This window comes from Photobacterium minamisatsumaniensis (assembly GCF_050336695.1).
GTDB classification, from domain to species: Bacteria; Pseudomonadota; Gammaproteobacteria; order Enterobacterales; family Vibrionaceae; genus Photobacterium; species Photobacterium minamisatsumaniensis.
Genome location: NZ_JAKJSI010000036.1, coordinates 1 through 57,671 on the forward strand (window position 1 = coordinate 1; position 57,671 = coordinate 57,671).

Annotated in this window: 54 protein-coding genes, 1 tRNA gene and 1 pseudogene; 27 read left to right on the top strand and 29 right to left on the bottom strand. The window is 43.4% G+C overall.

The window, feature by feature from the left end; genetic code table 11:
- The first annotated feature begins 397 nt into the window (after positions 1-397).
- Together rfaH and galU are read left to right on the top strand one after the other, a co-directional pair.
- On the top strand, positions 398-895 hold the full coding sequence (gene rfaH, locus L4D78_RS18990) for a transcription/translation regulatory transformer protein RfaH (protein ID WP_428468393.1): 498 nt from the start codon (positions 398-400) through the stop codon (positions 893-895).
- Positions 896-912: 17 nt separating this feature from the next.
- Positions 913-1,827 (top strand): UTP--glucose-1-phosphate uridylyltransferase GalU, encoded by a 915-nt coding sequence (gene galU / locus L4D78_RS18995; RefSeq protein ID WP_428468394.1) that lies wholly within the window; start codon positions 913-915, stop codon positions 1,825-1,827.
- A gap of 84 nt (positions 1,828-1,911) precedes the next feature.
- On the opposite strand, the gene folD is transcribed toward galU, so the two are convergent.
- Positions 1,912-2,769, bottom strand: coding sequence for a bifunctional methylenetetrahydrofolate dehydrogenase/methenyltetrahydrofolate cyclohydrolase FolD (folD, locus tag L4D78_RS19000; RefSeq protein WP_428468395.1), 858 nt, complete (start codon positions 2,767-2,769; stop codon positions 1,912-1,914).
- 402 nt (positions 2,770-3,171) lie between these two features.
- Here folD and L4D78_RS19005 point away from each other — a divergent pair.
- A tRNA-Arg gene (locus L4D78_RS19005) sits at positions 3,172-3,248 on the top strand.
- Positions 3,249-3,264: 16 nt separating this feature from the next.
- On the opposite strand, the gene L4D78_RS19010 is transcribed toward L4D78_RS19005, so the two are convergent.
- On the bottom strand, positions 3,265-3,429 hold the full coding sequence (locus L4D78_RS19010) for a hypothetical protein (RefSeq protein WP_428468396.1): 165 nt from the start codon (positions 3,427-3,429) through the stop codon (positions 3,265-3,267).
- 625 nt (positions 3,430-4,054) lie between these two features.
- Here L4D78_RS19010 and tig point away from each other — a divergent pair.
- The 7 genes from tig (at position 4,055) to L4D78_RS19045 (ending at position 13,068) form a co-directional block, all read left to right on the top strand.
- On the top strand, positions 4,055-5,362 hold the full coding sequence (gene tig, locus L4D78_RS19015; RefSeq protein WP_428468397.1) for a trigger factor: 1,308 nt from the start codon (positions 4,055-4,057) through the stop codon (positions 5,360-5,362).
- 107 nt (positions 5,363-5,469) lie between these two features.
- Positions 5,470-6,096 carry an ATP-dependent Clp endopeptidase proteolytic subunit ClpP gene (gene clpP, locus L4D78_RS19020; RefSeq protein ID WP_428458149.1) on the top strand — a complete coding sequence of 209 codons (627 nt, stop codon included), beginning with the start codon at positions 5,470-5,472 and terminating at the stop codon, positions 6,094-6,096.
- A 111-nt stretch (positions 6,097-6,207) separates the two neighbouring features.
- Positions 6,208-7,488, top strand: coding sequence for an ATP-dependent protease ATP-binding subunit ClpX (clpX, locus tag L4D78_RS19025; protein WP_428468398.1), 1,281 nt, complete (start codon positions 6,208-6,210; stop codon positions 7,486-7,488).
- Between the two features lie 137 nt (positions 7,489-7,625).
- Positions 7,626-9,998, top strand: coding sequence for an endopeptidase La (gene lon / locus L4D78_RS19030; RefSeq protein ID WP_428468399.1), 2,373 nt, complete (start codon positions 7,626-7,628; stop codon positions 9,996-9,998).
- Positions 9,999-10,214: 216 nt separating this feature from the next.
- Positions 10,215-10,487 carry a nucleoid-associated protein HU-beta gene (hupB, locus tag L4D78_RS19035; RefSeq protein WP_036817228.1) on the top strand — a complete coding sequence of 91 codons (273 nt, stop codon included), beginning with the start codon at positions 10,215-10,217 and terminating at the stop codon, positions 10,485-10,487.
- Between the two features lie 207 nt (positions 10,488-10,694).
- Entirely contained in the window at positions 10,695-12,584 is a 1,890-nt protein-coding gene (gene ppiD / locus L4D78_RS19040) for a peptidylprolyl isomerase (protein WP_428468400.1), read from the top strand.
- Between the two features lie 199 nt (positions 12,585-12,783).
- Positions 12,784-13,068 (top strand): ComEA family DNA-binding protein, encoded by a 285-nt coding sequence (locus tag L4D78_RS19045; RefSeq protein ID WP_428468462.1) that lies wholly within the window; start codon positions 12,784-12,786, stop codon positions 13,066-13,068.
- Positions 13,069-13,132: 64 nt separating this feature from the next.
- Here L4D78_RS19045 and L4D78_RS19050 read toward each other — a convergent pair whose 3' ends face one another.
- The gene (locus L4D78_RS19050) at positions 13,133-13,360 is read right to left on the bottom strand and encodes a hypothetical protein (RefSeq protein ID WP_428468401.1); all 228 of its coding nucleotides are present in this window, start codon (positions 13,358-13,360) and stop codon (positions 13,133-13,135) included.
- Positions 13,361-13,371: 11 nt separating this feature from the next.
- Entirely contained in the window at positions 13,372-13,932 is a 561-nt protein-coding gene (gene rrtA, locus L4D78_RS19055) for a rhombosortase (RefSeq protein ID WP_428468402.1), read from the bottom strand.
- 10 nt (positions 13,933-13,942) lie between these two features.
- Here rrtA and L4D78_RS19060 point away from each other — a divergent pair, with 10 nt between their 5' ends.
- Positions 13,943-14,557: a tRNA-uridine aminocarboxypropyltransferase gene (locus L4D78_RS19060; RefSeq protein ID WP_428468403.1), complete on the top strand. Its 615-nt coding sequence runs from the start codon at positions 13,943-13,945 to the stop codon at positions 14,555-14,557.
- A gap of 17 nt (positions 14,558-14,574) precedes the next feature.
- On the opposite strand, the gene L4D78_RS19065 is transcribed toward L4D78_RS19060, so the two are convergent.
- The 3 genes from L4D78_RS19065 to L4D78_RS19075 form a co-directional block, all read right to left on the bottom strand.
- Positions 14,575-15,954: an anti-phage deoxyguanosine triphosphatase gene (locus L4D78_RS19065; protein WP_428468404.1), complete on the bottom strand. Its 1,380-nt coding sequence runs from the start codon at positions 15,952-15,954 to the stop codon at positions 14,575-14,577.
- Positions 15,954-16,538 (bottom strand): 5'-deoxynucleotidase, encoded by a 585-nt coding sequence (yfbR, locus tag L4D78_RS19070; protein ID WP_428468405.1) that lies wholly within the window; start codon positions 16,536-16,538, stop codon positions 15,954-15,956. The genes L4D78_RS19065 and yfbR overlap by 1 nt, the downstream gene beginning before the upstream one ends.
- Positions 16,539-16,691: 153 nt before the next feature.
- Positions 16,692-17,906 carry a pyridoxal phosphate-dependent aminotransferase gene (locus L4D78_RS19075; protein ID WP_428458157.1) on the bottom strand — a complete coding sequence of 405 codons (1,215 nt, stop codon included), beginning with the start codon at positions 17,904-17,906 and terminating at the stop codon, positions 16,692-16,694.
- A 616-nt stretch (positions 17,907-18,522) separates the two neighbouring features.
- Here L4D78_RS19075 and L4D78_RS19080 point away from each other — a divergent pair.
- From L4D78_RS19080 to menE, 5 genes are read left to right on the top strand one after another with little or no spacing between them, the layout of a single operon-like run.
- A complete protein-coding gene (locus L4D78_RS19080) occupies positions 18,523-19,842 on the top strand; it encodes an isochorismate synthase (RefSeq protein ID WP_428468406.1) in 1,320 nt (439 codons plus the stop codon).
- Positions 19,839-21,578, top strand: a complete 1,740-nt coding sequence (gene menD, locus L4D78_RS19085) for a 2-succinyl-5-enolpyruvyl-6-hydroxy-3-cyclohexene-1-carboxylic-acid synthase (protein ID WP_428468407.1) — start codon at positions 19,839-19,841, stop codon at positions 21,576-21,578. Before L4D78_RS19080 ends, menD begins: the two co-directional genes overlap by 4 nt.
- Positions 21,562-22,416 (top strand): 2-succinyl-6-hydroxy-2,4-cyclohexadiene-1-carboxylate synthase, encoded by an 855-nt coding sequence (menH, locus tag L4D78_RS19090; RefSeq protein WP_428468408.1) that lies wholly within the window; start codon positions 21,562-21,564, stop codon positions 22,414-22,416. Before menD ends, menH begins: the two co-directional genes overlap by 17 nt.
- Before the next feature lie 55 nt (positions 22,417-22,471).
- Positions 22,472-23,446: an o-succinylbenzoate synthase gene (menC, locus tag L4D78_RS19095; RefSeq protein ID WP_428468409.1), complete on the top strand. Its 975-nt coding sequence runs from the start codon at positions 22,472-22,474 to the stop codon at positions 23,444-23,446.
- The gene (gene menE / locus L4D78_RS19100; RefSeq protein ID WP_428468410.1) at positions 23,434-24,831 is read left to right on the top strand and encodes an o-succinylbenzoate--CoA ligase; all 1,398 of its coding nucleotides are present in this window, start codon (positions 23,434-23,436) and stop codon (positions 24,829-24,831) included. Before menC ends, menE begins: the two co-directional genes overlap by 13 nt.
- 60 nt (positions 24,832-24,891) lie before the next feature.
- Here menE and L4D78_RS19105 read toward each other — a convergent pair whose 3' ends face one another.
- From L4D78_RS19105 to L4D78_RS19115, 3 genes are all read right to left on the bottom strand, one after another.
- The gene (locus L4D78_RS19105) at positions 24,892-26,766 is read right to left on the bottom strand and encodes an MFS transporter (protein ID WP_428468411.1); all 1,875 of its coding nucleotides are present in this window, start codon (positions 26,764-26,766) and stop codon (positions 24,892-24,894) included.
- 12 nt (positions 26,767-26,778) lie between these two features.
- The gene (locus tag L4D78_RS19110; RefSeq protein WP_428468412.1) at positions 26,779-27,375 is read right to left on the bottom strand and encodes a TetR/AcrR family transcriptional regulator; all 597 of its coding nucleotides are present in this window, start codon (positions 27,373-27,375) and stop codon (positions 26,779-26,781) included.
- Positions 27,376-27,675: 300 nt separating this feature from the next.
- Positions 27,676-28,074, bottom strand: coding sequence for an NINE protein (locus L4D78_RS19115; RefSeq protein WP_428468413.1), 399 nt, complete (start codon positions 28,072-28,074; stop codon positions 27,676-27,678).
- Positions 28,075-28,382: 308 nt separating this feature from the next.
- Here L4D78_RS19115 and L4D78_RS19120 point away from each other — a divergent pair, with 308 nt between their 5' ends.
- Together L4D78_RS19120 and L4D78_RS19125 are read left to right on the top strand one after the other, a co-directional pair.
- Positions 28,383-29,264: a Tim44 domain-containing protein gene (locus tag L4D78_RS19120; RefSeq protein WP_428458166.1), complete on the top strand. Its 882-nt coding sequence runs from the start codon at positions 28,383-28,385 to the stop codon at positions 29,262-29,264.
- 172 nt (positions 29,265-29,436) lie between these two features.
- Positions 29,437-29,682 carry a TIGR02647 family protein gene (locus L4D78_RS19125; protein WP_428458167.1) on the top strand — a complete coding sequence of 82 codons (246 nt, stop codon included), beginning with the start codon at positions 29,437-29,439 and terminating at the stop codon, positions 29,680-29,682.
- A 49-nt stretch (positions 29,683-29,731) separates the two neighbouring features.
- On the opposite strand, the gene L4D78_RS19130 is transcribed toward L4D78_RS19125, so the two are convergent.
- Entirely contained in the window at positions 29,732-29,980 is a 249-nt protein-coding gene (locus L4D78_RS19130; RefSeq protein WP_428468414.1) for a YkgJ family cysteine cluster protein, read from the bottom strand.
- A 240-nt stretch (positions 29,981-30,220) separates the two neighbouring features.
- On the opposite strand from L4D78_RS19130, the gene L4D78_RS19135 reads away from it, so the two are divergent.
- The 3 genes from L4D78_RS19135 (at position 30,221) to L4D78_RS19145 (ending at position 31,883) form a co-directional block, all read left to right on the top strand.
- Positions 30,221-30,658, top strand: a complete 438-nt coding sequence (locus L4D78_RS19135) for a YcgN family cysteine cluster protein (protein ID WP_428468415.1) — start codon at positions 30,221-30,223, stop codon at positions 30,656-30,658.
- A gap of 186 nt (positions 30,659-30,844) precedes the next feature.
- A complete protein-coding gene (gene efpL, locus L4D78_RS19140; RefSeq protein WP_428468416.1) occupies positions 30,845-31,420 on the top strand; it encodes an elongation factor P-like protein EfpL in 576 nt (191 codons plus the stop codon).
- Between the two features lie 97 nt (positions 31,421-31,517).
- Complete coding sequence (locus L4D78_RS19145; protein WP_428468417.1) at positions 31,518-31,883, top strand: MmcQ/YjbR family DNA-binding protein; 366 nt, start codon at positions 31,518-31,520, stop codon at positions 31,881-31,883.
- Positions 31,884-31,946: 63 nt separating this feature from the next.
- Here L4D78_RS19145 and ypfJ read toward each other — a convergent pair whose 3' ends face one another.
- The 7 genes and pseudogenes from ypfJ to L4D78_RS19180 all read right to left on the bottom strand — a co-directional run bounded on the left by ypfJ (position 31,947) and on the right by L4D78_RS19180 (position 38,449).
- Positions 31,947-32,813: a KPN_02809 family neutral zinc metallopeptidase gene (ypfJ, locus tag L4D78_RS19150; RefSeq protein WP_428468418.1), complete on the bottom strand. Its 867-nt coding sequence runs from the start codon at positions 32,811-32,813 to the stop codon at positions 31,947-31,949.
- A 70-nt stretch (positions 32,814-32,883) separates the two neighbouring features.
- Positions 32,884-33,003: pseudogene (locus tag L4D78_RS19155) on the bottom strand (tRNA dihydrouridine(16) synthase DusC); the annotation flags it as partial.
- Positions 33,004-33,386: 383 nt separating this feature from the next.
- Positions 33,387-34,694 (bottom strand): TRAP transporter large permease, encoded by a 1,308-nt coding sequence (locus L4D78_RS19160; RefSeq protein WP_428468419.1) that lies wholly within the window; start codon positions 34,692-34,694, stop codon positions 33,387-33,389.
- A 3-nt stretch (positions 34,695-34,697) separates the two neighbouring features.
- Positions 34,698-35,183 carry a TRAP transporter small permease gene (locus tag L4D78_RS19165; RefSeq protein ID WP_428468463.1) on the bottom strand — a complete coding sequence of 162 codons (486 nt, stop codon included), beginning with the start codon at positions 35,181-35,183 and terminating at the stop codon, positions 34,698-34,700.
- 78 nt (positions 35,184-35,261) lie between these two features.
- Positions 35,262-36,215, bottom strand: coding sequence for a TRAP transporter substrate-binding protein (locus L4D78_RS19170; protein WP_428468420.1), 954 nt, complete (start codon positions 36,213-36,215; stop codon positions 35,262-35,264).
- A gap of 529 nt (positions 36,216-36,744) precedes the next feature.
- Positions 36,745-37,704, bottom strand: a complete 960-nt coding sequence (gene dusC / locus L4D78_RS19175) for a tRNA dihydrouridine(16) synthase DusC (protein ID WP_428468421.1) — start codon at positions 37,702-37,704, stop codon at positions 36,745-36,747.
- Positions 37,705-37,768: 64 nt separating this feature from the next.
- The gene (locus tag L4D78_RS19180) at positions 37,769-38,449 is read right to left on the bottom strand and encodes an NAD(P)H-binding protein (RefSeq protein WP_428468422.1); all 681 of its coding nucleotides are present in this window, start codon (positions 38,447-38,449) and stop codon (positions 37,769-37,771) included.
- Positions 38,450-38,675: 226 nt separating this feature from the next.
- Here L4D78_RS19180 and L4D78_RS19185 point away from each other — a divergent pair, with 226 nt between their 5' ends.
- Both L4D78_RS19185 and L4D78_RS19190 read left to right on the top strand, forming a co-directional pair.
- On the top strand, positions 38,676-39,323 hold the full coding sequence (locus L4D78_RS19185; protein ID WP_428468423.1) for a YecA family protein: 648 nt from the start codon (positions 38,676-38,678) through the stop codon (positions 39,321-39,323).
- A 3-nt stretch (positions 39,324-39,326) separates the two neighbouring features.
- Complete coding sequence (locus L4D78_RS19190; protein ID WP_428468424.1) at positions 39,327-39,740, top strand: (deoxy)nucleoside triphosphate pyrophosphohydrolase; 414 nt, start codon at positions 39,327-39,329, stop codon at positions 39,738-39,740.
- A gap of 79 nt (positions 39,741-39,819) precedes the next feature.
- On the opposite strand, the gene dsbB is transcribed toward L4D78_RS19190, so the two are convergent.
- Complete coding sequence (gene dsbB / locus L4D78_RS19195; protein WP_428468425.1) at positions 39,820-40,335, bottom strand: disulfide bond formation protein DsbB; 516 nt, start codon at positions 40,333-40,335, stop codon at positions 39,820-39,822.
- A gap of 124 nt (positions 40,336-40,459) precedes the next feature.
- Positions 40,460-42,049, bottom strand: a complete 1,590-nt coding sequence (gene nhaB / locus L4D78_RS19200; RefSeq protein WP_428468426.1) for a Na(+)/H(+) antiporter NhaB — start codon at positions 42,047-42,049, stop codon at positions 40,460-40,462.
- Positions 42,050-42,642: 593 nt separating this feature from the next.
- On the opposite strand from nhaB, the gene fadR reads away from it, so the two are divergent.
- The gene (fadR, locus tag L4D78_RS19205) at positions 42,643-43,494 is read left to right on the top strand and encodes a fatty acid metabolism transcriptional regulator FadR (protein WP_428468427.1); all 852 of its coding nucleotides are present in this window, start codon (positions 42,643-42,645) and stop codon (positions 43,492-43,494) included.
- Between the two features lie 59 nt (positions 43,495-43,553).
- On the opposite strand, the gene L4D78_RS19210 is transcribed toward fadR, so the two are convergent.
- From L4D78_RS19210 to L4D78_RS19220, 3 genes are read right to left on the bottom strand one after another with little or no spacing between them, the layout of a single operon-like run.
- Positions 43,554-45,083 (bottom strand): SpoVR family protein, encoded by a 1,530-nt coding sequence (locus L4D78_RS19210; protein WP_428468428.1) that lies wholly within the window; start codon positions 45,081-45,083, stop codon positions 43,554-43,556.
- Between the two features lie 22 nt (positions 45,084-45,105).
- Complete coding sequence (locus tag L4D78_RS19215; RefSeq protein WP_428468429.1) at positions 45,106-46,377, bottom strand: YeaH/YhbH family protein; 1,272 nt, start codon at positions 46,375-46,377, stop codon at positions 45,106-45,108.
- A 38-nt stretch (positions 46,378-46,415) separates the two neighbouring features.
- Complete coding sequence (locus L4D78_RS19220) at positions 46,416-48,350, bottom strand: PrkA family serine protein kinase (RefSeq protein WP_428468430.1); 1,935 nt, start codon at positions 48,348-48,350, stop codon at positions 46,416-46,418.
- 571 nt (positions 48,351-48,921) lie between these two features.
- Between L4D78_RS19220 and L4D78_RS19225 the strand changes: the two genes are divergently transcribed.
- Complete coding sequence (locus tag L4D78_RS19225) at positions 48,922-49,302, top strand: VOC family protein (protein WP_428468431.1); 381 nt, start codon at positions 48,922-48,924, stop codon at positions 49,300-49,302.
- Positions 49,303-49,348: 46 nt separating this feature from the next.
- Here the strand turns inward: L4D78_RS19225 and L4D78_RS19230 are convergent, their stop codons facing one another.
- Positions 49,349-50,227 (bottom strand): D-hexose-6-phosphate mutarotase, encoded by an 879-nt coding sequence (locus tag L4D78_RS19230; RefSeq protein WP_428468432.1) that lies wholly within the window; start codon positions 50,225-50,227, stop codon positions 49,349-49,351.
- 354 nt (positions 50,228-50,581) lie between these two features.
- Positions 50,582-51,577: a type I glyceraldehyde-3-phosphate dehydrogenase gene (gene gap / locus L4D78_RS19235; protein ID WP_428468433.1), complete on the bottom strand. Its 996-nt coding sequence runs from the start codon at positions 51,575-51,577 to the stop codon at positions 50,582-50,584.
- A 346-nt stretch (positions 51,578-51,923) separates the two neighbouring features.
- Between gap and msrB the strand changes: the two genes are divergently transcribed.
- Complete coding sequence (gene msrB / locus L4D78_RS19240; protein WP_428468434.1) at positions 51,924-52,328, top strand: peptide-methionine (R)-S-oxide reductase MsrB; 405 nt, start codon at positions 51,924-51,926, stop codon at positions 52,326-52,328.
- 38 nt (positions 52,329-52,366) lie between these two features.
- Here the strand turns inward: msrB and L4D78_RS19245 are convergent, their stop codons facing one another.
- Positions 52,367-53,188 carry a DUF2989 domain-containing protein gene (locus tag L4D78_RS19245; RefSeq protein WP_428468435.1) on the bottom strand — a complete coding sequence of 274 codons (822 nt, stop codon included), beginning with the start codon at positions 53,186-53,188 and terminating at the stop codon, positions 52,367-52,369.
- Positions 53,189-53,430: 242 nt separating this feature from the next.
- Between L4D78_RS19245 and L4D78_RS19250 the strand changes: the two genes are divergently transcribed.
- Positions 53,431-53,730: a YeaC family protein gene (locus L4D78_RS19250; RefSeq protein ID WP_428468436.1), complete on the top strand. Its 300-nt coding sequence runs from the start codon at positions 53,431-53,433 to the stop codon at positions 53,728-53,730.
- A gap of 13 nt (positions 53,731-53,743) precedes the next feature.
- Here L4D78_RS19250 and L4D78_RS19255 read toward each other — a convergent pair whose 3' ends face one another.
- The 3 genes from L4D78_RS19255 to sppA all read right to left on the bottom strand — a co-directional run bounded on the left by L4D78_RS19255 (position 53,744) and on the right by sppA (position 57,525).
- Complete coding sequence (locus tag L4D78_RS19255; RefSeq protein ID WP_428468437.1) at positions 53,744-54,418, bottom strand: glutathione S-transferase family protein; 675 nt, start codon at positions 54,416-54,418, stop codon at positions 53,744-53,746.
- Between the two features lie 159 nt (positions 54,419-54,577).
- On the bottom strand, positions 54,578-55,588 hold the full coding sequence (gene ansA / locus L4D78_RS19260; protein WP_428468438.1) for an asparaginase: 1,011 nt from the start codon (positions 55,586-55,588) through the stop codon (positions 54,578-54,580).
- Between the two features lie 83 nt (positions 55,589-55,671).
- Positions 55,672-57,525 carry a signal peptide peptidase SppA gene (sppA, locus tag L4D78_RS19265; protein ID WP_428468439.1) on the bottom strand — a complete coding sequence of 618 codons (1,854 nt, stop codon included), beginning with the start codon at positions 57,523-57,525 and terminating at the stop codon, positions 55,672-55,674.
- Positions 57,526-57,671: the final 146 nt, after the last annotated feature.

Here is a 57,671-nt window from a genome sequence, read left to right on the forward strand (position 1 = left end):
TAGTTAGTATTGTGTTTGCTAATGCTGTGACTTTTATAAAGGACAAATTATAAAACTGCAAATTATTACAAAATGTAAACAAAGAAAAAACAATTTAACTCTTTGATTTTAAAGTGTTTGTGTTATTAGTGGTCAAATTTGGAATCTTATTAACATGATGGTTTTTCAGTTTTACATACCACTAATTACCATCTGGATGGTTGTATATGTTGTTTTTTGGTTTTTGTTTGAATTAATATGTCGTCATAGGTCTATGTTCATTATTGTTACAATTGGCTCTGGGTGGGATAGGAAGGTGTTGAAGGGCTTATAGTCCTTTATAGAGCAGGAGCATGCATCTTTACGTTAGTTGGGTATAATGGACTTAGGCGGAAATAGGTAATAGGCAAAGTTATTTATGAAAGATTGGTATCTCTTGTATTGTAAACGAAGTGAACAAGAGCGAGCAGTAATTAACCTTGATCGTCAAGGTGTTGAGTGCTATTACCCTCAGGTTACTGTGCAAAAAATTGTGCGAGGAAAGCGAGTCGAAACCTATGAACCACTTTTCCCTAGCTATATGTTTGTTTATTTTGATCCCGAAGATATAAGTTACACCACGGTGCGTTCTACCCGTGGAGTGGCAGACTTTATTCGCCAGGGAGCGAAACCGCAGACGGTACTGCCAGATTTAATTTATGGGCTAATGGTTAATGAAGACTCTGAAGAGCACCAAGCTAAGCTTTCCAGTCTACCTCGTCCTGGTGAAAGCTTGAAGTTAAGCCAGGGGCAATTTAAAGGTATTGATGCAATATACCAAGAGCCTGATGGTGAAAAACGTTCATTCATGTTGATAAACTTGCTGGGTAAGCGGGTTAAAGTGAGCGTTCAGAATGAAGATATTGTTAAAAAATAATTGAAATGGAATATTACATGTCAAAAGCTTCCCCAGTCCGCAAGGCCGTGATCCCTGTTGCAGGCCTTGGTACTCGAATGTTACCTGCGACAAAAGCTATCCCGAAAGAGATGCTACCTATCGTCGATAAGCCTCTTATTCAATATGTGGTCAATGAGTGTGTTGCTGCGGGGATCAAAGAAATCGTTCTGGTGACCCATTCATCAAAGAACTCGATTGAAAACCACTTTGATACCTCTTTTGAGCTTGAAGCGACACTTGAAAAACGTGTTAAGCGTCAACTGCTCGATGAAGTACAAAAAATTTGCCCTAAAGACGTGACCATCATGCATGTACGTCAAGGTCAAGCCAAGGGGCTAGGGCATGCTGTGCTGTGTGCTCACCCTTTGATTGGTGATGAACCTTTTGCGGTTGTATTACCTGACGTGATCCTCGATGACGTTGCCAGTGATTTACGCAAAGAAAACATGGCCGCGATGGTTGCATCATTTAATGATACGAACATTAGTCAGGTGATGGTCGAGCCTGTACCTATGTCTGAAGTATCAAACTATGGTGTGGCTGATATTGCAGGTGTTGAACTGAATGCGGGTGAAACTACGGCAATGAGTAAAGTGGTTGAGAAGCCCGATTTAGACGATGCACCGTCAAACTTGGCGATTGTCGGTCGATATATTTTACCAGCTGAGATTTGGGGCCTACTTGCCCGTACACCTGTTGGTGCTGGCGATGAAATCCAGTTAACCGATGCGATTGATATGTTGATGGAATCACAGCAGGTCAATGCTTTCCATATGTCAGGTAAAAGCCATGACTGCGGGAGCAAGTTAGGGTATATGCAGGCATTCGTTGAATACGGCATGCGCCATGAAAGCTTAGGTGAGGAATTTACTGCTTTCTTGAAAGAGATGGTAAATAACACTCGTCGTTAAGCCGCATTACTTGGCGTTAGAAAGCAAAAGCGAGAGACAAGTCTCTCGCTTTTTATTACCTGTAAGGTTACTTCGCGCGTCTAGTTACTCTGAATGGTATTGCTCACAGGCATGCAGTGTATTTTCAATCAATGTTGCTACTGTCATTGGGCCAACGCCACCAGGAACCGGAGTTATGTGACGCGCATTTTCTCTTGCAACATCATATTCAACATCACCCGCTAACTTGCCATTATCTAAGCGGTTAATACCCACATCAATGATAGTTGCCCCTTTCTTAACCCAGTGGCCTGGAATAAAATTAGGTTTACCGACAGCAACAACCAAAATGTCAGCTTGGCGTACATGGCTTTCAAGATCTTTAGTAAAGCGGTGACAGGTCGTTGTGGTTGCACCCGCGAGCAATAACTCTAATGTCATTGGTCTGCCAACAATATTCGACGCACCTACAACGACCGCATGCTTACCACGTACTTCTATATTGTATCGCTCAAGTAACGTGATAATCCCTTTTGGTGTACAAGATCGTAGTTTGGGAATACGTTGGCATAAACGGCCGACATTGTAAGGGTGGAAGCCATCGACGTCTTTCTCTGGACTGATATGCTCAAGCACCTTGGTACTGTCTATACCGGCAGGTAATGGCAGCTGAACCAAAATACCATCAATGTTCTGGTCTTGATTGAGCTCTTCGATCAAAGCGAGCAGTTCTGTTTCTGTTGCCGATGCTGGAAGATCGAATGATTTAGAAACAAACCCGACTTCATCACATGCTTTTCGTTTACTGCCAACATAGATTTGTGATGCTGGATCTTGACCAACTAATACTACGGCTAACCCCGGAGCACGTAAGCCTGCTTCAACGCGTGCCTTAACGCGTGCCTTAACTTCTTGACGAACTGTTTGAGAGATAAGTTTTCCATCAATAATTTGAGCGGCCATGTTTATCCTTTGGGTTGAATGGGTGAGCAATAACCAGCGTGCTGTTTATGCTTTGTGTATCTTGTTAAAGATGACTCAGTATCTGGTTTATTAAAACGCAGTTATTGTCGCAAAAAATGTGAACAAGATCTACAGCGCAAACGTTTGCCTCGGTGTTTTCGTTAAATCTTTGTTTGTGGATGCGTGTTGTTTAATCTTTTGTTGTTTGTAGGGAAGCGAAATGAAGATCTCTTAACAAGCACAGTGGAACTTTTATGATGTAGAGCGTGGTCGTTCCATTTATCAGCGGTTTGTCTTTTGTTTGAACGCTTGGTTGCAAACGTACGAAAAATAGAGGGAAAAGCATTGACGTTAATAATCAGCGACGTATAATCCCGTCCCGTAGCCTAGCGCTACAATGATGCGCCCTTAGCTCAGCTGGATAGAGCACGTCCCTTCTAAGGATGTGGTCGCAGGTTCGAATCCTGCAGGGCGTGCCATTTCCCTCGTTTTAAATTACCGTACCATTCTCCCTGTGTTATTACCTAGTTCACCAGTTCCACCTGGGTGTTGTTTCACTTTTCCTGCTATTTCCTGAACAAGTAGCTCTTTTAATGCTAATAATTCACGCTCGTTTGTGGGTTGCCATGATGCAATAACCTTGGCTTTATTCCTTTTCATCGCTATATCCTTTTATTTTATGAGGGATCCTGAGATAAATAATACGTTATGCCCATTTTTCTTATGTGCACCGTGTTGCTCATTTAGAATGTTTTGGAATAATTTTGATCCTGAGTATGTATTCTTTCTTTCCTTTTTAGATCTTGTATCGGAAATAATCGAAATGTTGATGATTATTTAGACAGCAAGGTGTTCAATGAACCTGCTAGAAGCGATATTTGGTTGTGGTAAATAGCCCTGAGGGTGATTGATTCACTGGATTAAAAAGCACCAATGGGGACAGAGTTTCTGGAAATAAAAGAGGCTATTGTCAAAAAACAGCAAAAGTGAAGGGCTTTTTTGGGTTTTACCCTTGTAAATGGATTTTTTGCCCCTATCTTGTGTGAAAGGTTTGATTGCGGTGCGGCCACTCTGTCTCGACGGCAGGGTCATGGATCGCTATAATACCGCGTTTTTTAATTTCTGCTTCAGTGACTGTACCGTCAGCAGAAACAGAAATTATCAGAATTAAGGCGTTATGGTGTTGGCGTGGTTGTCAGCCATAACACGAAAGGATGCCACCGTCAGTATTGCTGATCGGCAACATCACTCAGAGAACACTGAGTAAGTTTTGAGGTTAAATAAAATGCAAGTTACCGTTGAAACCACTGAAGGTCTAGAACGCCATCTAACTATCACAGTTCCTGCTGCTAACATCGAAGATGCAGTTGCTGCTGAACTGAAGAAAATTGCTAAAAATCGTCGTTTTGATGGTTTCCGTCCTGGTAAAGCACCAATGAAAATGGTTGCTCGTATGTTTGGCGCATCTGTTCGCCAAGACATCCTAGGTGAAGTGATGCAGCGTCACTACATCGAAGCAATCGTTAAAGAAAAGATCAACCCAGCAGGCGCACCAACGTTCACTCCAGTTGAACTCGCTGAAGGTAAAGATCTAGTATTTAAAGCATCTTTCGAAATCTTCCCAGAAATCGCGTTAGCGGGTCTAGACAAAATCGCTGTAGAAAAGCCTGCAGTTGAAGTTAAAGACGAAGACGTAGATGGCATGCTAGATACGCTACGTAAGCAGCAAGCTACTTGGTCTGACGTTGATTCAGAAGCAGCTGCTGATAGCCGTGTAACTATCGACTTTACTGGTTCTGTAGACGGTGAAGAATTCGAAGGCGGTAAAGCTGAAGGTTTCGCTCTAGCAATGGGCCAAAACCGTATGATTCCTGGTTTTGAAGACGGCATCGTTGGTAAAAAAGCAGGTGATGAGTTCACTCTAGAAGTGACTTTCCCTGAAGATTACCACGCTGAGAACCTAAAAGGTAAAGCTGCTTCTTTCGCTATCAAACTGCATAAAGTTGAAGCACAAGAGCTACCTGAGCTAACTGAAGAATTCGTTTCTAAGTTCGGTGTTGAAGACGGTTCTATTGACGGTCTAAAAGCTGAAGTTCGTAAGAACATGGAGCGTGAGCTTAAGCAAGCGGTTAAAGGTCGCATTAAAGATCAGGTTCTTAACGGCCTAATCGAGCAGAACGACATCAACGTTCCTGCTGCGCTTATCGATCAAGAAATCAATGTTCTACGTCAGCAGGCAACTCAACGCTTCGGCGGCGATGCTGAAAATGCACCTGAACTACCACGTGAGCTATTCGAAGAACAAGCTAAGCGTCGCGTAGTTGTTGGTCTTCTTCTTGGCGAAGTGATCAAGTCTGAAGAGCTAAAAGCTGATGAAGAACGCGTTAAAGCAATCATCGCTGAAATGGCTTCTGCATACGAAGATCCAACAGAAGTAGTTGCATACTACGAGAAGAACGAGCAAATGATGAACAACATGCGCAACGTTGCTCTAGAAGAGCAAGCTATCGATGCGCTACTTGCTAAAGCTCAGGTTTCTGACAAAGAAGTTAGCTTCAACGAGCTAATGAACCAGCAGCAGCCTGCCGCTTAATTTGCTGAAATTGCTGTAGAGATTTGACTTTAGTTCGAATCTTCTGCTAACAATGGTCCGTGTGAGAGTAATTTCATTCGGGCCATTTATTTTAGGGAAATAACGTTATGAGCTACCAAGAAAAAAACGCCATGTCGCCGATTTTAGATGCGCTGGTTCCTATGGTGGTCGAGCAGACTTCTCGTGGTGAACGTTCCTACGACATCTATTCCCGACTATTAAAAGAGCGTGTGATCTTCTTGACTGGTCAAGTTGAAGATCATATGGCCAACCTAGTCGTTGCACAGCTTCTGTTCTTAGAATCAGAAAACCCTGATAAGGACATTTTCCTATATATCAACTCACCAGGCGGTTCCGTAACAGCAGGCATGTCTATTTATGACACCATGCAGTTCATCAAGCCAAATGTGAGCACAGTATGTATGGGACAAGCCTGTTCTATGGGTGCCTTCCTGCTTGCTGGTGGTGCTAAAGGTAAGCGTTATTGTCTACCGAGCTCACGGGTGATGATTCATCAGCCGTTAGGTGGTTTCCAAGGACAGGCATCTGATATTCAGATCCATGCGCAAGAAATTCTAACGATCAAACAGCGCCTGAACGGTATGCTTGCAGAGCACACTGGTCAACCATTGGAAGTGGTAGAGCGTGATACAGATCGTGATAACTTTATGTCGGCAGAACAAGCAGTAGAATACGGCTTGGTCGATGCTGTTTTGAGTCAGCGAGAGCTGTAAGTTTTTTGACTCAGTACGATGGCTATGCTGTTGTACGGAGCAAAATAACCTGAATTGTTATACACTCAAAACAAGGCAATGATGGGGTAAAACCCGAAAAGAGGTTAGCGAATGACAGATAAGCGAAAAGAGAGTGGTAGTGGAAAACTGCTGTACTGCTCTTTCTGCGGGAAAAGTCAGCATGAAGTTCGCAAGCTAATTGCAGGCCCTTCTGTGTATATTTGCGATGAGTGTGTTGATTTATGCAACGACATTATCCGCGAAGAAATCAAAGAAGTGATGCCTAAGCGAGATGGCAGTGAACTTCCGACACCACAGGAAATTCGTGAAAACCTGGATGAATATGTTATTGGTCAAAACCATGCCAAAAAGGTACTGGCAGTAGCGGTATACAACCACTACAAGCGTCTACGTAATGGCGATACCAATAGCGACGGTGTTGAGCTAGGTAAGAGTAATATCCTACTGATTGGTCCAACTGGTAGCGGTAAAACGCTGCTGGCTGAAACTTTAGCACGTATGCTTGATGTACCATTCACCATGGCTGATGCCACGACATTAACCGAAGCTGGTTATGTTGGTGAAGACGTTGAGAATATTATCCAGAAGCTACTGCAAAAATGTGACTATGACGTTGCAAAAGCAGAGCGTGGTATTGTTTACATCGATGAAATTGATAAAATTTCACGTAAGTCAGACAATCCATCGATCACCCGTGACGTATCTGGTGAAGGTGTTCAGCAAGCATTGTTGAAACTGATCGAAGGTACGGTTGCATCCGTACCACCGCAAGGTGGTCGTAAGCACCCACAACAAGAGTTTTTGCAGGTTGATACCTCAAAGATTCTATTTATTTGTGGTGGCGCATTTGCTGGTCTAGACAAAGTTGTCGATCAGCGTGTTGCAACGGGTACGGGTATTGGTTTTGGTGCTGATGTTCGCTCTAAAGATGACTCACGTACGTTGAGTGACTTGTTCGAGCAGGTTGAGCCAGAAGATTTAGTGAAATACGGTCTTATTCCGGAATTCATTGGTCGTCTGCCTGTTACTGCTATCTTGAGCGAGCTGGACGAAGATGCGTTGGTGCAGATCCTTCGTGAGCCGAAGAACGCACTGACCAAGCAGTATGCAGCCTTACTTGAGCTTGAAAATGTTGAGCTTGAGTTCCGCGACGATGCACTTGTGGCGATTGCACGCAAGGCTATGGAGCGTAAAACAGGCGCTCGTGGTCTACGTTCAATTGTTGAAGCTGTACTACTTGATACCATGTATGAATTGCCTTCTGCGGAAGGGGTAAGCAAGGTTGTAATTGATGAATCAGTGATTAAGGGTGAGTCTGAGCCTTTGATGATTTATGAAAATACAGAAAACCAAGCTGCTGGCGCTGAGTAATTGAACAATTACGGCCCATAATGCAAAAAAAAAGGAGGCTTTGGCCTCCTTTTTTATTTTCTGTTACTTATCCCGTTGAATCTTGCGGCCTTGACCCCATATACTCAATATAGAGACTGAACGGAAGAGAGAAAAATATGAACCTGGAGCGTTCGGAACGCCTTGAGATCCCCGTTCTACCACTGCGAGATGTGGTGGTATACCCTCATATGGTTATTCCATTGTTTGTGGGCCGGGATAAGTCCATTCGCTGCCTTGAAGCGGCGATGGATGACAATAAACAAATTTTGTTAGTGGCCCAGAAAGAAGCGGCGACTGACGAACCTTCAATTGAAGACCTATACGATGTAGGTACCGTTGCCACGATCCTGCAATTGCTGAAGTTGCCAGATGGTACTGTAAAAGTATTGGTTGAGGGGCAGCAACGAGCAAAAGTTGACAATTTAAAGGATGATGAATTCTTTAGTGCTAATGCTGAGTTTTTGTTGACTGAAGAAATGGACGAGCGTGAGCAGGAAGTTCTAGTTCGCACTGCCATTAATCAGTTTGAAGGCTTTATTAAGCTCAACAAAAAGATCCCACCAGAAGTATTAACGTCATTAAATGGCATTGAAGAGGCTGCGCGCCTTGCCGATACCATTGCCGCTCATATGCCACTTAAGCTGGCTGACAAACAAAAAGTCCTTGAAATTGTTGATGTCGTAGAACGTTTAGAGTTCTTGATGGCGATGATGGAATCTGAAATTGATCTGCTACAGGTAGAAAAACGTATCCGTGGCCGTGTCAAAAAGCAGATGGAAAAAAGTCAGCGTGAGTACTATCTCAACGAGCAAATGAAGGCCATCCAAAAAGAATTGGGTGAGCTGGACGACGCGCCGGATGAATTCGAGTCTTTGAAGATCAAAATCGAAGAATCAAAAATGCCAGCCGAAGCCCGTGAGAAAACTGAGCAAGAGCTGCAAAAACTGAAAATGATGTCACCGATGTCAGCGGAAGCAACTGTTGTCCGAGGCTACATCGACTGGATGCTGAGCGTACCGTGGTTCAAGCGCTCTAAAGTGAAGAAGAACCTAGCTAAAGCCGAAGAAGTGCTGAATGCCGACCACTATGGCTTAGAGCGCGTTAAAGAACGTATTCTTGAGTACCTCGCGGTACAAAGCCGAGTGAATAAGCTTAAAGGCCCAATTTTGTGCCTTGTAGGGCCTCCTGGGGTGGGTAAAACATCACTGGGTCAATCAATTGCAGCGGCAACCGGGCGTAAATATACCCGTATGGCGCTGGGTGGCGTGCGTGATGAAGCTGAAATTCGCGGACATCGCCGTACTTACATTGGTTCAATGCCGGGTAAGTTGATCCAGAAAATGGCGAAAGTGGAAGTGAAAAACCCGCTTTTCTTACTTGATGAAATCGACAAGATGTCATCAGACATGCGTGGTGATCCTTCTTCAGCCCTGCTTGAAGTCCTCGATCCTGAGCAGAATAACGCCTTTAACGATCATTACCTTGAAGTTGACTATGACTTATCAGATGTCATGTTCGTCGCAACGTCAAACTCAATGAACATTCCTGGGCCGCTACTTGACCGTATGGAAGTGATCCGTCTATCGGGTTATACCGAAGATGAAAAGCTAAACATTGCTAAGAATCATTTACTTGATAAGCAGATCAAACGCAACGGTTTGAAGCCAAGTGAAGTGGAAGTTGAAGATTCAGCACTGATTGGCATTATTCGTTATTACACGCGTGAAGCGGGTGTACGTAGCCTTGAGCGTGAAGTTTCTAAGCTATGTCGTAAGGCAGTGAAGGCTATCTTGCTAAGCCCTGAGACCAAGAAAGTGGTGATTAACCAAGACAACCTTAAAGAGTTCCTTGGTGTTCAGCGCTTCGACTACGGCAAAGCGGAAGAGAATAACCGTATTGGCCAGGTAACAGGTCTTGCTTGGACGGAAGTCGGTGGCGATTTACTGACCATTGAAACCGAGTCAATGCCGGGCAAAGGTAAGCTGACTTATACTGGCTCGCTAGGCGATGTAATGCAAGAGTCTATCCAAGCGGCGATGACGGTAGTACGTACTCGTGCAGAACGTTTGGGTATTGCGCCTGATTTTTACGAAAAACGTGATATTCACGTTCACGTGCCTGAAGGTGCAACACCCAAAGATGGACCAAGTGCGGGTATCGCTATGTGCACAGCGCTTGTTTCAAGCTTAACAGGTAATCCTGTACGTGGTGATGTCGCTATGACGGGTGAAATTACCTTACGCGGTGAAGTATTACCGATTGGTGGCTTGAAAGAGAAATTGCTAGCAGCGCACCGTGGTGGTATTAAAACGGTGCTGATCCCGAAAGACAATGAGCGTGATCTGGAAGAAATTCCAGACAATGTCATTGCCGATCTTGAGGTGAGGCCAGTGCGTTGGATTGATGAAGTGCTAACTGTTGCATTGCAGAATAATCCAACAGGCATTGAGTTGGTAAACGCCCAAAACAGTGACCTGCAGCAAAGTTAAGATATGAAAAAACGCTTTCGAGGTTAAAAACCTTGTCAGCGTTTTTTTGTGTAGCTATAAGTTAGGTCTAATTTGCTGTGGCTCAATAATATCAAGGCTTACTCGTATTTTTCGGGCTTTGAACTGATATAATTAGGCTTGATACATTTTTATCCGTGATGCGAAAATTTTGCCAGAGAGGCTGCAAACGGAATAGTTTACTGAGGGGAATAGATTGTGAACAAAACTCAATTAGTTGACAAAATCGCTGAAAACGCAGACATCTCAAAAGCGTCTGCTGGTCGTGCTCTTGATGCATTCATTGATGCGGTTTCAGATAGCCTGAAGTCTGGTGATCAAGTTGCGCTTGTTGGTTTTGGTACGTTCTCAGTACGTGAGCGTGCAGCGCGTACGGGCCGTAACCCACAAACGGGTGAAGAAATCCAAATCGCAGCAGCAAAAGTACCGGGCTTTAAAGCAGGTAAAGCGTTAAAAGATTCTGTAAACTAACGAAGGGTTGCCCTGTTGGTTGGTTTGAACAAACAGAAATTCAAGTTGTCTTAACTAGACAGCTTGGCTGGAATGAAGGGCGCATCGGGTTGATGCGCTTTTTTTACTTTGTACAGTGTGGATTATTCAGCTCCGTTTCTATTTAGGATCGAGAAGCATTCTTCACAATACTATGCCAAATCGAATAAGTAGGAGATACGGCAAATTATGATGGAGCGAATGCGCGAAGGCGCAAGCAGCATTTGGGTCAAGATTATCCTTGGTCTAATTATATTTTCTTTTGTTTTCGCAGGTGTCGGTAGCTACCTTGCTGGTGGTGGTCAACAAATCGCAGCAACGGTGGACGGTCGTGAGATCAGCCAGCGTGACTTCGATATGGCCTACCAGAACGAACGTAACCGTATGCAATCTCAGCTGGGCGATTATTTCTCTAGCCTGATGGGTGATCCTGCATACGTACAACAGTTCCGCCGTAGCGTGCTTGATCGTATGGTTAATGACGTATTGATCGAGCAGCGTGCGCAAGAGCTTGGTTTACGTATCAGCGATGAACAGATCCGTACTGCGATTGTATCAATGCCTGAGTTCCAGCGTGATGGCCGCTTCGACAACGATACTTACAACTCGTTGTTACGCCGTTCAGGGATGACGCCAGATCAGTTTGCAGAGTCTATGCGTACTGACATGCTTCGTCAGCAATTCCTACTTGCGATTCAAGGTAGTGATTTTGCACTGAGCAGTGAGCTAACGGCACTGACTAAGCTAGAGCAGCAGCAACGTGAAATCCGTACCCTGACGCTGAACATTGATTCGTTTACGCAGAAAGCAGAGGTTACTGACGAAGAAGCATTAGCGTTCTACGAGCAGAACCCACTTCGCTATACGCGTCCAGACCAAGTTAAAGCCGCTTACATTGAATTATCTGGTAAAGGTCTAACGACATCGTTAGACGTGACTGAAGATGATGCACAAGCGTTCTTTGATGAGAATCAGAATAAGTACGGCACTGCTGAACAACGTCAGGCAAGCCACATCCTTGTTCAAGGTACGGACAGTGATGCTAAGGCCAAAGCGGAAGCACTACTTGCTGAATTAAAAGCAGGTGCTGACTTTGCTGAACTAGCGCAAACATCTTCAGATGATACCTTCAGTGGCAAAGATGGCGGTAATCTTGGTTGGTTCGAGCGTGGTGTTATGGATCCGGCCTTTGAAGATGCAGCGTTTGCATTGAATAAAGGTGATGTTTCTGAGGTAGTACAATCGGACTTTGGCTTCCACATCATTAAGATGGATGACATTAAAGCGCCTAAAGTTAAGCCTTTCGCTGATGTACGAGATGAAATCACGGCTGAGTTGCGTGAGCAGCGTGCTGTGGAAGCTTTCTATGACCTGCAAAACCAACTAGCGGAAACGGCGTTTGAAATGCCAGACTCGTTAGATGACGCTGCTGAAGCGATTAATGGTACCGTTCAAACAACGGATTTCTTCTCACAGTCTGATGCGCCAGAGTTGCTGGCAACACCAGCAGTACTTCAAGCGCTATTTAGTGCAGAAGTACGTGAAGACGGTTTGAACTCAGATGTGATCGAAATTGCACCTGAGCATGTTATCGTTGTTCGTGTTGATGATTCTCGTGACGAAATGATACTGCCATTTGATGAAGTATCTGCTCTTGTTAAAGATCAGCTGGCACAGCAAAAAGGTGAAGAGCAAGCTCAAGCGAAAGCTGACGAAATCCTTACCTCGTTGCGTGATGGCAATGCTGAGATCTTAGAAACTGAAGGCTTAGCGTTTTCTGACGTAGAAACCATCTCACGCGCTGGCGCAGATCGTATGGTTGCACAAGTTGCTTTCGGCTTGGCGAAGCCTGCTGAAGGCCAATCTGTATTTGGTGTGACGCGTGATGCTTCTGGCAACATGCTAATTATCGCACTTGATAATGTGATTGAAGCCGAAGTCGCACCTGTTGCGACAGACAGCCAACTTGCGACTCAGTTAGAGCAGATGAATGCTCAGCAGGATGTGATGGCAACACTTGATGAGTTGCGTAACACTGCTGAAGTTAGCTACCAAGCGGTAGATACAGCTGCAAACTAATTGTAATTAATACGTAAGTCGACGGGCCGCCATTGTGCGGCCCGTCGTTTTTTTGGTGGCTATAAGCGTTTGTGCATTTACATTTTTTATTGCTAGAAGCATGTTAGTGCCCGGTGATGTGATTCATGACGAGTTAAATGCTCGCTAGTGAATCTGTTCGGGAACGGAATAGGCTTAGGAGTAACAGATGAAAAGTGTCATGAAAGGAATGGGTATTGCTGCCGTTTTATTGGCGGCTGTCATGGGAATTACACCTGCGATAGCAAACGATTATGAAGGTATTGAGATCACGGTAAACATCAATACCGCCAATGCGGAAGAGCTCGATAAACTCTTAATCGGGGTTGGCCCTGACAAGGCATTAAAGATCATCGAGTATCGTAACGAGTATGGCTTATTTTCTTCTGCTGAAGATTTGGCGAAAGTGAAAGGGATAGGAGGCTCAACAGTAGAGAAAAACCGTGAACGGATAAAGCTGCAATAGAGGCGGCTTAAATCAGAGAGGAGAGAGGTCTGTAGTTCTCCTGTCTTTAGTTAAAACCCACAGCTCACAATGAGCGCTGTAAAGAAAAAGGCTCCCTCGCCGGCGTAAAATGAATTTTATAGCCATATTGTTTGTAGTCATCAGCAATGGCTTGTGCTTTAGTTAGAGTGAATTTGTATTGCCCACGAAACCCAACTCGAACAATCCCTGTTGGTAATGCCACGTTAATTCGATAAAGCGTTTCTGCTGCCATCATAATGAAGACCGAAATGTTAATGCGTATAAGTTGCATTATAAATGCACCTAATGGCGATTGGCAATGTGATTTTTGATTTTGGGAGTGATGGCAAAGCAAAAACCAGCGACGGCACCTATCAGGTGAGCCTCTACGGCGACCCGAGCACCAATCAATTCTGCCGAGCTCGAAGATCCGCCAGTAAACTGTTCCCCTATGACTTTGGCTGTAACCCCCACCAAGAGCACCCAGCCGAGTTTATCTTTAGCCTGAATATCTTTAATCGCCCCCCACGTGAATATGCCGTGTAATACCCCTGAGAGCCCAGCATACCAATGCATTGGTGATAGCATTAAGGTTGATCCAATGGTCGCGGCTAAAAATACAATAAGTCCAGATAATAGGCGAGTATTGAGGTAGCGTCGAAAAATAAAGGTAATGGTTGCCAAAGCAAGGCTGTTCATTATCATGTGAGGCCAGTTGGTATGGGTAATATTACCTGTTACTAGACGCCATACCTCACCCGCTAAAATAGCGTCGCGATCCCACGCAAGTGTATGTTGTAGTGATGACAGTTGGCACAGCGCCATGAGGGCAGTGGCGAAAACAATAAAGTAACGAATAGACAAGGCAACCTCGATGAGTCGATATTGTGAAAAATGTGGCAAAGCCCAAAAAGCATGTATATGTCACTGGATTCAAGTTATTGATGCTAAAACTGAACTGTGGATATTACAACACCCTTCAGAGGTTAAACGTGCAATCGGCACTGCGCGTATACTGACACTTTCATTACCCAATGCTCGGTTGTGGGTTGGCGAAAACTTTTCACAGCACGATGAGATTAATCGATTGCTGGCCGATCCTGATCGTGAAACATGGCTTGTTTATCCTGGAGAGCGAGCAATTTCAATTGGCTCACTGGAGGCCGATAGCGGCGCTACACCAAAAAAGCGCACGTTGATCTTGTTAGATGGTACTTGGAAAAAAGCCTATAAAATATGGCAGCTCTCGGAGAATTTGCAGCGTCTGCCAACCGTGAACTTAGAGAATGCTGATAATGGGAATTACCGAATTCGTAAATCCCCTAAAGCGCAAGGTGTGTCGACCGTTGAGGCCGGTTACCTTGCACTCAGTGCTCTTGAGGGGCGTGACGTTGATTTCACCCCACTTCTAACGACTTTTGAGCATATGATTGAATTCCAAATTCAACAGATGCCTGCTGGTGTCTTTGAGAAAAACTACCGCTCTTAGCTGTTATGAGCCAAAGCTTAGAAACCATGGCCTTCACTGCCAACCCCAATAACCGATGTTGGTTGGAATAATGTACTATATAGGCGTTGAGCAAAGCCGTCGGTCATGCCTGAGATATAATCAGCGATGATCCTATGTGCATTCTCACCGTTGTCTTCCGCATGACGCCAGCGTTCTCGTGTGCTCTCGGGCAGGAGGCGCTCCGGATCAGAAGAAAACGCCTCAAACAGCTCCATCACCAGTTGCTGGCCTTTGTATTCCAGTAGCTGGATCTCAGGTTTATGTACTACGTACTGACTGACAAACTGTTTCAACACATCCAGCACCCATTCCATTGGCTCTGTTAAAAAAGCGTTCCACTGTAAAAGAGGCTCTTCAAAACTATCGAGGCCATTTTGAATCGCAGGTGCAATGTGAATGGAGGTTAATAGTGCATTGACCATCGCGCCGATGGCATCTTTACGTTGGTGGTGATCTGCAAATAGTTGGTCACTGAGCTCGCCAATACGTTCTTCTAGCCAAGGTTCACCGCAATCAGCGAGCTTACTGGCGACAGCTTCTTGCCATTGTTCGCGTGTGACAATTCCCATGACAATGGCATCTTCCAAATCATGAACACCATAAGCAATGTCATCTGCCAATTCCATTATCGAGCAATCGAGTGATTTAAACCGGGTTTTTAAATGTTCGGTTGGTGAATGGCGAGTTTGGCGCATCTGGCTGAACTGCTCACGGTCGTGTTTGGACAGTGAGGCAATAACCCAATTGAAATTATCCTTATCATCATCATAAATACCTTTGGCTGGATGCCAATCTTTGGCTTTCAAATGCCGGAATTGATGGACATCTGCAGGTAGTTCTAACGCGCGAGTGGTACTAATAAAGGCTGGGTATTTGAGTAGTCCTAATAAAGTACGGCGTGAAAGGTTCATACCGAAATGTTCTGTATAGGGCTCTAAGACAGTGACAATGCGGAAGGTTTGGGCATTGCCCTCAAAACCACCGTGGTGACGCATCATATAGTTTAAGGCGACTTCACCGCCATGCCCGAAAGGTGGATGGCCGATATCATGCGCAAGGCATATGCTTTCCATTAAGCTGGTTGATGCCAGCAAATCCCGAAACTCTGGCTGTTTGATTTTGAGCTGGGCGACAATGCCGGTACCAATCTGGGATGCTTCTAACGAATGGGTTAGCCGTGTGCGATAAAAATCATGATGGCCAGCACCGTGGACTTGTGTTTTGGCTTGTAAGCGTCGAAAGGCTGCGGAATGCAGAATACGAGCTCGGTCTCGTTGGTAGGCTGAGCGGTGGTCATTACGCCGTACTTTTTGTTCATTGCTGCGGCGTACTTCCCATTGTTGATTAAAATTATCGGAAAGCGAAAAGGGTTTCATTAGCTAATATCGTCCAGAGTCAGGTTGAAGCTTTCGGCAAATGTTGCAAGGAAGTATTCCATTTCAGGGGTTGTTCGGGCGTTGAGGGTTTTTTCAAGGTTCTTCTTCGCCGTAGTAAACTCGTGATTTCCCGCACTAAGCTCTTCCAAGCATTTGAGGTAAGCACATAAGGTGTCAGCTTGCTTAACGATGGCATAGTCTTCTTTGTTTATCTTGTGGCTATCGAGTAAAGGCGCGTAATCATCTTGAAACTCTTCAGGTAGCATCGACAACAATTTTTGCTCGGCAGCCAGCTCAATCTTTTTATATTCTTCAGCAATGGCAGGATTGTAGTATTTGATGGGGGTTGGCATATCCCCAGTTAAAACCTCGCTGCAATCGTGAAACATGCCCAGCAAGGCAATGCGCTCAGGGTTAGTGTTGCCCTTGAACTTTTTGTTCTTTATTAAGGCGAGGGCATGAGCGACAAATGCGACCTGCAAGCTATGTTCAGAAATGTTTTCGCTTTCAACACTACGCATAAGCGGCCAGCGTTGGATCAGCTTCATTCGAGCTAAATGGGCAAAAAAATGGCTTTGCTTCATAACATACTGCACTGCGTTAACTTAAGTATATCTATAAAGGTAACAGATATTAGGCGGGGGCAAATAGCATTATTAAGGCAATGTCTTAACGAAAAAGCCCCAGATAATCTGGGGCTTAAAAGGAGAGTAACGGTGTTGCTATTGATGATGTGGCTACTGACGGTAGCTATGTAAGAACCGTTCGAGACGGCCTATGGCCATTTCAAGATCGTCGACACGAGGTAGGGTAACAATCCGGAAGTGATCCGGCTTTTTCCAGTTAAAGCCAGTACCATGTACGATTAACACCTTCTCTTGCTGAAGAAAATCGAGCGCCATGCGTTGGTCATCAACAATGTTAAATTTTTTCTGATCGAGTTTCGGGAATAGATAAAGTGCGCCTTTAGGCTTAACACAAGAAACGCCGGGAATAGACGTAATCATGTCGTAGGCTTTGTTACGTTGTTCCAATAAACGTCCACCCGGTAAGATCAGTTCATTGATACTTTGATAGCCGCCTAATGCCGTTTGAATGGCGTGTTGCATTGGCACATTGGCACATAATCGCATCGAAGAAAGCATCTCCAATCCTTCAATATAGCCTTTTGCTGCTTGTTTGGGCCCTGATAGCACCATCCAGCCTGCACGAAAACCACAAACACGGTATGATTTTGATAACCCGTTGAAGGTTACACAGAAAACATCCTCAGCCAGCGGTGCAATCGACGTGTGCTGTGCGCCTTCATATAAAATCTTGTCGTAGATTTCATCGGCAAAAATAATCAGTTTATGTTGGCGTGCTATCTCAATGACTTCAAGCAAAAAGTCTCGGCTGTAAACGGCACCCGTTGGATTGTTCGGGTTGATCAACACGATACCGCGAGTATTCGGGGTGATTTTACGGCGGATATCATCAAGATCAGGATACCAATCAGATTCTTCATCACAGGTATAATGAACAGGGTTTCCCCCGGATAATGAAACGGCTGCGGTCCAAAGCGGATAGTCGGGAGAAGGAACTAAAATTTCATCATTGTTATCAAGCAGTGCCTGCATTGCCATAACAATCAGTTCTGATACACCATTGCCGATGTAGACATCCTCAACATCGAGATCGAGCAAGCCGCGCTTTTGATAATGCTGAACAACTGCCTTACGTGCAGAATAAATACCTTTTGAATCACAGTAACCTTGTGATGTCGGCAAGTTACGAATTACATCAACTAAGATTTCATCTGGGGCATCGAAGCCAAATGGGGCAGGGTTGCCAATATTTAGCTTAAGGATTTTGTGCCCTTCCTCTTCCATGCGTTTGGCATGTTTAAGGACGGGACCCCGTATGTCGTAACAGACATTATTGAGTTTTGATGACATCCCGATGTTGTGCATTCGTGCGACCTTGTATTTATTCGTTTAATCACAATAAATTACACTATCAAACAGTCAAAAATAAACAATAAATATAAAATATTTACATTGAATAGTGTTTTATCTTGTCATGACAGGTGTTTATTGGTGTTATAAACTGCCGGAGGGTAAAACTTAGGTTGGTTTGGCTTAATTGCTAGAATAAAATGTTGCAAAATGGCTGTTGCTTGAAATCTAAACACGTTTTTTCCCCGAATTTCAGTATCAGCAGGGTTGCGGTTAAGGCCATGAGCCTGTTTGAATCCAGAGCCAGTAGCGAAAGTGCTCCTTTGCAGTGATAAAAACTGCCCATAATAAAAAATATGAGGGGAAATGAAGATTCATGATGAGAGATTACTTTATTAGTCAGAATGCGATAACTAAGGTAGAATGCCCTATTCATTATATGGTTGATTGATACTTTATTCCCATCTGGGTCAAGGCAATACCATATAAAGGTATACTCATATTACCTCTAGCGGCTTTAAGTCTTGCCCCCTGAGGTGATTGGGTTTAGAACATATGCTAATTGATTAGCAAGTTAACAATCAGCCAGGGATGAGCCTTAATAGGTGCTTGAAAGCTGAGTGAGGTTACCTTGACCGCGTTACAAAAAGCCGTTGAGTTATTAATTGAAAGAATTCAACAACAATCCAGCGAAAAAACTCAACGATTCTCAGTGAAGTTGGATCTTCCTGCCAACACTGATTTGATTGACTGGATGGAATCCCAACCATTATTTCCCAAATTCTATTGGCAGTCTCGTGATAGCCGAGAAGAAGTAGTTGCGCTTGGTCAGATCAAAACATTTACCGACCCCAAGGCTGCGGAAAAAATTCTTGCTGATGATCAGAGGGTGTGGGGTGGACGTTCGTTTGATGGCCGCTCTGTTCGCAACCAACGGTGTTTATCTTCCTTTTTTTTCTTGCCTGTGGTTGAAATTATCCGCCTTGATGGCGCTTGGCAACTGGCTGCGAATACTTCCCCGGAAAATACCGATAAAGTTGTAAAGTCGTTATCACAGTTATCTGCAAATGCGACTGAAGTACTTGAAATCAAGAGTAAGATTATAGGCCGCACCTACTTGCCTGATTTTGCTGGTTGGTCAAAGATGATTGCTAATGCATTGGACGCGATTTCTCAGAAAGAGTTTGAAAAGGTGGTATTGGCGCGTAAAACGACGCTAAAGCTTGATACACCAGTCTCCCCCGCGCAATTATTGAAAGCAAGCCGTAGTAACAACCATAATAGCTTTCACTTTATGATGGCGTTAGATACAAAGCATTGCTTTGTTGGATCGACCCCAGAGCGCTTATTCTTACGCCAAGAACGTGACTTGCATACTGAAGCGCTAGCAGGAACGATTGGTCGCGGCATTAATGAAACAGAAGATAATCGCTTGGCGCAATGGTTGCTCGATGACAACAAGAACCGTTATGAAAACCGCTTGGTTGTTGATGATATCGTGAACCGTCTAGTGCCTTGTTGTGAGTCGATGACGGTTGCCGAAGACCCAGTATTAGTGCGGTTACGCAAAGTGCAGCACCTTAAACGTGGTATTGGTGCACAGTTAACCGATTCTGTTTACAGCTCCGATTTACTCGATAACCTTCAGCCTACAGCGGCAATTGCAGGTTTACCCCGTGACCCGGCATTGAATTTTATTACAGAACATGAACCTTTTGCTCGTGGTTGGTATAGCGGTGCGGTAGGTTTTTTGAGTAATCACCGCAGTGAGTTTTGTGTCGCGATTCGTAGTGCTCTTATTATGGGTGAAGATCTGCATTTATTTGCTGGAGCCGGCATTGTGCCGGGTTCAACGGCCGATAGTGAATGGAAAGAGCTGGATCGCAAAACGTCAACGCTGTGTAGCCTGCTGGGCAACGATGAGCCAGAATTGGAGCGTCAATCTGCATGACTTTACCTAAGAACCACCGTGCCGCGTTAAATCAGCTTTGGGCTGGCTTAATGCTTGAGGAATTAGCTCGGTTGGGTGTGAAACATGTTTGTATTGCACCCGGTTCTCGTTCAACGCCACTAACACTGGCAGCTGATGACAACGACAAACTCACTATTCATACGCATTTTGATGAGCGAGGCTTGGGCTTTCTAGCGCTAGGCTTGGCGAAATCAACCCAAGAGCCAGTCGCGGTTGTGGTGACGTCAGGTACCGCTGTTGCCAACCTTTTACCAGCCGTGGCAGAAAGCGGTTTAACGGGTGAAAAGCTTGTTTTACTGACATCAGATAGACCACTTGAACTTATTCAATGTGGTGCCAATCAAGCCATTCGTCAGCATGGAATTTTCTCTACCCATGTGACAGAGTTTCTCGATATCCCTTCTCCAACAACGGAAATATCACCAAGCTGGTTGTTGGCCAGTATTGATGCGGCGATGTACCAGCAGCATACGCGTGGTGGATCGGTGCACTTTAATTGCCGTTACCCGGAACCGCTTTATGGGGATGAAGTCGATTTTTCATCGTATTTAACACCAGTATCACGCTGGCAGAATAGCGCTCAGGTTTATACCGAATATCAGGATGCAAGAACACAAGCGCTGCAGGTGAATGAAGCTCAATGCCGTTCATTTTTTAACGCGAAAGGTGTGATTGTTGTTGGTCGTCTTGCACCTGCTGAGCTTATTGATGTTCAGGTATTGGCGAAGCGATTGGGTTGGCCTGTTTTTGTTGATCCGCAAGCGGGTGGAAGTAGTGAGTGGGCAGGTTATGATGTCTGGCTCCAAAATGCGGCCTGTCGTGAACAATTAGAGCAAGCAGAAGTATTACTGCAGTTTGGTGGCCGTTTAGTATCGAAGCGACTAGCTCTGTTCATTGCCAACCATACATGGCAGCATTATTGGCTGGTCGATCCACAATCAACACCGCTTGACCCTAGCCAAAGCTGCAGTAGGCAGATCCAAGCGCCTATCAATGACTACGCTCAATGTTTATCGGTTGTGCTTGAATCTCAATCTGGTGGTGTGCCGGAAAGTACAGTACATCATGGCTGGGCAGATAACCTAAAAGCGGTATCATCGTACTATTTAAATCAGCTTAAACAGTCACACTCTGTGCTGAATGAGATGAGTCTAGCCGCCTATATGATGGATTGGCTTCCTGAGAGCACTGAACTGTTTTTAGGTAACAGCTTGATTGTTCGCCTGCTGGATATGTGCGGCAAAGTCCCTCAATCTGCAACATTTGCCAACCGGGGCGCTTCGGGGATCGATGGGCTAATTGCGACGGCATTAGGTGTGCAAGTTGGACGAAATGCTCCCTTATTTTGTGTGTTAGGGGATACATCATTACTTTATGATTTGAATTCGCTGGCTTTATTACGACAAGCGACACAGCCTGTCGTGATCATCGTGACAAATAACGATGGCGGCGCAATTTTTGACTTATTGCCAGTCCCTGAAGCGCAGAAAGAAAGCCTCTATCGTATGCCTCATGGCCTTGAGTTTAGTCATGCCGCTGCGATGTTTGGTTTAGACTACCATTCCCCTACGACGTTGGCAGAGGCCGAGCTGGTGTGCCGTGAAGGATTGACAACAATGGGGGCGACTCTCATTGAAATACAAACGCCTGCGGGTGAGAGTGGCCGATTACTGAAGGCATTATTTGCCGAGGTACAACATGCTTCTTTACTCTGAAACGTTTGGCTTTCGCGCCTCGCTTAAACAATCTCATCGTAAATCTTGTTCGAATGAACGGCCAACGCTGGTTTTCCTGCATGGGTTACTCGGAACCGGACGAGATTGGTGCGACGTTATTAACTTGTTATCCCCCGACTTTCCTTGTTTAACCATCGACTTACCAAGTCATGGTTATAGCCAGTTACTCAATGCTAAGAGTTTTGACGACGTTAGCTTGTGGCTGCAGCAAACCTTAGTGCACCGTGGTATTACAGATTATGTGCTGGTGGGGTATTCGCTTGGGGCAAGGCTCGCGATGTACTATGCCTGCCAACAACACGCAGTTCAGCCTTCACCTGCCTCAACGCCACAGCCAATATTACGTGGCTTAGTGCTTGAAGGGGGAAACTTTGGTTTACCTGAAAGTGAACGTGAGAAGCGTTGGGAAAATGATAAAGCGTGGGCTAATCGTTTTGCAAGCGAGCCGATTGGTGATGTTTTAGCTGATTGGTATCAACAACCGGTATTTTCATCGTTAAATCATGACCAAAGACAAAGTTTGATACAAAAGCGCAGTGATAATCTTAGCGGTGCTATAGCACATATGTTACAGGCTACATCACTGGCACACCAACCGATGTTACAGGCACAACTTGCTGATTTGATAGTGCCTATTCATTATGTGTGCGGAGCAAAAGACGAGAAATTCAAATGCCTTGCTGAACAATCAGGATTAGATTACTCCGTTATTCCTGAAGCGGGGCATAACGTACATGCTGAGCAACCGTATGGGTTCTTCATGGCGACGAAACAGTATTTATTACAGAATCTGATTGACTCAGAATACATTTATTAAAGCACACTCTTTTTTGGAACATACCTAGGAAAGAGCCTGCAGATGGAATTTTATTATGCGTAGCGCAAAACTCTTCCAATACCAACTTCCAATGGACTCAGGCGTTATCTTGCGCTCTCAGCGTTTAGTAACCCGCGAAGGGTGGGTCATTGAGCTAACAGAAGATGGCCTGACTGGCTACGGTGAAATTGCTCCACTACCAGAATTTAGCGAAGAAACAGCTGAGCAGGCGGGTGAGCAAGCTCAAGCATTATTAGCCAAGTGGCAAGCGGGCGAACCGATTGATTTGTCACTTGCTTACCCTTCTGTTGCCTGCGGGTTAAGTATGGCAATGCTGGAACTAGCGGATGAATTACCTGTACAAGGTAACTACCAAGTTGCGCCACTGTGTTCTGGTGATCCTGATGATCTCGTGGTTGAGCTTAGTAAGATGCCAGGCGACAAAATTGCCAAGATCAAAGTCGGCATGTATGAAGCCGTACGTGATGGTATGGTCGCGAACATGTTCATCGAAGCCATTCCAGACATCCGCTTGCGTTTAGATGCAAACCGAAAGTGGACGCCAGTAAAAGCCCAACAGTTTGCTAAGTACGTACAGCCGCAAAACCGAGCGGGTATTGCTTTTCTGGAAGAGCCGTGTCAAACACCTGCTGAAAGCTTGGCGTTTGCTCAAGATACGGGGATCAATATCGCGTGGGATGAAACCGTACGTGATGAAGGTTTTGAAGTTAAAGCTGAACCTGGTGTGGTGGCGATTGTCATTAAGCCAATGCTGGTGGGCTCAATTGAGCGTTGTATTACCTTGGTTAAACAAGCGCATAATGCAGGTTTAGTTGCGGTGATCAGTTCAAGCATGGAGTCTAGCTTGGGCTTAAATCAGCTTGCTCGTTTTGCGGCTTGGCAAACACCTGAAGTGATCCCTGGCCTTGATACCATGCAGCTTTTCCAAGCTCAACTTGAAACGCCATGGCCCGGCTGTGAACTGCCTGTTACGTCGCTTAGCGATCTTGAGGTAGTATGGCAGCGTTAACGCCTGCCTCGTTCCCAACTTGGCCTTGGCTACATTGGGCTGCAGAGCGACCGTCGGAGGTCGCTTTGTCATTTGAGGAACAGCAATTTAGTTGGGCTGAACTAGCTGCCAATGTTGACAGTTATGCTCAAGGCTTATTGGAGCAGGGGGTAAAGCGTGATCAGTTAATTACTGTTATCGCCCCTAACTCACCGCAAGTCGTTTGGTTAATGCTTGCGACATTGAGAGTCGGTGCGCGTTTTGTTGCTTTAAACCCACGCTTAAGTCAATTTGAGTTAGATGCTCAGCTCGAACAGCTTCAATGTGATTTCGTTTGGTATCCGGCTAAATGCGAACACCATTTCTCGGGTTATTCGCGAATCCAATTATTGCCCGCAGATAAGCCTCGGGTTGTACCTGTTACTTGGCAGCCTTCGCGTGCTGCTACATTAACGATGACGTCAGGCTCGACAGGTACTCCGAAAGCGGTTGTTCATTCGGCTCAAACCCATTTAGCGAGTGCTCAAGGCTTGCTTGCTTGGTTGCCATATGAAAGCGGCGATAATTGGCTCTTATCCTTGCCTGTCTTTCATATCTCAGGAATGGCAATTTTGTGGCGGTGGTTATACCGGGGCGCACAGTTAACCGTATGTAGTGCTGCTGGGTTTGATCGGGCGTTAGCCACTGTGACTCACGCATCCCTTGTACCTACGCAATTGCAACGCGTGCTGGCGTTAGAGTCGGCGGGCGGTTTTGCATTAAAACAGGTACTTTTAGGTGGCGCAGCTATCCCTGTTAGTTTAACGAAATTGGCGGCAGACGCTGGTATTAGTTGTTGGTGTGGTTATGGGATGACAGAAATGGCATCAACAGTAACCGTCAAGCCAGCCGATGCAAGCGCAGGGGTTGGGGCGATATTGCCGAACCGTGAACTCATGCTCAGGGATGATGAGATCTTGGTGAAAGGGGCGACATTATGCCTAGGGTATTACCGTAATAAAATGGTATTCCCAGTGAGTGACGAAGAATGGTTTGCGACGAAAGATCTCGCGCACTTAAAAGATGATGAGCTACATATTGTTGGCCGTGCAGATAATATGTTTATCTCTGGTGGTGAGAATATTCAGCCAGAAATGATTGAAAAGGTGCTGGCAGCTCATCCGATGGTTGAACAAGCATTTGTTTTACCTGTTGATGATAGTGAGTTTGGCCAGCGGCCTGTCGCGATTATCACAGCAACCGTTGACCTTGATGAAGAACTCAATCGTAATCTTACTGATTACATGCGCACGCAAGTCACCGCTTTTCGTCGACCTATTCGATACCTGACATTGCCGACATCGCTACAGGCGGGCGGTATTAAGGTTTCACGTAAGTCGCTAGCCGAGTGGTTAGCCGCTCAATAATCTCGTCTTATTTAAGCCAACAGTATACAAAAAAGCGGAAGGGTTACCTTCCGCTTTTTTTTATGGGTTATCGCGACGAAGGCGCAGTACTTCTTCTCGCAACATTACGCTGTTTGCTTGTGTGGACTCAATTGGGTTACCAACAACAATATTGACCTTTGACCAGAATCGCTTAGGTATCTTAAGTAAAGCCCGACCGCCTTCGCGGCTGAAATAGCTTCCCCATAAGCCTTGTAAGGCAATGGGTACTACAGGTACTGGAGAGCGTTTAATGATCAGGTCAATGCCTCGCATAAAGGGGGCTATATCACCATCAGAGGTGAGCTGTCCTTCAGGGAATACACACACCACATCCCCTTCTTTTAGGTGTTTGCTGACATCGACAAATGCCTTCATGACCGATTTTCTATCTGTCGCATCAATCGGGATCACCTTGCATGCTTTACAAAAGCTTTTGATTATCGGCAAATTATAAATATCACGATCCATTAAAAAACGGATCGGTCGAGGACAGGCACCGGCCAGCAATAGTGCATCCATATAGCTAACATGGTTCGAGACGATGAGCACGCCGCCTTCTGAGGGAATGTTTGCTAGGTCTTTATGTTTTACGCGGTACATCGTATGGCTGACAATCCACACCCAGAACCGCCAAAAGAAATCAGGTGCTTGTATGTAGATGTATAGCACTACCAAGACGTTTAGCGCTGATAAAATCATAAAAAACTGTGGAATGGAAAATTCAAACACTGATAGCACGACAATGGCGCTAATGGCGCTGGCCACCATAAAAATGGCGTTCCAGATATTATTAGCAGCAATAACCTGAGCGCGTTCGTTCTCTTTGGCTCGGTGTTGCATCATGGCATAGAGTGGAACAATGAAAATCCCGCCAGAGACTCCAAGCAATGTTAATGAGATAAAGACACTAATTAACTCTGGGTGGGTGACAAACTCAACAATTGAATGCGTTTCAGGGATTGCATCAGGTGTAGCAAACATTAGCCCAGCACCAAAAATGGAGATCCCTATGCTACCCAATGGCACAATGCCTGGCTCAATACGGTGACCCGATAATCGGTCACATAAAAGTGAGCCAATCGCTATCCCTATAGAGAATAGGGTTAACAAGAAAGAAACAGCCGCCGCACTGCCTCCTAGGTGTAATTTGGCGAAGTTTGGAAATTGAGTCAGATAGCATGCACCAAGAAACCAAAACCAACTGATGCCCATAATGCACTGAAAAATAGTTTTATCTTTACGGGCAATGCCGAGGGTAATGCGAGTTTGTTTTATTGGCTGCCATTTGAATTGAATATCAGGGTTACTGGGCTTGGCTTCAGGGATCCAACGGGCACAGAGATAACCGATGACAGCAAAGGTAACTACCGACATGGCGGCGATGTACTTAGCGTTATCCATGTTAGCAATAATACCCGCCAATAAGGTACCGATCAAAATCGCGAGGAACGTTCCTGTTTCAACCAGCGCATTGCCTGAAACTAGCTCACTTTTGCGTAGATGCTGTGGCAGTAAGGCGTATTTTGCAGGGCCAAAAAATGCAGATTGTGTTCCCATTAAAAACAGCAATATCAGAAGAGCGGTATAACTTTCATTAATAAACGCGATGGCAGCCAGACACATTATGACGATCTCTGCCAACTTAACGATGCGCATAATTAACGCTTTATCGTATTTATCTGACAGTACCCCAGCAGAAGCAGAGAACAGGAAGAAAGGCAGAATAAAAAGCCCTGCAGCCAGGTTGATAATCAGATCGCTGTCTAAAGGCAAAGTGCCGGGCGCCGCAAACGCTATAAGAATGAGTAAAACATTCTTATAGACATTGTCGTTGAAAGCCCCAAAAGCTTGCGTTAGAAAATAAGGTAAAAAACGCTGCTTAGTAAGCAGCTTTGATTGAGTGGATCCTGACATGCTTAACTCCGTTTAAGCTTTCCAGGCATTAATATAAGTGCTGAGTAAATTATCGATTAACGCTTTGCCGTTAACAGGGCTCGAAGTAAAGAGCTTGTCATCAACCGTTAGCAAAGTAATACCATGAACGCCAGACCATATCACACGGCTTGCTTCGAGCGTTTCTTCTTCTGTTAATTGGGTATTAATTTCACGGATCAGGGTTTCAAGCATGCCTGTCATGTTATTGATTCGATCGGATTGCCATTCTGGCAAATCTTCACCGTTCATGGTGTGTTGGAAGATCAACTGCCAGCGGTACGGGTTTTGCGAAGCAAAATCAAGGTAACAATAAGCTAGTTTCTTTAATGCATCTTCTGCTGATGTTGCCTCATTCATTTGAGTTTCAGCTTCAGCAAACAGCTCGTCTAATGTTTGGGCGACAGCATGCAATAGAAGCAAATTGTAGTTGCCAAACACATTGACTAATGTACTTGGTACATAGCCAATCATTGCCGCAACTTTTCGTAAGCTCAGTTCATGATGAGGGTGCTCAGCGAGAAAGTTTTTGACTTGCTCCAGTGTCATACTTACCAACTCTTCGCGAGTGTGGTCATTTCGTCTTGCCATCGAATTTTACTCTTAATCGAATAATTCTTATTTTGTTAGCTGTAATTGTAATAGGAATAGCCACTAAAAGAACAGTGCAAAATAAGTTTAGTACTCCCTAACAGGTGATTTGTCAGCGAAGCTATAGAACATTGTTCGATACTTTAGTGTTTACTAAGTAATAAGATCAAGTTTTGATACTGATTAACCACAAATTACGGCTGTTTTCTTTAGTAGATGTGATTTTTATCATCTCTCCTAAGTAGCAGCGAGTAAGAACTGTACGTTAATCAGCTTTTTACGAACGATTTTTTACTGCGATTATGCTCGGCGAGATTCTCTATTTTTGATCGAGACTTGCTCGTTTAACGTCCAAAAGTCGACGAGTACGCCAATCAAGAAAAAACCAAAAGTACAGAGGTATAAAATACCCGTTAACCATTTGCCCATGTACATGCGATGAACACCGAACACCCCTAGGAAAGTGAGCAGTAACCAAGAGACGGTATAGTCAGTTTCTCCGCCAGTAAAGCGTAAATCGGCCTCGCGATCCATTGACGGGATCAGGAATAAATCGATTAGCCAGCCGATACCAAAAAGCCCCAGAGTAAAAAACCAAATTGTACCAGTTACGGGTTTGCCGTAGTAGAAGCGGTGGGCTCCAGTGAATCCAAAAATCCATAATAAGTAGCCGATTAGCTTACTGTGTGTATCGTTCATGATATTCCTATTATTTGGCATCCTAGTCGAATGCAACATCTAGTTTAGCCGCCCATGTAATAATAACTAGCTTTAAAACGAAGATTTAGAAAAACACAAAACTGAAAAGTTCAAACTAATTTGCACTGACTCATAGAGCGACTTCAAGCCCGTTATTCGCGTTGTTTCGTTATTTTAATGTAAGTTTTGTTGCTGCTACATTCATCATTGATAATTGTTAGTAACAATTTGCTTTGATGGTTTAGTTGACATTCAGGTATAGCGGTTTAGGATGCTGATTCCTATTTTAGGCAAAGGTACTGATTTTTATGAAACGCTTCTTCACTATATTTGCCTTGATTTTGACGGTGTCTTTTGCAGCGCCGCAAGTTGAGGCAAAGAAATTTGGCGGCGGTAAGTCGTTTGGCAAAAGCTTCAAAACGGCACCAGTTAAAAGACAACAGCCACAGCAAACAAATACAGTAAACCAACAAAAACCAGCTGCTAATCAAGCAGCCCAATCAAGCAAAAAAGGCTTAATGGGTGGTTTAATGGGTGGTCTTCTTGCGGGTGGTCTTCTTGCTGCATTCTTTGGTGGAGCGTTTGAGGGTATCCAATTTATGGATATTCTAATCTTCGGCTTGATTGCTTTTGTTATCTTTAAGCTATTTAAGACAATGCGTGGGGCTAAAGCGACGCCAATGGGGCATCGTGAGGCATATGCAGGTAACTCCCAGCAGAAGCAGCAGGCTCAGCACCGTCAACAAGCACAAGGCATGAACAGCGGTTCTGCTCAGCAGCAAGAAACATATGCTTCTACAGACAGCGATGTGCCGTTTAACCTGCCTCCTGGTTTTAACATGAACGCGTTTTTGAACGGTTCACGTGAGCATTACCGTAAGGTTCAAGGCGCATGGAATCACAATGAATTGGAAACAATCCGTGAATATGTAAGCCCAGCCTTGTTTAATGACTTAGAGGCCGAGCGCGGCAAGCTAGAGGGTGAGCAGCATACGGAAGTAATGTATGTTGATGCTGAACTGGTTCGTGCAGATCACGATGCGAACACTGCTCAATTAAGCATTAAGTTCTCTGGTCGTTATAAAGATGGTGCCGAAGGTGTCGAAGAAGACATCACAGATGTATGGCACTTAGAGCGTAATTTACGCGCGCAAAATGCACCATGGTTGATTGTTGGCATTCAAGCTTAATATTTGAACAATAAGCAACTTTTGTGAAAAACCGTCCATCGTGGCGGTTTTTTTATATCAAAAATTTGATCTGGCTCTCGCGCTGAATAGACAGGATATGATCTCGTCACCTAGTTTTCTTTGTGTGAACCGCTAATATTAATACCAAGCTGAATAATTTGAGAGGAAAAAAATGCCATACAATTTAGAGTTGGTTCACGAGATGAACCTATTGGTAAAATTCCCTATGCACAGTGATTTAGAAGGGATCAAAGTACGCAGCGACGCAGCACCAGACATGGTTTCAGCCGCAGAACGTTTATATGCGAAGGGGCTAGTAACAAGTGCTGACGGTGGTTACCTTACCCATTCTGGTCACCAAGCGGTTGAGCACGCTAAATCGGTATTACGCATTCTAACGGGTAAAGTTAACGTATAGTCTCACCTCGTTTCTAATAAACGCGGATAAGTATTTAATAAAGCATGGCTTAGGTCATGCTTTCTAGTTCTGTAATATTGTTAATGGCTTGCTGTGAGGTTGCTCCGCACAGAGATGCACATGCTTTAAATTGGTGACATACCGGTGGCCGTTCTGGCTGGCCGAAAATCTTACATAGGTTATCTTCATTGAGCTGAATACAGCGCACGCCTGCAGGCTTGCCCTTAGGCATTCCTGGAATTGGGGAAGAGATACTTGGGGCGATACAACAAGCGCCACAACCTAATCGACAATCCATAACTCACCTACAATTATTAAAAATGGTTGCGAAACTTACCACTGTCATCGCAACGGATCAAAAACTATTCACGTTTAGCTTATTTTCAGTGTGTAAATAATAATGACTCTTATTCATTCGTTAGTTTTAGTCGTAATGGCAGAATAGCTTGCACTTTGAAGACTAGACGGCTATAAATCCGCCTCCGAGGTGATATCAACCCAGTATCTGGGGTGGTGAGGATAAACAGAAGGCAGAGTGATGACACACTATTGGCAACAAAAAGATTTACAGGAAATGACCGATCAAGAGTGGGAGGCACTTTGCGATGGCTGTGGCAAATGCTGCTTACATAAGCTGATCGATGATGATACCGATGAAATCTACTACACCAATGTTGCTTGTAGTTTGCTCGATAACAATACGTGTTCTTGTAAAGATTATCCTAACCGCTTTGAATCGGGTGAAGAGTGTTTAAAGTTGACGCGTGACCGCATTGACGAATTCGTATGGTTGCCTGAAACCTGCGCTTACCGCTTGCTTGCGGAAGGTAAAGATATCCCTGAGTGGCACCCGCTACTCACCGGCTCAAAAGACGCCATGCATAAAGCCGGTGAATCCGTTCGCGATAAAATCGTTTATGAGATTGAAGTGATCGATTGGGAAGACCACATTTTGAATCATCCTAACCGCAAATAGTTGGCTGTTAGAGCCACCTATTTATGCGTTATTTAATCTCCGCCGAGAAATGGTTATAGTTTGACTGAATGCAGTCGATTTATAGCCATTTTTTTGTAGAAAAAACGGGAGTTTCACACTCTCAATACTTGCCTAAAATCCAGTTCATGGTAATTTCACTGCACAATTTTTTTTTGGAAAATGATCATGCCAAAGGCAAGTGAGATTAAAAAGTTTGCAGCTATCGAGCATAACGGTAAAGTATTTCTTGTTAAAGAAATTAAAAAGCTAACGCCGAGTGGCCGTGCTGGCGCTAGCCTATACAGAATGCGTCTTTACGATGTAGCAACAGGTACGAAAGCTGACGAAAGCTTTAAAGCTGATGAGATGCTTACGCTAGCAGATTTCCGTCGTCATCAAGTGACTTTCTCATACATTGATGGTGAAGAGTATGTCTTCATGGACAATGAAGATTACACGCCTTATAACTTCAATAAAGCGTCTATTGCAGAAGAGCTACTTTTCATCACCGAAGAGACTGAAGGCCTTCAAGTACTGACTGTTGACGAGTCTCCTGTGGCTATCGAATTACCAGCAACGGTTGAACTTGTGATTGTTGAAACAGATCCTTCTATCAAAGGGGCTTCGGCGAGTGCTCGTACTAAGCCTGCGATTCTTTCTACTGGTTTGTCTGTTCAGGTACCTGAATATATTGCAAATGGTGAAAAGATTAAGATCAACACCTCTGAAAATAAATTCATGAGTCGTGCTGATTCTAAGTAATCAAACATAGCAAATGATAATGGCGTTCGTAGAGGGGGTTATATTTACACCTTATATGGCGCCATTTTTAGTTTAATGTTAGGTAGAGGGGATAAGTATGACTTATGACGAGTACAATGCGTTCTGCCGTGCATTACCTGCTACAACGTATGTGATGCAATGGAACAATTCCCATGTTTGGAAAGTGGGTGGTAAAGTTTTCGCTATTGGTGGCTGGGGAAACAATAGTCGTCCGGCCTTTACCTTTAAAGTATCTGATCTTAATTACGTTTTTTTAAGTGATCATAGTGGCTATAAACCAGCACCTTATTTTGCCTCTCGCGGAATGAAGTGGATACAACATTACGAAAGCTCGCAAGAAACAGATGAAGCGTTAATGTATTACCTCCGAGAGTCCCATAGGATTGTCTCGCTAGGGCTGACCAAAAAAAGACAAAAAGAGCTGGGGCTAAACCAAATATAAAAAGCACGGTACAAGAATAAAGACCATCACAGTGACTTTAAATAAAACAGCCATAACGAATGGTTAAGGTGTAAAGGTATCACATGTTTTTGGATCGCCAGGTTCAAATCCTTTTTTAAACCACAGCACCCGCTGGGCAGAGGAGCCATGAGTAAAGGCTTCAGGTTGAACCGCACGCCCCGCCATTTCTTGTAAGCGGTCATCACCAACGGAACTTGCCGCTTGGATACCTTCCTCAATATCACCCGCTTCGAGTAGTTGCATCTCTTGATTAACGTAATACCCCCAAATGCCTGCATAGCAATCTGCCTGTAACTCTAATTTAATACTGAGTTGATTTGATTCAGCTTCATTGGATTGCTGTTGAAGTCGTCGTACTTGCGTACTGGTACCCAATATATTTTGAACGTGATGACCCACTTCATGTGCGATGACATAAGCAAAAGCAAAATCCCCTGACGCACCTAAATGTTGTAGCTCGTTCATGAAGCTTAAGTCGAGGTAGATCTTACTGTCAGCGGGGCAGTAAAAAGGCCCAGATTGTGCTTGGCCTGTGCCGCAACCTGTGGCGGTTACATCTTGATATAAGACCAGTGTGGGTTCCGGGTATGGTCTATCTAGCAGTTCTCCCCATACCGTTTCAGTTGTCGCTAAAATTGCAGCAACGAATTGTGCATTTTCATCTTCCGCTGGTGATGCTGTTGAGCGGGTTTGAGTTGGGGTATTTTGCAGACCAACAAGCGTACCGCCTGAAAAATATTGGAAAGCAACGTATAGGCCACCAATGACAAGAATGATTTTGCCTAGTTTGGTTTTAAGCAACAAAGGCAAAAAGCGAATAAGACCAGCAAGGGCTGTGCTGCTTTGAACTGGACGTTGCCCACGGCGATCATCAATGTTGCTGCTTCTACGAGTATTTTTCCAGCGCATGGTGAACTCTGTACTTGATATTTGGGTTTATCAAGTTTGGTGCAAATCCATGGTTCTTGCCTGCCGATATGGCCTTGGGGTATTGATGACGTAGATAGGCAAACCATTGTTTAGTACGGTTTGGATAACACTGGCCTTTATCGCCTGTGATCTCATACTCGGAATATCGAAGCAGTAATTGAAGTATTTCTTCAGACAAAGTCATTGGTGCCGCAGTCCTTCTAATTTTGTAGCCGTTGCTTCCAGATATGATTTTTCTCATCAAGGGTCATTATATCGTTCAATCATTAAAGGACATATATCAAAACCACTTGATGTTAGGTGGTTAAATCCCCTTAAAAGCAAAGGCTTAAAGTTAATCGTTGAAGGAGGGGCGTGTACTGCCGCATTTGTACCTTCAAGTGTTACTTGAAATTTTGTTTTTAATAAAGCGTAAGTAGAGGGTCGTGAATTGATTGAAGGGAAGTTATGTTGTCCCTTGAGCAACTATCGTACTCAAGAGACTAGTTATTGGTATGATTTCATCAAAAAGAGAATAGCACTTATACTGATTCTAACCATTGATATTTAGGTTTAGTTAATTAGGCCAAATGCTTTTGGAAGAAATAGACTAATCGACGGAATGAATGTAATGAGGAGTAGACTGACCATTAATACGGCACAGAAAGGCAATATTGATTTAATAACATTCTCAATTTTTGCACCACTTACACTACACCCGACAAATAATGCAGTACCAACAGGAGGTGTAGCAATACCTATACAAAGATTGAATATAATCATCATTGCAAAATGAAGAGGATCCATACCAATTTCCATGGCAATTGGCATAAATATTGGTGTAAATATTAACAATGCTGGAGTGAGATCCATAAACATGCCAACAATCAATAAAATGATATTCATTAATATCAAAATGATAATTGGATTATCAGAGATTGAAAGCATCCAAGTGCTAATGGTGTCGGGTAAGCCTGTGAAGGCCATTGCCCAAGACATGATTGTCGACGCTCCTATCAAAAAGAGCATAATTCCTGTTATTTCAGTCGATTCGACTAAGATGGTTTTTAACGTGCTAAAGTTTATTGTTCGGTAACATAAGGACAAGACGAACGAGTAAATGACAGCAATACATGCACCTTCTGTTGCAGTAAATACACCACCAATAATACCGCCTATCACAACAAAAATTAAACCAATACTTGGTAATGCTTGCCAAATCGTGACTAACACTTCGTTAATTGATGGCCTTTGAACTCCGTTACGACCATAGCCTTTTTTTCGTGCTACTAGGTGAACAACGAGCATACAGCTAAGGCCCATTAATATACCAGGCAAATAACCAGCAACGAATAGAGCGGCAACCGATGTACCACCACTAACGACAGAAAAAACGATTAATGAGTTACTTGGTGGTATTAATAAACCTGATGGGCAAGATGCTACATTTACGGCTGTTGAAAACGATTTATCATAACCATCTTTCTTCATTTCAGGGGACAGTGTTTTACCCACAGCAGCAGCTGCTGCAACTGCTGATCCAGAAACAGCTCCAAACATCATGTTGGATAAAATGTTCACATGCGCTAAAGAGCCAGGTAGGCGTCCAACGAGTAGTTTGGAGAAGTTTATTAACCTGATTGCTATTCCACCTCTATTCATGATGTTACCAGCAAGAATAAAAAATGGAATGGCTAATAAACTAAAACTATCTATACCAGTAACCATTTTTTGTCCCGCAGTCATTACAGCGACATCGAACGGTAAAATTGTAAACATAATAATTAATGATGATAAGGCAATAGCAATAGCAATAGGAATACTAAATGCTATCATAGTCATAAATAAAACTAATAACCAAAAACCTACGGAAATATCCATATTTTACTCCTCCTTAAGTGTTGTTTCATAAATATGGTCAATTATATTTATAATTATATATATAGCAGATATAACAGCCGAGATTGGCAAGATGGTATATACATATCCCATCGGTATTTGTAATGCTGGCGATAATTGCTGTAGAGTTCGACCGATAAGCATAATCCCACCTTTAAACATAGCCATATAAATAAAACTCAACATGAGGATGTTTATTAATGTTTGAAGGAATAGCTTAGCTTTTTTTGGTAATGCATCTTGAAGTAAGGTAATTGAAAGATGCCCTTTCTTGCCAAATAAATATGTAGCCCCTAATAATCCTAACCATATCATCGTAAATCGTGATAACTCATCCGTAAATGAACTAGGGTCATTTAATACATAGCGACTGAAAACTTGCCAACTAACCGTAATAACCAACAATATGAGTGCGAAACTACATGTGAATAAAACGGTGTTATCTAGATACCTTCTGAAATTTTGGATCAAATCACGCATTCTACAACCTTTAATTAATTACTCACCTACAAAGGTAGGTGAGTAATTGTAGTATTATATTATTACAAATTACATGCTTTGGATTTTTTCAACATAGTATCCAAGTGTCGGATCTTGAATAGCAGAATCTAGCATCGGCTTAACTTTCTCACGGAATTTATCTTTATCTACTTGGACGAATGTAACACCGAGCTCTTTAGCTTTTTTAATGTTATCTTGCTCACTTTTATCCCAAATTTTCATTTGTTCATCTAAAGACTCTAAAGCTGATTCTTTTAATATTTTTTGTTCTGTATCGCTCAATCTTGCCCAAGAAGCTTCTGAGATAATAATGAGATCAGGTGCCATTGAATGTTCATTTTGTGAATAGAATTTAGCAACTTCACTATGACGCATTTCAACTAAGCTAGGTACGTTATTTTCTGCAGCGTCGATTACACCTTGCTGTAAACCCGTATATATTTCAGTAAACGGCATTGGAGTAGCACGAGCTCCCAATAGACGAATCATTTCCATCATTGTTGGTGATTCTGGAACGCGTATTTTTAGGCCACTAAGGTCTTCAGGTGTTTTAATTGGTTTATCAGCATAAAAACTTCTTGAACCTGAATCGTAGAATGTTAGTCCAATGAACCCCTTACCCTGACTAGATTTCAACATCTTATCAGCAGTGTCACTTTTCATGAAGCTGCGCATATGTGCTGTATCATTAAATAAGAACGGAATTGAAATGGTCTTAAAGGTAGGCTCAAAAGATTCTGCCAGTGCGCCATTGATTTTTGCCATATCAATAGCTCCAGTCACAACTTGTTCAGCCTGATCTCGTTCAGAGCCTAATTGTGCATTTGGGAAAATTCGAATATTAAGGTCACCATTGGATTTTTCTTTTACTTTGTCAGCAAAAATGACCATTCCTTTGTGAGCTGCGTTATCTAGTGACATCGCATGACCTAATGTCAGTGTTTTTGCATTTACCGAAAAACAAACAGATAAAGCAAGTAAGGATAAAATACCTTTTTTCATATTAATGCCTTTTTATATGGGTTATTTTCAACACTTAGATGATTACTCTTGTAATACAATATTAATTTGGTGAATATATGACCTAATTCACATAATTATAAATATGAACTCTTACCCACTATTAGTGAATATTCTTAATGGTTCGGTATTAATCTCACTTTTTATTTTTATTATTAGGTTGCTGGCTCTAATATTATCAAAGTTGAATTTGGCGGTTATAAGTTTAATTGTCGATAATTAAATTATGTTATTTATAAAGCATGTTTATGTTTATAAAATTTACGTGAATTATAAACGTACAACTATGTTGCATGTTTATAATGGGATGGGTGGAAAGGGTATATTCATTCTCTGATATGATATTTTTATTAAAGTGAGCCGTTAAATAAAAGCGCTATGTATGGGATAAGGTAGCGATATGTTTTTATAGTTTATTGGCGAGAAAACTCAGAGGTAAACTTCCTTGTCGCTGGGTAGTTCACATTTAAATAATGGTTAAATGTGAACTACCCAATGTTATCTTAATAACCTACGCGGTTTGCACGTTGATATTAGCGTAGGCGCGTTTTAACACATCGATAATTGGAGCGGCTTTATTCAAACTGCGGATATCGACAAACAAGGCTTTAGCTTCTGGGTATTGATGGCGCAGGTAGGCAAACCATTGTTTAACACGATTTGGATAATACAGGCCTTTATCACCTTTAATTTCATACTCAGAATAGCGAAGGAGTAACTGAAGCACCTCTGGCCAAGTCATGGGTGACGCGTTGTGCTTAACGACATTACCAAGGTTTGGCAAATTAAGTGCACCGCGACACACCATTAAGGCATCGGTCTGTGTTGTTTCAAGGCAACGCTGACCATCTTGATAGTTCCACACTTCACCGTTAGCGATAATAGGGATACTTACTTTGCCTTTAAGCTGGCGAATGTAATCCCATTTTATGGTGTCGGCTTTATAGCCATCGACCTTGGTACGAGCATGGATGACGATTTCATCACCACCGGCTTGTGCAACTGCATCAGCAATTTCAAAGCAGTGGGAAGGATCATCCCAACCTAAACGGACTTTTGCCGTAACGGGCTTTCTTGGATCTGTTGCTTTGCGAACGGCTTTAACGATGTCATACATTCGTTGTGGATCTTGTAATAAAACAGCACCACCACGGCTTTTATTAACTGCTTTAGCGGGACAGCCAAAATTAATGTCGATGCCAGATGAACCCAACTGTATTGCGCGATGTGCGTTTTCTGCCAGCCAACCTGGGTGTTGGCCAAGCAATTGTACGCGTACCGGCGTACCAGTAGCCGTCTTTCCGCCTTGATGTAGTTCAGGGCATAAACGATAGAAAACACTCTTGGGTAGTAACTGATCAACGATACGGACGAATTCAGTCACGCATAAGTCATAATCGTTTATTTCGGTCAGCATTTCCCGCATTAGATGATCAAGCACACCTTCCATCGGGCCTAAAATTACACGCATTGCACTTCTCGATACAAGTAGTCGAATAGTCTCTAGGAGTTGCTCCTAGTTTGGATGCGAGATTTTAGTGGGTAACTGCGGGCTTGTCTAATAGCATCTTGCCTGAAATCACTTCGATTGCTTTAAGTGCTCCGTTTTCTGCTGCAATAGACAGTGCGAGCATACGTTTAGCCACTTGTTCCGCAGGAATAGGATCGAGGTTCGCAAGAGGGCCAATCACGACGGGCTGGAAAATGTCGAAAATGCCTTGTACTAACAATTCATCTTTACGTGGAGCACTGCGCTCGCCTTTTAAGGGCCCAGGTCGAATAAAGACACAATGTTCAAAATTCATGGCAGTGAGTGCTTTCTCCATTTTTCCTTTACAGCGCAAATAATGAGAAGGCGACCAAGGGTTCGCAAATAAGCTAGATATGACAATAATGTGTTTTACGCCAATCATTTTCATGGTATTTGCCACCTCTTTGACGAGTTGGTAATCCACGGCTTCTAGTGCTTGTTTACTGCCAGCTTGCTTTTTGGTTGTACCTAAACAGATAAAGCCAATCGTAGGTGTTGGAGCGGATTCTTCCCAGTCAGTGATCCTAAGCTCTGAATGGACAATCTGAGTGAGCTTAGACCCATGGAAAGGGAGTTCGCGGCGAGACAGCGAATAGACAGTGCTAAATGCCGGATGGCTAAGAAGAAGGTGCAATAGTTCGTCTCCAACGAGACCGCTTGCTCCGGCAATGATGGCTCCTGACATATTACTTCGTATCCTAATAGCTGGCTTAAACTTCATCATTTTTGCCACTATTCGCCAACGAATTCAACCGTTTTATCGATTTTTAGTTGTTTTACTGAGATAACTCAAGTTGCTGAAATGATGAAGTCTTTCAAACACATTCGTAATATGATCAAGTTGTGCGTTTCAGCGAGATTGACTTGGGTATATAATCTGCGGCAATAACGATGAAATGAGACAGAACACCATGACTGAACTAATGACACTACCGGAACAGTGGGAAGGCATGCCAGCCACTTTTATTGAAGGTGCGCTATTGGCGGCTAACGCCAATCCAAAGCCGTTAGACCCTGAGACTTGGCTACCGCTGTTGGTAACGGGTGGTGTTGAAGTTGATGAATCTGTGGTAATCAATAGTGATGATAAAAGAGCGATCTTGAATCACTTTGAAATGCAATATTGCCATATCAAAGCTGGTGAGTTTGTATTACCAGAGCAAGTCAATTGGCAGCCTGAGCAAGGTTTGACAGATGATATGGTTCACTTTGCCGAAGGATTTTTAACTGTTTGGCCAGCCATTGAACCTAACTGGGCTGAGCAGCCAATGTCTGATGGCACAATGCGAATGCTATCAGCATTGATCACCACACTGATGTTAATCATGGATGAAGAAGGCACGCTGGGCCAAATGGCTGAAGCCGGTGTAACAGGGATGCCAGCGCTTGAAGATCTTTATGCACAACTGCCTTTGATGCTAGCCGAAGTTGTAATGGCCGCTGATGAGATACAGCAAGGTGCAGCAGCCCAAGCTGTAAACCCTTATAAGGAAACGGGCCGTAACGATGAGTGTTTATGCGGTAGTGGAAAAAAATTCAAGCAATGTTGTGGCAAGTAATACATGACACCAAAGGATACTATCTCGGATAAACCCGTCATTTTGGTTGTGGCTGGTGTAATCAAAAAGTCTGGACAATATTTGCTTGCACAGCGGTTTGACCATGCTAGCCAAGGCGGGTTGTGGGAATTTCCTGGCGGTAAAGTTGAACCGCAAGAGACACCGGAGCAAGCATTGCAACGTGAGCTATTTGAAGAGCTGGTGATTGACACCCAGACAGGGCAGTTTTTAGCCGAAAGTCGCTTTGATTACGGCGATAAGGTTGTTCATTTGAAAGGTTATTTATCACATTGGCTTGCGGGCGATCTCGTCTTAAAAAGTCATCAAAATGCGTTATGGGTTGATCTCGGTGATATTACTAACTATCCACTGTGCCCTGCCGATTACCCTATCGTTGATGCGTTAAAAAACAGTTAAAGGAAGACTTTTAACTGAGCAGAAAAAAGCGAGAAATGTGAGTTTCTCGCTTTTTTAATATTTACTCATTCGGCGGTATTTAATCTTTCTTGGTACCTAGGAACTGAGCAATAACAATAAGTGCTAAAGCGGCGAGGTTTGCTGCGAAAATGATCACTAACCACTGAGGCATTGATTGGCCAAGGAATTCCCATACCACTTTGCTGCAATCACCGCTTGCTTCAAACATCCATGGCACCCATTTATTCAGCGGGGCCCAGTCTGGGAAGGTGACAAATAAGTCACATGTTGCAAATGGTGACGGATTAAACTGATAGCCCACATGCTCTTGGGCGAGTTCAAGCCCTTTGTACGCGGTGTAGCCCCATGCTGCAAGGCCTGACCATCGAATAACGGCATTTTGTGGTGCAATCATTCCCAGCAGTGCAGCAAAGCCAACCCCCATCATTGCAACACGTTCATAGATACACATCACACAAGGGTCGAGCTTCATAGCGTGTTGGAAAAACAGTGCGCAGCCCTCAAAAAAAACAACAAAGGCAAACAGTAATAGCCACGATAAGCGGCTTTTCGAGAAGGTATACAAAAAGTGCATGGTGTATATCCAGTTAATATGATGAACGAACCGTTAATAGGTCTCGGTGGCTTCTAAAACAAAGCCCTGAATATTCAGGGCCTTGATCTGTTATAACTGACACTTATCTTTACTAAAGATTCAACTAATGTCCAGTCGCTGGTGCAATTTGTGTGGCGGTTTCAGTTGCCTGAGTTAACCAGCCCATATCATAAAACCAGTTGGTCATTGGCAGTAGCGTAAATTCAATGCAGGCTAGACCAACGATAGACAGGACTATGGTGTATGGCAGCGCCATATAGACCATGCGTCCATATGATAAGCGAATCAATGGTGCCAGTGCCGATGTTAACGCAAATAGGAATGCAGCTTGTCCATTAGGTGTCGCCACTGACGGTAGGTTAGTGCCGGTATTAATGGCAACGGCTAGCATGTCAAATTGGTCACGAGTGATCACACCGTTATCTAGCGCTGTTTTCACTTCGTTGATGTATACCGTACCGACGAATACATTATCAGAAACCATTGAAAGTAGGCCATTCGCTATGTAGAACATGGTCATCTGAGCATTACCCTCAAGGCTCAATACCAAGTTAATGATTGGTGCGAATAGCTGTTGGTCGATGATCACCGCAACGATTGAGAAAAATACCGCTAATAGTGCAGTAAACGGCAGGGCTTCTTCAAAGGCTTTACCCAGAGCATGCTCTTCCGTGATTCCTGTGAATGATGTCGCAAGGATTATGACCGTCAAACCAATTAGGCCAACAGCGGCAAGGTGCATCGCAAGGCCAACAATTAGCCAAACAGCGATAGCAACTTGTATCCATAGTTTCGCATAATCAATGTTGGTACGGCGCTTACGTTCTTCGTTATCGTAATCCTCTAAAATTTTACGGACATTTTCAGGTAGTAGCGAACCGTAGCCACATATTTGGAATTTTTCAACAAGGGCGCAAGTTAAAATACCGCAGAAGAAAACAGGTATTGTTACTGGTGACATACGTAGAATAAACTCACCAAATAACCAACCAGCTTGGTCGGCAATAATTAGGTTTTGAGGTTCACCCACCATGGTCATTACACCACCCAGAGCAGTACCAATACCAGCATGCATGAGCAGGCTACGTAGGAATGCTCGGTAGTTTTCAAGATCATCACGGCTAACTTCACGGATGTTGCTATCAGATGTGTGATCATGCGAGGCATGAGGTTCTTGGCCAGAGGCGACTTTATGATAAATGCTGTAGAAGCCAATTGTGACACTAATAACAACGGCGATAACCGTTAGTGCATCGAGGAAAGCCGACAGGAAAGCCGCCATAACACAGAAGGCGAGTGATAGTAGCGTTTTGGAGCGAATCCCGATCAGTATTTTGGTAAAGATATACAGCAAGAGCTGCTTCATGAAGTAAATACCAGCAACCATAAAGATCAACAGTAAGAGCACTTCAATATTTGCAACAAGCTCGTGTTTAACCATTTCAGGGCTGGTCATACCGATAGCCACCGCTTCTATAGCCAGTAAACCTCCGGGCTGAAGAGGGTAACATTTAAGTGCCATAGCTAAGGTAAAGATAAACTCAATAACCAAAAGCCAACCAGCAAGAAATGGGTCTACGAAGAAAAAAACGAGCGGATTAATAATTAGAAAAGCAATGATTGATACTTTGTACCAATCTGGGGCCTTGCCTAAAAAGTTCTTTATAAAGGCGTTCCCTAGCGAAATAGCCATGTTTCGAGTCTCTCAAAATATACGCATAAACATAAAGATGAGCTGCGTGCTACTTTGCCTTTTGTAGTCCGAGAGCAGAATAACCATTTATTATTGTGTTGGTTATTGTTCTGTAGAGACCCTCTAAGCTAAAAATCATACATTTATGGTGTTTAACTTAAAGCAGGCAGCAGCATCCATTCAGCTCCCAGATCGTGCTAACTGTACCGTGTGATCTAGATCAGTCAAGTGCTAGTAGATGAACTTATTTAATATCGTGTAAAATCATCAAGAAACGCGTGCAAAGCACGAGTTTGCTACGAGCGGGTGAAATATATGCTTACATCTTTCAAAATACGTTGAGCTTTATCAAGTTTTTTGATGTTGATGCAAAGATTAAAGTATTAATGGGGATGTGAATGATATGTCCATATACTGTAAGTGTTTATTTGTCCGAAGATATTAACTGAATCTATCTGTTATCATGGTCGATTAGGCTGTATAAAGCCTTGTGCGAGGTGGTCGCTATCCGCATTAAAGTAGGCAACCAGATCATACTAGTGGTATGATGAGTCAATAAAAAAATTAGCAAGAAGCAACTGGAAATTAATCAGATGGTTATAAAGGCTGATAGCCCAGCAACATTTGCTGAAAAATATATTATAGAAAGTATCTGGAATAATCACTTCCCTCAGGGCTCTATTTTACCTGCAGAGCGAGAGTTATCCGAACTAATTGGCGTTACTCGAACAACGCTTCGTGAAGTATTACAAAGGCTTGCTCGTGATGGCTGGTTAACTATTCAGCATGGTAAACCAACGCGCGTTAACAATTACATGGATACCTCGGGTTTAAGTATTCTGGATACACTGATTACCTTAGATGGGCAGGATGTTCAGAGCGTGCTGGAAGACTTATTGTCTGCACGTACCGACATTAGCTGCGTTTACATGCGTTATGCAGTTAAGGGTAACCATGAAGAATCAAGCCAACTACTTGATCATGTTATTCATGAGTGTGAATCATTGCTAAAAGCAGAAAGTTTTGCTGAATTCGTTGAGAATAGCGAAGACAAAGCTGCTTTAATGCAAGAAGTGAAAAAGATTGTTGATAAATACGGTAAAGATGATCCTGAGCTGTGTGAAGCAATCTGTCGTGCCCGTGCATTCAATTATTTTGATTACCGTATGTACCAAGGTCTGGCGAAAAAGTCGGGGAATACACTTTATGTATTAACTATCAATGGCTTGCGTAAGATCTATACACGTGTTGGTGGTTACTACTTCATGAATCAAGCAGCATGTGAGTTAGCACTTAGCTTCTACCGTGATATGAAATCATACTGCGATAATCAGCAACCTGAATCTGTTGCTGATCGTATTCGCCAGTATGGTCGAGAAAGTGGTGCAATTTGGTATGCAAACCGCCTTGAGATTGCACGTCACTTATATGAAGAAGAGCAGTAATACTGACTTAAAGAAAAGCGAGAGCTAATGCTCTCGCTTTTTTGTTTCTAAATGTTGAATTACATTTCGGTATTGTATTGGTTTCGCACTGGGCATGTCCCTAAAATTTGGGTGCGCCCATCAGGCAATTCCTCTTCAAGTGTGATATCAAACCCCCACAAGCGATACATATGCTTTAACACCTCCTCGTGGCTATTTGCCAGCGGAATACGGTTATGTGGTACATAACGTAACGTTAGGGAACGGTCACCTTTTAAAGCGACATTCCAAACCTGAATATTGGGTTCATTATTACTTAAGTTATATTGTGATGAGAGCTTTTCACGAATGGTGCGATACCCTTCTTCATTGTGAATAACACTGACCTCAACATAGTTGTGCCTGTCATCATCATCAACAGCAAATAGCTTGAAATCACGGATCACTTTTGGTGATAAAAACTGGCTGATGAAGCTTTCATCTTTAAAGTTTTGCATCGCAAAGTGCACGGTTTCGAGCCAATCTTTACCAGCAAAGTCTGGGAACCAATGTTTATCTTCTTCGGTCGGATTTTCACATATTCGGCGAATATCTTGGAACATTGCAAACCCAAGTGCATAAGGGTTAATACCGCTATAGTATGGGCTGTTATATTCTGGTTGAGCGACGACATTGGTATGGCTGTGCAAAAACTCAAGAATAAAGCGGTCTGTCACTAATCCATCATCATATAAATGATTTAAAATGGTGTAGTGCCAAAATGTAGCCCAACCTTCATTCATGACTTGTGTTTGTTTTTGTGGGTAGAAATACTGACTAACCTTACGAACTATCCTGACGATTTCACGTTGCCAAGGTTCCAGTAAAGGCGCATGTTTTTCAATGAAATAAAGAATGTTCTCTTGTGGCTCTGACGGAAAGCGGATTTCTTCTGCAACATTTTCCGTTTCTTGCTGAACGGGAATCGTTCGCCATAAAGCATTCACCTGTGTTTGCAGGTAATCTTCTCTCGCTTGCTGCCTTGCCTTTTCTTCAACCATTGAAATACGTTCAGGGCGCTTATAGCGGTCAACGCCATAATTCATTAGCGCATGACAAGAATCAACCAGGCGTTCAACATCTTCAACACCGTATTTTTCTTCGCATTCAGTAATGTACTTCCGTGCGAATAATAGGTAATCGATAATTGAACTGGCATCTGTCCACGTTTTAAAGAGGTAGTTGCCTTTGAAAAAAGAGTTGTGCCCATAGCAAGCATGAGCCATCACTAATGCTTGCATTGTGATTGTATTTTCTTCCATTAGATAGGAAATACAAGGATCGGAATTAATTACGATTTCATAAGCAAGCCCCATTTGACCATGCTTATAGCCTCGCTCTGTTTCAATAAAACGTTTACCAAATGACCAGTGATGGTAATTGATAGGCATACCAATACTGGAATAGGCATCCATCATTTGTTCAGCGGTGATGATCTCAATCTGATTGGGGTAGGCGTCTAGCCGATAATGATCGGCTACACGCTTTATCTCTACATGATATTGATCGAGAAGATCAAATGTCCAATCTGGACCGTCACTGAGTGCCTTTGACTTTGTGGTTGTCTCCATAGCACACTCCCCTAAAGCGATATTAATTAACTTGCTTCTTAAATAGCTCCCGGAATACAGGGAATATGTCTTCTACGCTTCTGATGTTCTGCATTGCAAAATTACCATGCTTACCTTGTAGGGCTTCATATTCCCGCCAAAGTGTTTGGTGCGCTCGACGCGTGATTTCGATGTAAGAGTAGTAGCGAGTGGCTGGCAAAATCTGTTTATCCAGTAGCTCTCTACAGCCGGGTGAATCATCCGCCCAGTTATCACCATCAGAAGCTTGCGCTGCATATATGTTCCATTCTGCCGGCGAATAGCGTTTTTTAATGATGTCATCCATCATCCGCAGAGCACTTGAAACAATGGTGCCGCCCGTTTCTTGGGAGTAGAAGAATTCGTGTTCATCTACTTCTTTTGCCTGTGTATGGTGTCGAATAAAGACCACATCCACATTCTTATAAGTTCGATTAAGAAACAAGTACAGCAAGATATAGAAGCGTTTAGCCATATCTTTGGTTGCTTGGTCCATCGAGCCTGATACATCCATTAAACAGAACATTACTGCTTGGCTGGTGGGCTGAGGACGGCGCTCATAATTTTTGTAACGTAAATCGAAGGTATCAATAAACGGCACACTGCTGATTTTTTGCTTCAGTGCTTGAATATCTTCCTCTACCTTCTTTTCTTCAAAAGGCTGAGCGGGTTCAGTGCTCATCAATAAATCGAGGTTTTTTTCCAACTCTCGTAACTGACGGCGTTTTGCCGCTGTCATTGCAGTACGTCGGGCCAAAGAGTTTTGCAATGATTTTACGATTGCAATATTGGCAGGAACACCTGCAGATTTATAACCCGAACGGAACGTTTTCCATTCAACCACTTTGTTTAGCTGATTTTTTTCAAGATTTGGTAGTTCTAAATCTTCAAAGAGAAGATCGAGATATTCATCTTTAGAAATTTGGAATACAAACTCATCTTGCCCTTCACCATCAGGGCTAGCCTGTCCTTCACCAGCACCACCTTGACCGCCCCCTCCTTGAGGGCGTTCAATGCGGTCTCCGGGGCTGAACTGGTCATTGCCCGGGTGGACAACTTCACGTCGTCCACCGCGGCCTTGGTGAAAGCTTGGCTCGCTGATATCGCGGGAAGGAATGGTTATATTCTCACCGCTGTCTACATCGGTAATTGAGCGATTATTTACCGCATCAGCAATTGATTCTTTGATCTGTTGCTTGTGACGGCGTAAAAATCGCTGACGGTTTACCGTGCTTTTATTTTTACCGTTGAGCCTGCGGTCTATGAAATGCGCCATAAGCTCCCCCCCTTTATTCATCCATTAACACTTGGCCTTTATGACGATTTACGTACACGTAAATACCATTCAGACAGCAAGCGAACCTGTTTGCGGGTATAGCCTTTCTCCATCATACGAGCGACGAAGTCATCGTGTTTCTTCTGCTCATCGGTTGAAGTTTTAGCATTGAATGAAATAACGGGAAGTAGCTCTTCGGTATTCGAGAACATTTTCTTCTCGATAACGGTACGCAGTTTCTCGTAGCTGGTCCAATTAGGGTTTTTACCAGCATTACTAGCACGAGCACGCAATACGAAGTTAACGATCTCGTTTCGGAAATCTTTCGGATTACTAATACCTGCTGGCTTTTCGATTTTTTCCAGCTCGTTATTTAATGCCGAGCGGTCGAATAGCTGCCCTGTTTCTGGATCGCGATACTCTTGGTCTTGAATCCAGAAATCAGCATAACTTACGTAGCGGTCAAAGATATTCTGTCCGTACTCAGAGTAAGACTCAAGATAGGCCGTTTGAATTTCTTTTCCAATGAATTCAACATACTTAGGCGTTAAGAAACCTTTTAGATGTTCAAGGTATTTTTCTGCCAACTCTTGTGGGAATTGCTCACGTTCAATTTGCTGCTCAAGCACATAGAACAGATGAACGGGGTTAGCAGCCACCTCAGAATGGTCAAAGTTAAATACACGCGACAAAATTTTGAAAGCAAAACGGGTCGAAAGACCAGCCATCCCTTCATCAACCCCCGCATAATCTCGATACTCTTGGTAAGACTTTGCTTTCGGGTCGGTGTCTTTTAGTGTTTCGCCATCGTAAACTCGCATCTTAGAATAAAGGCTGGAATTTTCTGGCTCTTTTAAGCGGGAAAGTACAGTAAACCGAGCTAGAATCTCAAGTGTACTCGGTGAGCATGGTGCGGCAGAAAGCTCACTACTTTGCAGTAGTTTTTCGTAAATTTTTATCTCTTCTGAAACGCGTAGGCAATATGGTACCTTAACGATGTAAACACGATCCAAGAAGGCTTCGTTATTCTTATTGTTACGGAACGTTTGCCACTCAGATTCATTCGAGTGGGCAAGGATGATACCGTCAAACGGTAAGGCTGAAAGCCCTTCGGTACCGTTATAGTTACCTTCCTGTGTTGCAGTTAGCAGAGGGTGCAGCACTTTTAGTGGTGCTTTAAACATTTCCACAAACTCCATAAGGCCTTGGTTTGCCTTACAAAGTGCACCAGAGTAGCTATAAGCATCTGGGTCATCTTGTGAGAAGTGTTCGAGTTGTCGAATATCGACTTTACCAACTAGCGACGAGATATCTTGGTTGTTTTCATCACCTGGCTCAGTTTTCGCGATACCAACCTGATCCAGAATAGATGGACGGACTTTAACCACTTTAAAACGCGTTATATCCCCACCAAATTCATGCAAACGCTTGGCTGCCCATGGCGACATGATGTTGTTAAGGTAGCGGCCTGGAATACCGTATTCTTGCTTAAGCAAATCACCATCTTCAGTTTTATCAAATAGGCTGAAAGGGTGGTCATTTACTGGGCTACGTACACCGTCAGCAGTAAGTACATACACTGGTACTTTCTGCATTAAACTTTTTAGCTTTTCAGCTAAAGATGACTTACCACCACCCACCGGACCAAGGAGGTAAAGAATTTGTTTACGTTCTTCCAAACCTTGAGCAGCATGTTTTAAATAAGACACGATTTGCTCTATGGCATCTTCCATACCATAGAAATCTTCAAATGTTTTGTAGCGAGAAATTACACGGTTAGAGAAAAGACGGCTCAAACTTGGATCTTGAGCGGTATCGATCATTTCTGGTTCGCCGATAGCCATCAATAGACGTTCTGCGGCGTTTACGTACGCACTGCGATCGTTGCGACAGATTTCAAGGAATTCTTGTAATGAAAGCTCTTCATCCTTGCCTTCTTCATAGCGCTGACGATAGTGGTCAAAAATACTCATGGTATGCCCCCTGAATCGTTCTTTAATCAATTAGAAAGGACGAAAACAAAATACTTTCACATCCCTCTTAACTTAAGACTAGACCTAACTGATTAATTTGCTTCAATGAGTTATTGGTTTATAAACTAAATTTCCCTTTTAACCTCGCACTCACAAAGTGAGTGTTTTTTGTACTTCTTGTTACTATCCTCCTATAAATCGCGTTCTGCAAGAGAGAACGTTTAAAAAAACATCACTAAATCGTTGCGTAGATGTGATCAAACCGCTTGAAAAAATATCTAGTTGAATATGGCGAAATTTCTTTCCTAGCTAGTCGTATTGGCTTAGCAATCTCTCTTTTGTTTGTAAAAACTAGCAGCTTGTCGCGAATGCTTGGTTCAAGATGTGCTTTTTGAAAAAGAGCTATTTTGGGGGGGAATTTCGGTTCAATCACGGATCAAATCTGTTTGAACAAGCCTGTTTTGTTTTAAATACTGCGTTGCATTGGCACGAATAATGTTTATTTCGTGCGCGAAATCAAATGCCTTAGCTTAAGATAAAAAAGTGCTATTGATTGGGGGGAACTGTTTTAATGAGTATTTCACGAGTCGACACTGTTTCAATTCCTGTCTCTGACCAAGGAGAAGCGTTACAATTTTATAGAGACGCACTTGGGTTTGAGCTGATACGTGATCATCACGCTGATAATCATAAGCGGTGGATTCAGTTAGCCCCTAAGGGGGCCGAAACAACCATTAGTTTAGTGATCCCGTTTGGGGGAATGGAGGCTGGCTCTGTACAGGGGTTAGTCGTACAGACAGACGATATTCACAGTACGCATTTTGAGCTGAGCAGCCGTGGTGTACCGTTGTCTGAAATCGTTACCATTATCGGAGGGCGCTTTGCGACATTTGTCGACCCAGATGGTAATGGCTGGGTGTTAATTGAAGCTAACTCGCAAATGCTTGCTTAGGGGAAGGGGAAAGCGCCTTAAACTGATTGCAAGGCGCTTGGGTTGCTTAACGTTTAACGCATACTTCGGTCGCTAATGTATGGCTCTCACCTGGCGCAAGGGTGATGCTGTCATTGCCAGTCAGCGTTGATTCAACACATACCATGGTTTCAAAACTGTTGTCTGCCATATCTGCCATGCTCTGTGACAAGGCTTGCCAAGGATTCCATAAAACAGCTGCATTATGGCCGCTATTTTTCACCTCAAGTGAGCGATGGCCGGCGGTATCGTGAATAGTGATGATGTCTGTTGGCTGGCTATAGACACGATCAATTTCTTGATCAAAGTGTAGTGTTTCTTCACCGCTGCATGCTTCACCACCTTGGGTACTATCAAGGTAGTGCGTGCCCATGCCTGTAGTACAGGTCTGATTAATATCGCTGATAGCAAAATAGCTATGTAATGCGCCGCCATAATGCCAAGTGGATGTGTCAGTATTCGTTGATGTCAGGCTGACTTTTAAGGTTGAACCCATTTCGAAAATCAGCTCGTTATTAAATTTGTGCGGCCAAATCTCACGCGTTACTTCATCATCTTCTAATGCGAGTGCCACAATGACGCCGTGCTCATTTTCGCGGTGTTCTTTTAATGTCCATTCACTATTACGGGCAAATCCGTGCGAGGGCGTTGCTGCTTTACCAAACCATGGCCAACAAACAGGGATACCACCCCGAATAGCCTTTGTTGGATTGAACTCAGCTTTTTCACTTAGCCAAATTACATCGTTTTCACCTGCGGGTTTGAACCAGATGAGGTGACCGCCATGAAGCGAAATACCCGCTTCAACAGCATTGTGGATAATGCGAATTATCTTTATGCCTTGATATTCACACACAGTAACTGAGTCTGATAACGCTGAAAGTGTAGACAGTTGACGCAAGTCCATCAGGCAATCCTTTAATTATTTGATTTATATACCAACGTTGATACGTAATGATAGAAAATATCAAAAGACGTCAAACTTATTTTTAGTTAAAAAATATCAACAAAAAATAAAAAATATTTGTTAAATTTGTAAGTAAATTTTAGTCTTTATTGTTTTTTGAGCTCGGAACGATAGTATAAAAGCTGTAAAATGCTGCTTCTAGCACGAAAATGCACCGACAAAATGGCTAATTCAGTCTTTGGTTGTCGATGATGAGGGTCAACTTAATCATGTTTTTTATTATGGTAATTGTCAGATACAAAAAAGGCGACACTTAAAAGCGCCGCCTTTTATTATTCTAACTAAAAGCTTACATTACTTAGAGATGTGAGCGATTAGGTCTAGAACTTTGTTTGAGTAACCGATTTCGTTGTCGTACCAAGATACAACTTTAACGAATGTGTCAGTTAGAGCAACACCAGCTTTAGCATCGAATACTGAAGTTTGAACTTCACCGATGAAATCTTGTGATACAACTTGGTCTTCAGTGTAACCTAGAACACCTTTAAGCTCGCCTTCAGATGCTTCTTTCATAGCAGCACAGATTGCTTCGTAAGAAGCTGGAGTCTTAAGGTTAACTGTAAGGTCAACTACAGAAACGTTAGCAGTTGGTACGCGGAAAGCCATACCAGTTAGTTTGCCGTTTAGTTCTGGAAGTACAACGCCTACTGCTTTAGCAGCACCAGTTGATGATGGGATGATGTTTTGAGAAGCACCACGGCCACCACGCCAGTCTTTAGCTGAAGGACCATCTACAGTTTTTTGAGTTGCTGTAGTCGCGTGAACTGTTGTCATAAGACCAGATTCGATACCGAACTTGTCGTTAAGAACTTTAGCTACAGGCGCTAGACAGTTAGTAGTACAAGAAGCGTTAGAAACGATTTCTTCACCAGCGTAAGTGTCTTGGTTAACACCCATAACGATCATAGGAGTTTTGTCTTTAGAAGGACCAGTAAGAACAACTTTCTTAGCACCAGCAGTGATGTGCTTACGTGCAGTCTCGTCTGTTAGGAAAAGACCAGTTGCTTCAGCAACAACGTCAACGTTGATTGCATCCCACTTAAGATCTTCTGGGTTACGCTCAGCAGTTACGCGAACAGTTTTACCGTTAACGATTAGGTTACCGCCTTCAACTTCAACAGTACCGTTGAAACGGCCGTGAGTTGAATCGTACTTAAGCATGTATGCCATGTACTCAACATCGATAAGGTCGTTGATACCAACAACTTCAATGTCGTTACGCTCTACAGATGCACGGAAAACAAAACGTCCAATACGGCCAAAACCGTTAATACCTACTTTGATAGTCATTTCAGTTGCTCCACAACTTAATTTCTAATGAAAGATAACTGGTAGTAAAATTACAGAAACAAATGTGATGCTGCAAGTGAAAAACGAATTTAAATTGCGTAAGGTCAAAAAAATTTCGTTTTTTTTTTACATTCCCACTACAACGCTGCAAAATTGTACAGCAATTGTATGAATATCCACCATTATCGTTATTAACTTTTAATATCAACACGTAGCCCAGCTAAAATATGCTTAAATGAGTCGTGAAGATGTAAAATCCTTTCGCGCGGAAAGTATGTGCCACACTCTGTAAACTGGCAACTCATTTTCCAAAGTGATAACAAGATAAATAAAATAAGGATATCTAATGTCAGATAAATCAGATGCTTATTGGAAGGACAAATTAACCGATGAGCAATATCGAGTTTGTCGTGAACAGGGAACGGAAGCGCCGTTCTCTGGGACACTATTACATAACCGTGAAACGGGCATCTATAGCTGTACTTGTTGTGATGCGCCGTTGTTTCGCTCTGACAGTAAATATGACTCAGGTTGTGGCTGGCCGAGTTTTGATGCTCCAGTGGATAAAGCTGCAATTCGCTATTTAGAGGATAACAGCCACGGTATGCTTCGAACAGAGATCCGGTGTACGCAGTGTGATAGCCACTTAGGCCATGTTTTTCCTGACGGACCACAAACGACGGGAGAGCGATATTGTGTTAATTCGGTCTCGTTGGTGTTTCAAGTGCCAGAGGAAAAGGGGGAGGCGTAATTTACTTTCATCTTTGCAGTGTTTTGAACATGGTGCGGCTACCGCACCATGTCTATTTTATATTCACCACGATTAATCGCTTTTGCAATTTGTTTCGCTCTACGATCAAGCGTTTCCCGTTGTTGGTCGGCCATTGGGTAGAACGCGATTAACTTTTCACGGCTGCTAACCGGTATTTTTAGTTCACTACCGATCATCGCCCATAAGTAGGCATGGTCTATATTGCCGTCTTGATGAGAAATAGTCGCTAGGCTTTGAATAATCTCAGGTTTTACTTTTTGGTTTTTGTCGTAGAGAGTTAATGCTCGCTGTAATAAAACCATGGTCTTTGCTTTGTCTTTATCGGTATAGAAGGTGGCTAACGCGAGCTGCATCTCGGGGGTCTCTAGTGCTGGTGTCCCTTCGAGTTTGAGAAACTGCTGCAGTGCCTTCCTGTCACCTTGGCTCCATCGATAGTAGATAATGTCAGGGTCTGAGGAATCAGCAAGTTCAAGGTTGAGCCGCTTGATGGAGTCATACGCCCGCAGCAGTGCACGAGTTCGATTGGTTTTTCGTTCTTTTAATTCGGTGGGCTCAATACGTGCCGCATACTCTAAGCATTTTTGATAATCGTAGGTAAACTTAAGTTCTTTGAACTTCTCCGCATCAATTGGATTTTTCAGCACATCGTACCGTTGCCAGATTAAGCTAGTGCGCTGCAGTCGGCATTGACCATCATTAAGATTAGTATCTGCGCACAGTTGAGGATTACTGTTACATAGGCTATCTGTCGATCGGTGTTTAAAGTCGCAACCAGAAAGAACGAATAGGCTAATTACGGTAACAATAACCTTGGCGATGGTTGTAAAAGAATGGTTCATACGAATGCTATGTTGATCCTGTGCGGCTGGCTAAGGCGAATTTGTTGATTGGTTTGTTGCTATTGGTGCGAGATTAACTCTGATAAATCTTATTTTACCAGAAGTTGTGCAGGAAATCGGATTCCCATTTTTAAATGTAGTGTGATCCCATAAGCATTTTATCGACGGATGTTTGGCGAGCTTAAGCTGAAACTGGTATACCAAGCAAAATAATTAAACAATGAACGTGGAAAGTAAATCATATGGATCTTGATACTCTGTTAAAAGCGATGACACCAGATATCTATCGTCGTATCTCTACAGCTGTTGAGCTTGGTAAATGGCCAGATGGTACCGTGTTAACGGAGGCGCAACGTGATTCAGCCTTACAAGCAGTTATGCTTTATCAATCACGTCACAATGCTCAAGCTGAACATATGTCCGTAGAAGTTGGCGGGGAAATCAAATTCAAATCAAAAGCAGAATTTAAGCGTGATTTTGAAGGTGATCAATCATTAAACCACACTGATGAGATTGCCCGCTTCGATTACGAGCAGCTATAAAAAGAGTAAGGCCTTAATCTTGGGTGCCAATAATAACAGGCTTGCAATAAAAGCCTGACATTTCATGATCCTCAACACTGATCAAATTGGCCACCCATGGTTCTTGTTCTATGGTGCTGAGGTATCGATTGAGCTTCGGGTAATTAGAAAAACGTAATCCTGCCATCCACCCACTTCGCATGACGCTCCATAAGCTAATTTCAGCCATTGAAAAATGCTCAGTAACAAAACCCTTGTCGGGCAATTGTTCTTCTAAATAAGCTAAGACAGGCGGTAAATGGTGTTCAATACAGAGCTCAATAGCCTCTTCATCAATATCTTTGTTGAGTATCTTACCGCGTAAAATATTCTGGTAAAACATGACCCCACCAATGAGCGAGGTCAGTCGCGTGTCGGCATATTCTTCGAGCCAGCGGATCTGTGCTCGTGATGCGGCATCACCAGGGTAAAGCGGGGGGACAGGAAAAGTGTCATCGAGGTAGTGAGCAATAACGGTTGAATCGATAATGCTCAGTTCTTTATGTTCGAGGATGGGCACCTTTCCCATAGGGTGACGTTTTTGAGCTAACTCTTTCTCGACAAAAGGATTGAGTGGCTGTAACTCATAGCTTATTCCTTTATACGCGAGTGCGAGCATGATTTTTCTGACAAATGGTGAAATGGACGCACCGTGGAGGATCATCGTCATGGCTTTGCCTGTATAAAGAGTAATAACAGAAAGTGTAGACGAGAAAGAATGAAGTTATGCCGAAGTTGGGTATAGATGACCGACTGAGGAACGACGGCTGGAAAAGAAAAGCGAGAATCATAGATTCTCGCTTTAAGGTAAGGGAAGCTGATGGACGAATTAGTGAGTGAGTTCACCGCGTAAGTCTTGCTGCATTAAGCTTCTGACTGTTTCAGTGGGTAAGTCTTGGCTCAGTAGGTAGTGCAGCTTAGCAAGAGCCGCTTCAGGGGTCATATCATAACCACTGAGTACGCCAGCTTCAGCAAGTGCACAACCGGTAGCATATCCACCCATATTCACTTTACCTGATAGGCACTGTGTTAGGTTCATCACAATGACACCGCGCTCACTTGCTTCTTGTAGCTGCTCAAGTAAATCTGGGTTTTGTGGGGCATTACCAACACCAAAAGTTAACAGGATCATTGCATTCACTGGCTGACGCAGTGTATTGCGAATAACTTCTGGTGAAATACCTGGGTACATCGTGATCACTCCAATAGGTTGCGGAGTGATGTTGTGCACTTTAAATGCGCCGTCAGGCTTTTTATCGAGCTCGACATTGTTAAGCTTAATATTGATACCCGCTTCTAATAAAGGGGGTAAGTTCGGTGAGATAAAGGCACCGAACCCGTCAGCATGTGCTTTGGTACTACGGTTACCACGAATTAACTTGTTATTGAAAAACACAGTCACTTCGTTAATCGGGTAGTTAGCCGCAATATGTAATGCATTGAGCAAGTTACTTTGGCCGTCAGAACGCAGCTCCGCAAGCGGGATCTGAGAGCCTGTGACGATTACGGGCTTATCAAGGTTGTCGAACATGAATGACAACGCAGACGCGGTATATGCCATGGTATCTGTACCATGTAGGATTACAAAACCGTCATACTTGTCGTAGTTCGCTTTAATATCATCGGCAATGCGCTGCCAATCCATTGGCGTCATATCCGAAGAATCGATCAATGGATCGTATTCATGGATAGTGAATTTAGGCATTTCTGCACGATGGAATTCTGGCATGCTCTCCAGTTGCTTTTCCATAAAGCCAGCAACAGGAATATAACCATGGTCTGACTTCTGCATACCAATGGTGCCGCCAGTATAGGCAATATAAATGTGTTTTCTTTCCATTTTCGAGTACAGAATTAATGGGTTGGTGCGCGCATTATACGGCTAACGGCTCGTAAAAAAAGCCCGGCGTTGCCGGGCTAGTCTCACTTTTCAATATCGATACAGTTTATACAGAACGCATATTGCCCTTTTGGATCATTAAAGTTACCAAGAGCTGTAAGGTCTGTTACAACCTGTTGTGTTACAGGTTGCAAGGCTTCAGGTACATTATCGAACATTACCGACGCAATAAACGCACGCGCTTGTGAGCTAAATTGCTGCATAAACATTTCAGCAGTGCTAAGTGGCTCAGCCATCCAGCGCAGTTCATAGCTGTCTAGCTGTGCAATATCAACGGCAGCGTTAATCGCATCATCGAAATCACCAAGTTCATCAACAAGGCCTAGTTTCAGCGCATCTTGGCCTGTCCATACACGGCCTTGAGAAATCTTGTCAGCTTGTTCAAGTGACATATCACGATTTTGGCTTACCAAGCCAATAAAGCGCTGATAACCATGCTCAATACCAAGTTGGAAAACTTGGGCGACACCGTCAGGTAATTCACGAGTAACGCCTACACCAGAAAATGGTGTTGTCCCCACGCCATCGCTGTAGACGCCCATTTTTTCTAACCCTTTTTCAAAGGTCGTTAAAATGGCGAATATGCCAATAGAGCCAGTGATGGTTGTGGGTTGGGCTAGGATATGATCGGCACTTGAAGATATCCAATAACCGCCAGATGCCGCCAAGCTAGACATTGAAACCACAACGGGTTTACCCGCTTGTTTTAATGCATCCACCTCATTGCGGATCACTTCTGATGCAAATGCACTGCCTCCAGGGCTATCAACGCGAAGAATGACCGATTTTACTTTATCATCAAGTCGAGCCTCACGAAGTAAAGCGGCCGTGGCGTCGCCATTCACTGAATTTTTGGATTGGCTGCCATCGACGATTGCACCACTGGCAACCACGACAGCAATTTGGTTTTCACTCGGTAGATCTGTGCTTTGTATCGTTGGTTGGTAATCGTAGTAGCTCACTTGTTTAAAGCTGTTGTCACCATCACTGCCAAATGTATCAATAAGCTGCTGGCGCAATTGCGGACGATTAACCAATTCATCAACGAGGCCCATTTGCAAGCTTAACTGAGCAAAGTCACCGCCGACATCTTTTAACTGAGCGATGAAATTATCGAGTTCTGGTGTGAGAACCGAAGCGTCGATATTACGGTTTTTGGCTACGTCTGTGGTGTAGGCTCGCCATAGTTGATTAAGCCATACGGTATTCGCTTCTCGGGCTTCATCAGACATACCATCGAGGGTGTAAGGTTCAACAAACGACTTGTAAGTACCAACACGGAATACATGCGTATTAACGTCTAGCTTCTCTAAAAGTGTTTTGTAATACAAGCTGTAGCGGCCATATCCCGTCAGTAATATCCCGCCGTCAGGAGACATGAAAACCTTATCAGCATAGCTGGATAGGTAATACTGGCTTTGTTTGTAGTTGTCACCGACGGCATAAACAGGCTTACCTGCTTGCTTGAACTCCTCAATGGCTTTAGCGATATAACGTAACTTTGTAAGGTTAGTTTCGCTCATTCCTTTCAGGTTAAGCACTAAGCCTGTAATACGATTGTCAGTTGAAGCGGTACGAATCGCTTCGACGATATCGAATAATACGTTTTCCCTAACAGGCGGTTGGCCTAACGCATTACTGGTGACGGCATCGATAGGGCTAATGTAATTGCGTTGTTCAACAATGGGGCCAGATAGATTAAGCACGAGTGCTGCTTCATCGGGAATTGTCGGCTCTTCGCCACTTTTAGAAAAAGCAAAGAACAACGCACCTACGATCAGAAGGAAAATTAGGTTAATAATTAGCTGTCGAGTAAAGCTAATTAGTTTCCAAATTCCACGGAACAGTTTACCTATTCCCTTAAATATCATTTTCATGAACAATCCTGATTATATGTTCGGTATTACTTCTATCCTAACTTAGTAAACAAGGAATTACAGTAAGAAATCGTGCATCAAGGCCTTGATAAACCTACGGCTGCGGCGAATTTATCAAAAAAATGTTGAGTGTGCTGAGTGATGAT

Excerpts from the sequence above, each read along its gene's own strand:
- rfaH (WP_428468393.1), top strand. The coding sequence starts at position 398 with ATGAAAGATTGGTATCTCTTGTATTGTAAACGAAGTGAACAAGAGCGA.
- galU (WP_428468394.1), top strand. The coding sequence starts at position 913 with ATGTCAAAAGCTTCCCCAGTCCGCAAGGCCGTGATCCCTGTTGCAGGC.
- folD (WP_428468395.1), bottom strand. The coding sequence starts at position 2,769 with ATGGCCGCTCAAATTATTGATGGAAAACTTATCTCTCAAACAGTTCGT.
- L4D78_RS19010 (WP_428468396.1), bottom strand. The coding sequence starts at position 3,429 with ATGAAAAGGAATAAAGCCAAGGTTATTGCATCATGGCAACCCACAAAC.
- tig (WP_428468397.1), top strand. The coding sequence starts at position 4,055 with ATGCAAGTTACCGTTGAAACCACTGAAGGTCTAGAACGCCATCTAACT.
- clpP (WP_428458149.1), top strand. The coding sequence starts at position 5,470 with ATGAGCTACCAAGAAAAAAACGCCATGTCGCCGATTTTAGATGCGCTG.
- clpX (WP_428468398.1), top strand. The coding sequence starts at position 6,208 with ATGACAGATAAGCGAAAAGAGAGTGGTAGTGGAAAACTGCTGTACTGC.
- lon (WP_428468399.1), top strand. The coding sequence starts at position 7,626 with ATGAACCTGGAGCGTTCGGAACGCCTTGAGATCCCCGTTCTACCACTG.
- ppiD (WP_428468400.1), top strand. The coding sequence starts at position 10,695 with ATGATGGAGCGAATGCGCGAAGGCGCAAGCAGCATTTGGGTCAAGATT.
- L4D78_RS19045 (WP_428468462.1), top strand. The coding sequence starts at position 12,784 with ATGAAAGGAATGGGTATTGCTGCCGTTTTATTGGCGGCTGTCATGGGA.
- L4D78_RS19050 (WP_428468401.1), bottom strand. The coding sequence starts at position 13,360 with ATGCAACTTATACGCATTAACATTTCGGTCTTCATTATGATGGCAGCA.
- L4D78_RS19060 (WP_428468403.1), top strand. The coding sequence starts at position 13,943 with ATGAGTCGATATTGTGAAAAATGTGGCAAAGCCCAAAAAGCATGTATA.
- L4D78_RS19065 (WP_428468404.1), bottom strand. The coding sequence starts at position 15,954 with ATGAAACCCTTTTCGCTTTCCGATAATTTTAATCAACAATGGGAAGTA.
- yfbR (WP_428468405.1), bottom strand. The coding sequence starts at position 16,538 with ATGAAGCAAAGCCATTTTTTTGCCCATTTAGCTCGAATGAAGCTGATC.
- L4D78_RS19075 (WP_428458157.1), bottom strand. The coding sequence starts at position 17,906 with ATGCACAACATCGGGATGTCATCAAAACTCAATAATGTCTGTTACGAC.
- menD (WP_428468407.1), top strand. The coding sequence starts at position 19,839 with ATGACTTTACCTAAGAACCACCGTGCCGCGTTAAATCAGCTTTGGGCT.
- menH (WP_428468408.1), top strand. The coding sequence starts at position 21,562 with ATGCTTCTTTACTCTGAAACGTTTGGCTTTCGCGCCTCGCTTAAACAA.
- menC (WP_428468409.1), top strand. The coding sequence starts at position 22,472 with ATGCGTAGCGCAAAACTCTTCCAATACCAACTTCCAATGGACTCAGGC.
- menE (WP_428468410.1), top strand. The coding sequence starts at position 23,434 with ATGGCAGCGTTAACGCCTGCCTCGTTCCCAACTTGGCCTTGGCTACAT.
- L4D78_RS19105 (WP_428468411.1), bottom strand. The coding sequence starts at position 26,766 with ATGTCAGGATCCACTCAATCAAAGCTGCTTACTAAGCAGCGTTTTTTA.
- L4D78_RS19110 (WP_428468412.1), bottom strand. The coding sequence starts at position 27,375 with ATGGCAAGACGAAATGACCACACTCGCGAAGAGTTGGTAAGTATGACA.
- L4D78_RS19115 (WP_428468413.1), bottom strand. The coding sequence starts at position 28,074 with ATGAACGATACACACAGTAAGCTAATCGGCTACTTATTATGGATTTTT.
- L4D78_RS19120 (WP_428458166.1), top strand. The coding sequence starts at position 28,383 with ATGAAACGCTTCTTCACTATATTTGCCTTGATTTTGACGGTGTCTTTT.
- L4D78_RS19125 (WP_428458167.1), top strand. The coding sequence starts at position 29,437 with ATGCCATACAATTTAGAGTTGGTTCACGAGATGAACCTATTGGTAAAA.
- L4D78_RS19130 (WP_428468414.1), bottom strand. The coding sequence starts at position 29,980 with ATGGATTGTCGATTAGGTTGTGGCGCTTGTTGTATCGCCCCAAGTATC.
- L4D78_RS19135 (WP_428468415.1), top strand. The coding sequence starts at position 30,221 with ATGACACACTATTGGCAACAAAAAGATTTACAGGAAATGACCGATCAA.
- efpL (WP_428468416.1), top strand. The coding sequence starts at position 30,845 with ATGCCAAAGGCAAGTGAGATTAAAAAGTTTGCAGCTATCGAGCATAAC.
- L4D78_RS19145 (WP_428468417.1), top strand. The coding sequence starts at position 31,518 with ATGACTTATGACGAGTACAATGCGTTCTGCCGTGCATTACCTGCTACA.
- ypfJ (WP_428468418.1), bottom strand. The coding sequence starts at position 32,813 with ATGCGCTGGAAAAATACTCGTAGAAGCAGCAACATTGATGATCGCCGT.
- L4D78_RS19160 (WP_428468419.1), bottom strand. The coding sequence starts at position 34,694 with ATGGATATTTCCGTAGGTTTTTGGTTATTAGTTTTATTTATGACTATG.
- L4D78_RS19170 (WP_428468420.1), bottom strand. The coding sequence starts at position 36,215 with ATGAAAAAAGGTATTTTATCCTTACTTGCTTTATCTGTTTGTTTTTCG.
- dusC (WP_428468421.1), bottom strand. The coding sequence starts at position 37,704 with ATGCGTGTAATTTTAGGCCCGATGGAAGGTGTGCTTGATCATCTAATG.
- L4D78_RS19180 (WP_428468422.1), bottom strand. The coding sequence starts at position 38,449 with ATGTCAGGAGCCATCATTGCCGGAGCAAGCGGTCTCGTTGGAGACGAA.
- L4D78_RS19185 (WP_428468423.1), top strand. The coding sequence starts at position 38,676 with ATGACTGAACTAATGACACTACCGGAACAGTGGGAAGGCATGCCAGCC.
- L4D78_RS19190 (WP_428468424.1), top strand. The coding sequence starts at position 39,327 with ATGACACCAAAGGATACTATCTCGGATAAACCCGTCATTTTGGTTGTG.
- dsbB (WP_428468425.1), bottom strand. The coding sequence starts at position 40,335 with ATGCACTTTTTGTATACCTTCTCGAAAAGCCGCTTATCGTGGCTATTA.
- nhaB (WP_428468426.1), bottom strand. The coding sequence starts at position 42,049 with ATGGCTATTTCGCTAGGGAACGCCTTTATAAAGAACTTTTTAGGCAAG.
- fadR (WP_428468427.1), top strand. The coding sequence starts at position 42,643 with ATGGTTATAAAGGCTGATAGCCCAGCAACATTTGCTGAAAAATATATT.
- L4D78_RS19210 (WP_428468428.1), bottom strand. The coding sequence starts at position 45,083 with ATGGAGACAACCACAAAGTCAAAGGCACTCAGTGACGGTCCAGATTGG.
- L4D78_RS19215 (WP_428468429.1), bottom strand. The coding sequence starts at position 46,377 with ATGGCGCATTTCATAGACCGCAGGCTCAACGGTAAAAATAAAAGCACG.
- L4D78_RS19220 (WP_428468430.1), bottom strand. The coding sequence starts at position 48,350 with ATGAGTATTTTTGACCACTATCGTCAGCGCTATGAAGAAGGCAAGGAT.
- L4D78_RS19225 (WP_428468431.1), top strand. The coding sequence starts at position 48,922 with ATGAGTATTTCACGAGTCGACACTGTTTCAATTCCTGTCTCTGACCAA.
- L4D78_RS19230 (WP_428468432.1), bottom strand. The coding sequence starts at position 50,227 with ATGGACTTGCGTCAACTGTCTACACTTTCAGCGTTATCAGACTCAGTT.
- gap (WP_428468433.1), bottom strand. The coding sequence starts at position 51,577 with ATGACTATCAAAGTAGGTATTAACGGTTTTGGCCGTATTGGACGTTTT.
- msrB (WP_428468434.1), top strand. The coding sequence starts at position 51,924 with ATGTCAGATAAATCAGATGCTTATTGGAAGGACAAATTAACCGATGAG.
- L4D78_RS19245 (WP_428468435.1), bottom strand. The coding sequence starts at position 53,188 with ATGAACCATTCTTTTACAACCATCGCCAAGGTTATTGTTACCGTAATT.
- L4D78_RS19250 (WP_428468436.1), top strand. The coding sequence starts at position 53,431 with ATGGATCTTGATACTCTGTTAAAAGCGATGACACCAGATATCTATCGT.
- L4D78_RS19255 (WP_428468437.1), bottom strand. The coding sequence starts at position 54,418 with ATGACGATGATCCTCCACGGTGCGTCCATTTCACCATTTGTCAGAAAA.
- ansA (WP_428468438.1), bottom strand. The coding sequence starts at position 55,588 with ATGGAAAGAAAACACATTTATATTGCCTATACTGGCGGCACCATTGGT.
- sppA (WP_428468439.1), bottom strand. The coding sequence starts at position 57,525 with ATGAAAATGATATTTAAGGGAATAGGTAAACTGTTCCGTGGAATTTGG.